At 49.9% G+C, this 57,532-nt stretch carries 57 protein-coding genes, 1 pseudogene and 1 other annotated feature (2 of these 59 cut by a window edge); of the genes and pseudogenes, 25 read left to right on the top strand and 33 right to left on the bottom strand.

The window, feature by feature from the left end; translation table 11 throughout:
* Window positions 1-212 carry the 3' portion of a ferredoxin family protein gene (locus BEB42_RS09900; protein ID WP_000081071.1) on the top strand. 82 nt of this gene lie to the left of the window's left edge, so the window shows 212 of its 294 coding nt (coding positions 83-294); its start codon lies off the left edge, out of view; it ends in the stop codon at window positions 210-212.
* 56 nt (window positions 213-268) lie between these two features.
* Window positions 269-1,915: a medium-chain fatty-acid--CoA ligase gene (gene fadK / locus BEB42_RS09895; RefSeq protein WP_001353177.1), complete on the top strand. Its 1,647-nt coding sequence runs from the start codon at window positions 269-271 to the stop codon at window positions 1,913-1,915.
* A gap of 56 nt (window positions 1,916-1,971) precedes the next feature.
* Here fadK and ppsA read toward each other — a convergent pair whose 3' ends face one another.
* Window positions 1,972-4,350 carry a phosphoenolpyruvate synthase gene (gene ppsA / locus BEB42_RS09890; protein ID WP_000069402.1) on the bottom strand — a complete coding sequence of 793 codons (2,379 nt, stop codon included), beginning with the start codon at window positions 4,348-4,350 and terminating at the stop codon, window positions 1,972-1,974.
* Window positions 4,351-4,682: 332 nt separating this feature from the next.
* Between ppsA and ppsR the strand changes: the two genes are divergently transcribed.
* From ppsR to hemP, 3 genes are all read left to right on the top strand, one after another.
* Window positions 4,683-5,516 carry a posphoenolpyruvate synthetase regulatory kinase/phosphorylase PpsR gene (ppsR, locus tag BEB42_RS09880; protein ID WP_000368046.1) on the top strand — a complete coding sequence of 278 codons (834 nt, stop codon included), beginning with the start codon at window positions 4,683-4,685 and terminating at the stop codon, window positions 5,514-5,516.
* Between the two features lie 156 nt (window positions 5,517-5,672).
* Window positions 5,673-6,719 carry a 3-deoxy-7-phosphoheptulonate synthase AroH gene (gene aroH / locus BEB42_RS09875; RefSeq protein WP_001082226.1) on the top strand — a complete coding sequence of 349 codons (1,047 nt, stop codon included), beginning with the start codon at window positions 5,673-5,675 and terminating at the stop codon, window positions 6,717-6,719.
* A gap of 131 nt (window positions 6,720-6,850) precedes the next feature.
* Window positions 6,851-7,042 (top strand): hemin uptake protein HemP, encoded by a 192-nt coding sequence (gene hemP, locus BEB42_RS09870; RefSeq protein WP_001270810.1) that lies wholly within the window; start codon window positions 6,851-6,853, stop codon window positions 7,040-7,042.
* Window positions 7,043-7,045: 3 nt separating this feature from the next.
* Here the strand turns inward: hemP and selO are convergent, their stop codons facing one another.
* The 14 genes from selO to thrS all read right to left on the bottom strand — a co-directional run bounded on the left by selO (window position 7,046) and on the right by thrS (window position 19,805).
* The gene (selO, locus tag BEB42_RS09865; RefSeq protein WP_000175609.1) at window positions 7,046-8,482 is read right to left on the bottom strand and encodes a protein adenylyltransferase SelO; all 1,437 of its coding nucleotides are present in this window, start codon (window positions 8,480-8,482) and stop codon (window positions 7,046-7,048) included.
* A 62-nt stretch (window positions 8,483-8,544) separates the two neighbouring features.
* Entirely contained in the window at window positions 8,545-9,258 is a 714-nt protein-coding gene (ydiV, locus tag BEB42_RS09860; RefSeq protein WP_001353176.1) for an anti-FlhDC factor, read from the bottom strand.
* 246 nt (window positions 9,259-9,504) lie between these two features.
* Entirely contained in the window at window positions 9,505-9,969 is a 465-nt protein-coding gene (locus BEB42_RS09855; protein ID WP_001209785.1) for a C40 family peptidase, read from the bottom strand.
* A gap of 77 nt (window positions 9,970-10,046) precedes the next feature.
* Complete coding sequence (gene btuD, locus BEB42_RS09850; protein ID WP_000029466.1) at window positions 10,047-10,796, bottom strand: vitamin B12 ABC transporter ATP-binding protein BtuD; 750 nt, start codon at window positions 10,794-10,796, stop codon at window positions 10,047-10,049.
* A complete protein-coding gene (btuE, locus tag BEB42_RS09845) occupies window positions 10,796-11,347 on the bottom strand; it encodes a bifunctional thioredoxin/glutathione peroxidase (protein ID WP_001154166.1) in 552 nt (183 codons plus the stop codon). The genes btuD and btuE overlap by 1 nt, the downstream gene beginning before the upstream one ends.
* Before the next feature lie 59 nt (window positions 11,348-11,406).
* Window positions 11,407-12,387, bottom strand: coding sequence for a vitamin B12 ABC transporter permease BtuC (gene btuC, locus BEB42_RS09840; protein ID WP_000956521.1), 981 nt, complete (start codon window positions 12,385-12,387; stop codon window positions 11,407-11,409).
* Window positions 12,388-12,487: 100 nt separating this feature from the next.
* The gene (gene ihfA, locus BEB42_RS09835; RefSeq protein ID WP_001229265.1) at window positions 12,488-12,787 is read right to left on the bottom strand and encodes an integration host factor subunit alpha; all 300 of its coding nucleotides are present in this window, start codon (window positions 12,785-12,787) and stop codon (window positions 12,488-12,490) included.
* Between the two features lie 4 nt (window positions 12,788-12,791).
* A complete protein-coding gene (gene pheT / locus BEB42_RS09830) occupies window positions 12,792-15,179 on the bottom strand; it encodes a phenylalanine--tRNA ligase subunit beta (protein ID WP_000672339.1) in 2,388 nt (795 codons plus the stop codon).
* A gap of 14 nt (window positions 15,180-15,193) precedes the next feature.
* A complete protein-coding gene (pheS, locus tag BEB42_RS09825; protein ID WP_000018588.1) occupies window positions 15,194-16,177 on the bottom strand; it encodes a phenylalanine--tRNA ligase subunit alpha in 984 nt (327 codons plus the stop codon).
* A gap of 209 nt (window positions 16,178-16,386) precedes the next feature.
* Window positions 16,387-16,511: a sequence feature (Phe leader region), on the bottom strand.
* Window positions 16,461-16,505 (bottom strand): pheST operon leader peptide PheM, encoded by a 45-nt coding sequence (gene pheM / locus BEB42_RS26380; RefSeq protein ID WP_001386830.1) that lies wholly within the window; start codon window positions 16,503-16,505, stop codon window positions 16,461-16,463. Its footprint overlaps the feature before it by 45 nt.
* A 116-nt stretch (window positions 16,512-16,627) precedes the next feature.
* Entirely contained in the window at window positions 16,628-16,984 is a 357-nt protein-coding gene (rplT, locus tag BEB42_RS09815; protein ID WP_000124850.1) for a 50S ribosomal protein L20, read from the bottom strand.
* A 52-nt stretch (window positions 16,985-17,036) separates the two neighbouring features.
* Window positions 17,037-17,234, bottom strand: a complete 198-nt coding sequence (gene rpmI / locus BEB42_RS09810) for a 50S ribosomal protein L35 (RefSeq protein WP_001124225.1) — start codon at window positions 17,232-17,234, stop codon at window positions 17,037-17,039.
* 96 nt (window positions 17,235-17,330) lie between these two features.
* Window positions 17,331-17,873, bottom strand: coding sequence for a translation initiation factor IF-3 (gene infC, locus BEB42_RS09805; RefSeq protein WP_001700733.1), 543 nt, complete (start codon window positions 17,871-17,873; stop codon window positions 17,331-17,333).
* Between the two features lie 3 nt (window positions 17,874-17,876).
* The gene (gene thrS / locus BEB42_RS09800) at window positions 17,877-19,805 is read right to left on the bottom strand and encodes a threonine--tRNA ligase (protein ID WP_001144202.1); all 1,929 of its coding nucleotides are present in this window, start codon (window positions 19,803-19,805) and stop codon (window positions 17,877-17,879) included.
* A 520-nt stretch (window positions 19,806-20,325) separates the two neighbouring features.
* Between thrS and espL1 the strand changes: the two are divergent.
* A pseudogene (gene espL1 / locus BEB42_RS09795) lies at window positions 20,326-22,229 on the top strand (type III secretion system effector EspL1).
* A gap of 162 nt (window positions 22,230-22,391) precedes the next feature.
* Window positions 22,392-22,499 carry a small membrane protein YniD gene (gene yniD, locus BEB42_RS09790; protein ID WP_001142445.1) on the top strand — a complete coding sequence of 36 codons (108 nt, stop codon included), beginning with the start codon at window positions 22,392-22,394 and terminating at the stop codon, window positions 22,497-22,499.
* 52 nt (window positions 22,500-22,551) lie between these two features.
* Here yniD and BEB42_RS09785 read toward each other — a convergent pair whose 3' ends face one another.
* Window positions 22,552-23,310 (bottom strand): DUF481 domain-containing protein, encoded by a 759-nt coding sequence (locus BEB42_RS09785; protein WP_000771391.1) that lies wholly within the window; start codon window positions 23,308-23,310, stop codon window positions 22,552-22,554.
* 286 nt (window positions 23,311-23,596) lie between these two features.
* On the opposite strand from BEB42_RS09785, the gene pfkB reads away from it, so the two are divergent.
* From pfkB to BEB42_RS09770, 3 genes are all read left to right on the top strand, one after another.
* Window positions 23,597-24,526 carry a 6-phosphofructokinase II gene (gene pfkB, locus BEB42_RS09780; protein WP_000251742.1) on the top strand — a complete coding sequence of 310 codons (930 nt, stop codon included), beginning with the start codon at window positions 23,597-23,599 and terminating at the stop codon, window positions 24,524-24,526.
* Between the two features lie 100 nt (window positions 24,527-24,626).
* The gene (gene ghoS / locus BEB42_RS09775; protein ID WP_000146149.1) at window positions 24,627-24,917 is read left to right on the top strand and encodes a type V toxin-antitoxin system endoribonuclease antitoxin GhoS; all 291 of its coding nucleotides are present in this window, start codon (window positions 24,627-24,629) and stop codon (window positions 24,915-24,917) included.
* 105 nt (window positions 24,918-25,022) lie between these two features.
* Window positions 25,023-25,883, top strand: a complete 861-nt coding sequence (locus BEB42_RS09770; protein ID WP_000267670.1) for a fructosamine kinase family protein — start codon at window positions 25,023-25,025, stop codon at window positions 25,881-25,883.
* 40 nt (window positions 25,884-25,923) lie between these two features.
* Here the strand turns inward: BEB42_RS09770 and BEB42_RS09765 are convergent, their stop codons facing one another.
* The gene (locus BEB42_RS09765; RefSeq protein WP_000222172.1) at window positions 25,924-26,460 is read right to left on the bottom strand and encodes a YniB family protein; all 537 of its coding nucleotides are present in this window, start codon (window positions 26,458-26,460) and stop codon (window positions 25,924-25,926) included.
* Between the two features lie 146 nt (window positions 26,461-26,606).
* Here BEB42_RS09765 and hxpB point away from each other — a divergent pair, with 146 nt between their 5' ends.
* The 3 genes from hxpB to tcyP all read left to right on the top strand — a co-directional run bounded on the left by hxpB (window position 26,607) and on the right by tcyP (window position 29,552).
* Entirely contained in the window at window positions 26,607-27,275 is a 669-nt protein-coding gene (hxpB, locus tag BEB42_RS09760; RefSeq protein WP_105267343.1) for a hexitol phosphatase HxpB, read from the top strand.
* Window positions 27,276-27,437: 162 nt separating this feature from the next.
* Window positions 27,438-28,028 carry a metal-dependent hydrolase gene (locus tag BEB42_RS09755; protein WP_001295408.1) on the top strand — a complete coding sequence of 197 codons (591 nt, stop codon included), beginning with the start codon at window positions 27,438-27,440 and terminating at the stop codon, window positions 28,026-28,028.
* Between the two features lie 132 nt (window positions 28,029-28,160).
* A complete protein-coding gene (gene tcyP, locus BEB42_RS09750) occupies window positions 28,161-29,552 on the top strand; it encodes a cystine/sulfocysteine:cation symporter (RefSeq protein WP_001010714.1) in 1,392 nt (463 codons plus the stop codon).
* Between the two features lie 3 nt (window positions 29,553-29,555).
* Here tcyP and BEB42_RS09745 read toward each other — a convergent pair whose 3' ends face one another.
* Both BEB42_RS09745 and cedA read right to left on the bottom strand, forming a co-directional pair.
* Window positions 29,556-30,359 carry a hypothetical protein gene (locus tag BEB42_RS09745; protein ID WP_032184355.1) on the bottom strand — a complete coding sequence of 268 codons (804 nt, stop codon included), beginning with the start codon at window positions 30,357-30,359 and terminating at the stop codon, window positions 29,556-29,558.
* Window positions 30,360-30,648: 289 nt separating this feature from the next.
* Entirely contained in the window at window positions 30,649-30,912 is a 264-nt protein-coding gene (gene cedA / locus BEB42_RS09740; protein ID WP_001241561.1) for a cell division activator CedA, read from the bottom strand.
* Between the two features lie 182 nt (window positions 30,913-31,094).
* Between cedA and katE the strand changes: the two genes are divergently transcribed.
* A complete protein-coding gene (gene katE, locus BEB42_RS09735; RefSeq protein WP_105267342.1) occupies window positions 31,095-33,356 on the top strand; it encodes a catalase HPII in 2,262 nt (753 codons plus the stop codon).
* Window positions 33,357-33,402: 46 nt separating this feature from the next.
* Here the strand turns inward: katE and chbG are convergent, their stop codons facing one another.
* The 7 genes from chbG to osmE all read right to left on the bottom strand — a co-directional run bounded on the left by chbG (window position 33,403) and on the right by osmE (window position 39,280).
* Complete coding sequence (gene chbG, locus BEB42_RS09730; RefSeq protein WP_032184358.1) at window positions 33,403-34,161, bottom strand: chitin disaccharide deacetylase; 759 nt, start codon at window positions 34,159-34,161, stop codon at window positions 33,403-33,405.
* A 12-nt stretch (window positions 34,162-34,173) separates the two neighbouring features.
* Window positions 34,174-35,526 (bottom strand): 6-phospho-beta-glucosidase, encoded by a 1,353-nt coding sequence (gene celF, locus BEB42_RS09725; protein WP_105267341.1) that lies wholly within the window; start codon window positions 35,524-35,526, stop codon window positions 34,174-34,176.
* 102 nt (window positions 35,527-35,628) lie between these two features.
* Window positions 35,629-36,471, bottom strand: coding sequence for a transcriptional regulator ChbR (chbR, locus tag BEB42_RS09720; protein WP_000983653.1), 843 nt, complete (start codon window positions 36,469-36,471; stop codon window positions 35,629-35,631).
* A 7-nt stretch (window positions 36,472-36,478) separates the two neighbouring features.
* Window positions 36,479-36,829 (bottom strand): PTS N,N'-diacetylchitobiose transporter subunit IIA, encoded by a 351-nt coding sequence (gene chbA / locus BEB42_RS09715; RefSeq protein ID WP_000968919.1) that lies wholly within the window; start codon window positions 36,827-36,829, stop codon window positions 36,479-36,481.
* Window positions 36,830-36,879: 50 nt separating this feature from the next.
* Entirely contained in the window at window positions 36,880-38,238 is a 1,359-nt protein-coding gene (chbC, locus tag BEB42_RS09710) for a PTS N,N'-diacetylchitobiose transporter subunit IIC (RefSeq protein ID WP_039020756.1), read from the bottom strand.
* Between the two features lie 84 nt (window positions 38,239-38,322).
* Entirely contained in the window at window positions 38,323-38,643 is a 321-nt protein-coding gene (gene chbB, locus BEB42_RS09705) for a PTS N,N'-diacetylchitobiose transporter subunit IIB (protein ID WP_000412169.1), read from the bottom strand.
* A 298-nt stretch (window positions 38,644-38,941) separates the two neighbouring features.
* A complete protein-coding gene (osmE, locus tag BEB42_RS09695) occupies window positions 38,942-39,280 on the bottom strand; it encodes an osmotically-inducible lipoprotein OsmE (protein ID WP_105267340.1) in 339 nt (112 codons plus the stop codon).
* A gap of 201 nt (window positions 39,281-39,481) precedes the next feature.
* On the opposite strand from osmE, the gene nadE reads away from it, so the two are divergent.
* Entirely contained in the window at window positions 39,482-40,309 is an 828-nt protein-coding gene (nadE, locus tag BEB42_RS09690; RefSeq protein WP_000175037.1) for an ammonia-dependent NAD(+) synthetase, read from the top strand.
* Between the two features lie 229 nt (window positions 40,310-40,538).
* On the top strand, window positions 40,539-41,426 hold the full coding sequence (gene cho, locus BEB42_RS09685; protein WP_000252370.1) for an excinuclease Cho: 888 nt from the start codon (window positions 40,539-40,541) through the stop codon (window positions 41,424-41,426).
* Here the strand turns inward: cho and ves are convergent.
* From ves to astC, 7 genes are all read right to left on the bottom strand, one after another.
* Window positions 41,386-41,961 carry an environmental stress-induced protein Ves gene (ves, locus tag BEB42_RS09680; protein WP_001353168.1) on the bottom strand — a complete coding sequence of 192 codons (576 nt, stop codon included), beginning with the start codon at window positions 41,959-41,961 and terminating at the stop codon, window positions 41,386-41,388. The two genes, cho and ves, sit on opposite strands and share 41 nt — an antisense overlap.
* 203 nt (window positions 41,962-42,164) lie before the next feature.
* Window positions 42,165-42,650, bottom strand: coding sequence for an ATP-independent periplasmic protein-refolding chaperone Spy (gene spy / locus BEB42_RS09675; RefSeq protein ID WP_105267339.1), 486 nt, complete (start codon window positions 42,648-42,650; stop codon window positions 42,165-42,167).
* Window positions 42,651-42,979: 329 nt separating this feature from the next.
* Window positions 42,980-43,948, bottom strand: coding sequence for a succinylglutamate desuccinylase (astE, locus tag BEB42_RS09670; RefSeq protein ID WP_105267338.1), 969 nt, complete (start codon window positions 43,946-43,948; stop codon window positions 42,980-42,982).
* Window positions 43,941-45,284 (bottom strand): N-succinylarginine dihydrolase, encoded by a 1,344-nt coding sequence (gene astB / locus BEB42_RS09665; protein ID WP_105267337.1) that lies wholly within the window; start codon window positions 45,282-45,284, stop codon window positions 43,941-43,943. Before astB ends, astE begins: the two co-directional genes overlap by 8 nt.
* A complete protein-coding gene (gene astD / locus BEB42_RS09660) occupies window positions 45,281-46,759 on the bottom strand; it encodes a succinylglutamate-semialdehyde dehydrogenase (protein ID WP_105267336.1) in 1,479 nt (492 codons plus the stop codon). Before astD ends, astB begins: the two co-directional genes overlap by 4 nt.
* Entirely contained in the window at window positions 46,756-47,790 is a 1,035-nt protein-coding gene (gene astA, locus BEB42_RS09655) for an arginine N-succinyltransferase (RefSeq protein ID WP_000989430.1), read from the bottom strand. The genes astD and astA overlap by 4 nt, the downstream gene beginning before the upstream one ends.
* Window positions 47,787-49,007: a succinylornithine/acetylornithine transaminase gene (gene astC / locus BEB42_RS09650; protein WP_105267335.1), complete on the bottom strand. Its 1,221-nt coding sequence runs from the start codon at window positions 49,005-49,007 to the stop codon at window positions 47,787-47,789. Before astC ends, astA begins: the two co-directional genes overlap by 4 nt.
* A gap of 445 nt (window positions 49,008-49,452) precedes the next feature.
* Between astC and xthA the strand changes: the two genes are divergently transcribed.
* From xthA to ynjE, 9 genes are all read left to right on the top strand, one after another.
* Window positions 49,453-50,259, top strand: coding sequence for an exodeoxyribonuclease III (gene xthA / locus BEB42_RS09640; protein WP_105267334.1), 807 nt, complete (start codon window positions 49,453-49,455; stop codon window positions 50,257-50,259).
* Window positions 50,260-50,425: 166 nt separating this feature from the next.
* Window positions 50,426-51,136, top strand: a complete 711-nt coding sequence (locus tag BEB42_RS09635; protein ID WP_105267333.1) for a TVP38/TMEM64 family protein — start codon at window positions 50,426-50,428, stop codon at window positions 51,134-51,136.
* A gap of 4 nt (window positions 51,137-51,140) precedes the next feature.
* On the top strand, window positions 51,141-51,818 hold the full coding sequence (gene ydjY, locus BEB42_RS09630) for a lipoprotein YdjY (protein WP_105267332.1): 678 nt from the start codon (window positions 51,141-51,143) through the stop codon (window positions 51,816-51,818).
* Between the two features lie 14 nt (window positions 51,819-51,832).
* Complete coding sequence (locus tag BEB42_RS09625) at window positions 51,833-52,540, top strand: TVP38/TMEM64 family protein (protein WP_105267331.1); 708 nt, start codon at window positions 51,833-51,835, stop codon at window positions 52,538-52,540.
* Window positions 52,540-53,088 carry a carboxymuconolactone decarboxylase family protein gene (locus tag BEB42_RS09620; RefSeq protein WP_105267330.1) on the top strand — a complete coding sequence of 183 codons (549 nt, stop codon included), beginning with the start codon at window positions 52,540-52,542 and terminating at the stop codon, window positions 53,086-53,088. The genes BEB42_RS09625 and BEB42_RS09620 overlap by 1 nt, the downstream gene beginning before the upstream one ends.
* Window positions 53,089-53,097: 9 nt before the next feature.
* The gene (locus BEB42_RS09615) at window positions 53,098-54,264 is read left to right on the top strand and encodes an ABC transporter substrate-binding protein (protein WP_105267329.1); all 1,167 of its coding nucleotides are present in this window, start codon (window positions 53,098-53,100) and stop codon (window positions 54,262-54,264) included.
* The gene (locus BEB42_RS09610) at window positions 54,237-55,772 is read left to right on the top strand and encodes an ABC transporter permease subunit (RefSeq protein ID WP_105267328.1); all 1,536 of its coding nucleotides are present in this window, start codon (window positions 54,237-54,239) and stop codon (window positions 55,770-55,772) included. Before BEB42_RS09615 ends, BEB42_RS09610 begins: the two co-directional genes overlap by 28 nt.
* Complete coding sequence (locus BEB42_RS09605; protein WP_105267327.1) at window positions 55,772-56,425, top strand: ATP-binding cassette domain-containing protein; 654 nt, start codon at window positions 55,772-55,774, stop codon at window positions 56,423-56,425. The genes BEB42_RS09610 and BEB42_RS09605 overlap by 1 nt, the downstream gene beginning before the upstream one ends.
* 66 nt (window positions 56,426-56,491) lie before the next feature.
* Window positions 56,492-57,532: the 5' portion of a thiosulfate sulfurtransferase YnjE gene (ynjE, locus tag BEB42_RS09600; protein ID WP_105267326.1), read on the top strand. 267 nt of this gene lie beyond the right edge of the window; 1,041 of the gene's 1,308 nt are visible here — the first part of the coding sequence; the start codon lies at window positions 56,492-56,494; its stop codon lies off the right edge, out of view.

Here is a 57,532-nt window from a genome sequence, read left to right as displayed (position 1 = left end):
TTCTGGCGGCAAATCCCGATATCAATGAATTCCGTAAATTAATGAAAGCTTGCCCTGCCGGACTGTATAAGCAGGATGACGCAGGAAACATACATTTTGATTCCGCCGGTTGTCTCGAATGCGGCACCTGTCGGGTGTTGTGTGGCAATACGATTCTCGAACAGTGGCAATATCCCGCAGGCACCTTCGGTATTGATTTTCGCTACGGCTAATCATGCATCCCACAGGCCCGTATCTCGGGCCTGATGTTCTGTTTCGAGAGTCCAAAATGAAAGTGACATTAACGTTTAACGAACAACGTCGTGCGGCTTATCGTCAACAAGGATTATGGGGCGATGCTTCGCTGGCCGATTACTGGCAGCAGACCGCTCGTTCGATGCCAGATAAAATTGCCGTGGTCGATAATCATGGTGCATCGTACACCTATAGCGAGCTCGATCACGCCGCGAGCTGTCTGGCAAACTGGATGCTGGCGAAGGGTATTGAATCAGGGGATCGCATTGCTTTTCAACTGCCTGGCTGGTGTGAATTTACCGTTATCTATCTTGCCTGCCTGAAAACCGGTGCGGTTTCCGTGCCGCTGTTGCCTTCCTGGCGGGAGGCTGAACTGGTGTGGGTGCTCAATAAGTGTCAGGCAAAAATGTTCTTTGCACCGACGTTGTTTAAACAAACGCGTCCGGTAGATTTAATCCTGCCGCTGCAAAATCAGCTTCCACAACTACAGCAAATCGTCGGCGTCGACAAACTGGCCCCCGCCACCTCGTCCCTCTCGTTAAGTCATCTTATCGCCGACAATACCCCACTGACTAAGGCAATAACGGTCCACGGCGATGAATTAGCAGCAGTGCTATTTACCTCCGGAACTGAGGGGCAGCCAAAGGGCGTGATGCTAACGCATAACAATATTCTCGCCAGTGAGCGGGCATATTGCGCGCGGCTGAACCTGACCTGGCAGGATGTCTTTATGATGCCTGCGCCACTTGGTCACGCAACGGGCTTTCTGCATGGCGTAACGGCACCTTTTTTGATTGGTGCTCGCAGCGTGTTGTTAGATATTTTCACTCCTGATGCGTGTCTCGCGCTGCTTGAGCAGCAGCGTTGCACCTGTATGCTCGGCGCCACGCCATTTGTCTATGATTTGCTGAACTTACTGGAAAAACAGCCTGCGGACCTTTCAGCACTCCGCTTCTTTCTTTGCGGCGGCACCACGATCCCCAAAAAGGTGGCGCGTGAATGCCAACAACGCGGCATTAAATTATTAAGTGTTTATGGTTCCACAGAAAGTTCGCCGCATGCGGTGGTAAATCTCGACGATCCTTTGTCGCGCTTTATGAACACCGATGGTTACGCTGCCGCAGGCGTAGAGATTAAAGTGGTCGATGATGCACGCAAGACCTTACCGCCTGGTTGTGTAGGTGAAGAAGCCTCGCGTGGCCCCAATGTATTTATGGGGTATTTTGATGAACCTGAATTAACCGCCCGTGCGCTGGATGAAGAAGGCTGGTATTACAGCGGCGATCTCTGCCGAATGGATGAAGCTGGCTATATAAAAATAACCGGGCGCAAGAAAGATATTATTGTCCGCGGCGGGGAAAATATTAGCAGTCGTGAAGTGGAAGATATTTTATTACAGCATCCTAAAATTCATGATGCTTGTGTTGTGGCAATGCCCGATGAACGCTTAGGTGAACGTTCATGCGCTTATGTCGTGCTGAAAGCGCCACATCATTCAATATCGCTGAAAGACATAGTGGCTTTTTTTAGCCGTAAACGGGTAGCAAAATATAAATATCCTGAACATATTGTGGTAACAGAGAAATTACCACGTACTGCATCAGGTAAAATACAAAAGTTTTTGTTAAGGAAAGATATTATGCGGCGATTAACTCAGGATATCTGCGAAGAGGTTGAATAAGTTTCATACTCGGGGATCACGTAAACCCGGCGACAAAACGCCGCCGGGTATTTATTTTATTTCTTCAGTTCAGCCAGGCTTAACCAGGTTTGTACCACAGTGTCCGGATTCAGGGACAAGCTATCGATCCCCTCTTCCATCAGCCAGGCGGCAAAGTCTTCATGGTCGGACGGACCCTGACCGCAAATCCCGACATATTTGCCCTGCTTCTTCGCGGCACGAATCGCCATCGACAGCAGTGCTTTCACTGCATCGTTGCGCTCATCGAACAGTTCAGACACCACGCCGGAGTCTCGGTCCAGACCAAGCGCAAGCTGCGTCATATCGTTTGAGCCAATTGAGAAGCCGTCGAAATATTCGAGGAACTGCTCTGCCAGTAAGGCGTTGGACGGAATTTCACACATCATGATGATCTTCAGCCCGTTTTCACCACGTTTCAGCCCCTGGCGCGCCAGTTCTTCAACCACCGCTTTCGCCTGATCTACGGTACGCACGAACGGGATCATGATCTCAACGTTGGTCAGTCCCATGTCGTTGCGCACACGTTTCACCGCTTCACACTCCAGTGCGAAGCAGTCGCGGAAGCTGTCGGAAACATAACGTCCCGCGCCACGGAAGCCGAGCATTGGGTTCTCTTCATCTGGCTCGTAACGTTCACCACCGACCAGGTTGGCGTATTCGTTCGATTTAAAATCAGAGAGACGGACAATGACACGCTTCGGATAAAACGCAGCACCCAACGTCGCGATCCCTTCAGTCAGACGACCAACGTAAAACTCACGCGGAGAATCAAAACCTTTCATCATCTCGCGGATTTCGTTTTGCAACTGCGGTTCCTGATCGTCAAACTCAAGCAGTGCGCGTGGGTGGACGCCAATCATACGGTTGATGATAAATTCCAGACGCGCAAGGCCCACGCCTTCGTTCGGCAGGCAGGCGAAATCGAAAGCACGGTCCGGGTTACCGACGTTCATCATCACTTTCAACGGCAGATCCGGCATCGTTTCCACGCTGGAGCTTTTCACGCTAAATTCCAGCAACTCAGCATAGACGTAACCGGTATCACCCTCTGCACAAGAAACAGTGACGTTCTCACCGTCTTTCATCCGTTCTGTTGCATCACCACAGCCCACTACCGCCGGAATGCCCAGTTCACGAGCGATAATCGCCGCGTGACAGGTACGACCGCCACGGTTGGTGACGATGGCAGATGCTTTCTTCATGATCGGTTCCCAATCTGGGTCGGTCATGTCAGTGACCAGCACGTCGCCAGGTTCAATGCGGTTCATTTCGCTGATGTCATGAATGACTTTCACCGGACCCGCGCCGATGCGATGACCGATAGCACGGCCTTCGGCGATAATCTTACCCTGTGAATGCAACGTATAACGCTCCATGACCTGACCGCGTGAGCGCACGGTTTCCGGACGCGCCTGCACAATGAACAGTTTGCCGGTGTGGCCATCTTTCGCCCACTCAATATCCATTGGGCGACCGTAGTGTTTCTCAATTTGTACGGCCTGTTTTGCCAGCTCCTGCACTTCTTCGTTGGTCAGCGAGAAGATGTCACGCTGTTCCTGCGGTACGTCTTCGATTTTAACCTGCTTGCCGTGCTCCTGGGTCGGCGCGTAAACCATGCGGATTTTTTTTGACCCCATGGTGCGGCGCACGATAGCCGGGCGATTTGCCGCCAGTGTCGGTTTATGTACGTAAAACTCATCCGGGTTAACCGCGCCCTGCACGACCATTTCACCAAGGCCCCAAGCGGAAGTGATAAACACCACCTGGTCAAAGCCGGATTCGGTATCAATGGAGAACATCACGCCAGAAGATGCGAGGTCGGAACGCACCATCCGCTGAACACCGGCGGAGAGCGCCACGCCACGGTGATCGTAACCCTGGTGCACACGATAAGAGATGGCGCGATCGTTAAACAGAGAAGCAAATACATGTTTCACTGCCACGAGAACGGCGTCAAGACCCTGAACGTTGAGGAAAGTTTCCTGCTGACCGGCAAAAGAAGCGTCCGGCATATCTTCTGCAGTAGCGGAGGAACGCACCGCAAAAGAGGCGTTTTCGTCATCGGCGGAAAGCTGTGCATAGGCTTCGCGGATGGCGTTTTCCAGCTCAGGCTGGAAGGGAGTGTCGATAATCCACTGGCGGATTTGCGCGCCCGCTTTCGCAAGCTGGGTAACATCGTCAATATCCGTTTTATCCAGCAGTTCATAAATGCGCTGGTTTACGCCGCTTTGGTCCAGAAACTGGTTAAACGCGTCGGCGGTTGTGGCGAAACCATTCGGAACGGAAACACCCATTCCGGAAAGGTTAGTAATCATTTCACCCAGGGAGGCATTTTTGCCCCCAACCCTGTCTACATCATTCATGCCGAGTTGGTTATACCAAAGCACCAGCGGTGACGAGCCATTGTTGGACATCGAACAATCCTTTTGTGATAAATGAACGGTTTGAGAAACACATTTCTGCGCATTTATCTTTGCATATTTAACCGGATGAAAAAAACGGTGAATCGTTCAAGCAAATATATTTTTTTACTTTTTAAGACTGATCCCAGCGTTGCGCAAATCTGCTCTCTTCGACAATTTCCACATAAACCATCGGTATAAACGAAACCGTAAAAATGAAATGCTGTTTTCATAAAAAATAAAATTGAAGGTTCATTTTATAAACCAGACATAACGTTCTACGCTTCTGTGCGTTTTTAATTTATGCTTTCATAGAATTATGTCTGCATTACGGGAAGAACAAAATGGATAATGCTGTTGATCGCCACGTTTTTTATATTTCTGATGGTACGGCAATAACTGCGGAGGTATTAGGACACGCAGTAATGTCACAATTTCCCGTCACTATCAGCAGCATTACGCTGCCGTTTGTCGAAAATGAGAGCCGTGCACGGGCAGTGAAGGATCAGATTGACGCAATTTATCACCAGACAGGTGTGCGCCCACTGGTCTTCTACTCCATCGTGTTGCCGGAGATTCGCGCCATCATCTTGCAAAGTGAAGGCTTTTGCCAGGATATCGTTCAGGCGCTGGTTGCCCCGCTACAGCAAGAGATGAAACTGGATCCAACGCCGATTGCTCATCGTACCCATGGCCTTAACCCTAATAATCTCAATAAATACGATGCGCGCATTGCGGCGATTGATTACACCCTTGCCCATGACGACGGCATTTCGTTGCGCAATCTGGACCAGGCTCAGGTGATCCTGCTCGGCGTTTCTCGCTGTGGTAAAACCCCCACCAGTCTGTATCTGGCAATGCAATTTGGTATCCGCGCGGCAAACTACCCCTTTATTGCCGACGATATGGATAATCTGGTGCTACCCGCGTCGCTCAAACCGCTTCAGCATAAATTGTTCGGCCTGACTATCGACCCGGAACGTCTGGCGGCGATTCGCGAGGAACGTCGGGAGAACAGTCGCTATGCCTCGCTTCGTCAGTGCAGGATGGAAGTCGCGGAAGTGGAAGCGTTGTACCGTAAGAATCAGATCCCATGGATTAACAGTACCAATTATTCGGTAGAAGAGATTGCCACCAAGATCCTTGATATCATGGGCCTTAGTCGTCGAATGTACTAGAGAACTAGTGCATTAACTTGTTTTTTTGTTATCATGCTAACCACCCGGCGAGGTGTGACACACCTCGCACTTGAAATCAGCTGCGATTGGTTTATCGTGATGCGCATCACTTCCCGGTAGTCCTGCCGTAGAAGCAACAAATTTCTGAGACTTGTAATGAACAGAACTGACGAACTCCGTACTGCGCGTATTGAGAGCCTGGTAACGCCCGCCGAACTCGCGCTACGGTATCCCGTAACGCCTGGCGTCGCCACCCATGTCACCGACTCCCGCCGCAGAATTGAAAAAATACTGAATGGTGAAGATAAGCGACTGTTGGTCATTATTGGCCCCTGCTCGATCCACGATCTCACCGCTGCAATGGAGTACGCCACCCGTCTGCAGTCGCTGCGCAACCAGTACCAGTCACGGCTGGAAATCGTAATGCGCACCTATTTTGAAAAACCACGAACTGTAGTCGGCTGGAAAGGGCTAATCTCCGATCCGGATTTAAACGGCAGCTATCGGGTAAATCACGGTCTGGAGCTGGCGCGCAAATTACTTTTACAGGTCAATGAGCTGGGCGTCCCTACCGCGACTGAGTTCCTCGATATGGTGACCGGTCAGTTTATTGCTGATTTAATCAGTTGGGGCGCGATTGGCGCACGTACTACCGAAAGTCAGATCCACCGTGAAATGGCTTCGGCACTCTCCTGTCCGGTAGGTTTTAAAAATGGTACCGATGGCAACACGCGGATTGCCGTGGATGCTATCCGCGCAGCCCGCGCCAGCCATATGTTCCTCTCGCCAGACAAAAATGGTCAGATGACCATCTATCAGACCAGCGGCAATCCGTATGGCCACATTATTATGCGTGGCGGCAAAAAGCCGAATTACCATGCGGATGATATCGCCGCTGCCTGCGATACGTTGCACGAGTTTGATTTACCTGAACATCTGGTGGTGGATTTCAGCCACGGCAACTGCCAGAAGCAGCATCGTCGCCAGTTAGAAGTTTGTGAGGATATTTGTCAGCAAATCCGCAATGGCTCTACGGCGATTGCTGGAATTATGGCGGAAAGTTTCCTGCGCGAAGGAACGCAAAAAATCGTCGGCGGTCAGCCGCTCACTTACGGTCAATCGATTACCGACCCGTGTCTGGGCTGGGAAGATACCGAACGCCTGGTCGAAAAACTCGCCTCTGCGGTTGATACCCGCTTCTGAATGCGTGCCCATTCCTGACGGAATGGGCATTTCTGCGCAACTTGTTGTCTTCTCAACAAATTACTGCTTGCTCTGGCCCGCCAGAATATTGATAATAAGAATCATTGTTATATCAATTATTATTAATTTTTATGCGTTATACGGATAGCAGAAAACTCACGCCTGAAACGGATGCCAATCACAAGACCGCCTCCCCGCAGCCCATTCGGCGAATTACCAGCCAGACACTGTTAGGTCCGGATGGCAAACTGATTATCGATCATGACGGGCAAGAATATCTGCTCCGTAAAACTCAGGCTGGCAAGCTGCTATTGACCAAGTAGCCTTTAACTCGAGCAGCTGACTTCCAGCCGTTTACCCCAGTCAGGTGGACGACTGACATAGTCATCATCCCTGTCGCTGAAAGGATTTCGCAACGCCTCATGCAGGCGGTGCAATTCCGTCATATCACCCTTTTCTGCCGCTTCAATCGCCCGTTGCGCCAACCAGTTGCGCAACACCAGCGAAGGATTTACGCTTTGCATCAGCTGCTGACGCTCACTATCGGTAACCTCGTCTTGTTGCAAACGTACCCGATAACGGGCAAACCAGTCATCAAATGCCGCACGATCGATAAACTCATCACGTAGCGGTGACGCCGCGCTGTACTGCTCGGTCAGACTCAGCATGCGGAATGTGCGGGTATAATCGCTGCGCTCTCGCGCCATCAGACTGAATAATTCATTCAGTAGCGCGTTATCCTCTTTTTGCTCCGTCATGAAGCCCAGTTTCTGCCGCATCCGTTGTCCATAATGCGTCAACAAAACCTGCTGATAGCTGTCCAGGGCCTCATTCAGGGCATCTACGGCAACAAATGGTGACAATGTCTGCGCCAGACGCTGTAAATTCCACAACGCGACGGCAGGTTGATTATCAAAGCTGTAACGCCCTTGGTGATCCGAGTGATTACAAATAAAACCGGGTTCGTAATCATCAAGAAAACCAAACGGCCCGTAATCAAGCGTCAGCCCCAGCAGCGACATGTTGTCGGTATTCATCACCCCATGAGCAAAGCCGACCGTCTGCCATTGGGCAATTAACGATGCGGTACGTGCGACAACATCGGTAAACCAGAGACGGTATTTGTCCTCATCATCTGCAAGATGTGACCAGTAATGACGAATAGCAAATTCAGCTAACTGACGAACCTTTTCCGGCTCGCGGCGATAGTAAAAATGTTCGAAATGACCAAAGCGCAGATGGCTTGGTGCCACACGCATCAGCATCGCGCCTGGCTCCACCGTTTCCCGATACACTGGTGAATCGCTGGTGACGATACTCAACGCGCGGGTCGTCGGAATGCCCAGATAATGCATCGCCTCACTGGCGAGACTTTCTCGTATCGTCGAACGTAAAACCGCCCGTCCATCACCCATTCGCGAATAAGGCGTCAGGCCAGCACCTTTCAGATGCCAGTCCATTGTAGTGCCATCAGCAAGCCGTTGTTCGCCGAGTAAAATGCCGCGCCCATCACCCAGTTGGCCCGCCCAGACGCCGAACTGATGACCACTGTAAACCTGCGCCAGTGGTGACATACCAGGCAGTAGGGTTTCGCCACCCCAGACACCTGCGCCATTTTTAAACAGTGACGATGGAATACCCAGCGTGTTAGCCAGTTCGGCATTATGCCAAATCAGCCGGGCATTATTTAAAGGCGTAGGGGAAAGTGTTGTATAGGTTGCTGGCAATTCATCGCGCCAACGGGTAATAAAAGACAGGGTCATAGATCCTCCTGTTTGATAGTGTAGACGGTTACTCTCGTCTTAAACACCAGCAAACAGGAGGGTTATCGCTGAACCAACGTCGTTATCTGATTTACAGGAACGGCAGGCCACAGGCATCCCTGGAGAGCATGGAAATCAAAGGGGGTAATCTGTGCCATTATTTCTGGCGTATCAATGCCCCCCGCGATGATGCAATTGCAACATGGGGAAATTTGCGCCTGGAGCGCACGAATAAACGGTTCGAAGGAGCGATGCGTGATTTGTTGCTGAATAAAACTTTTATCCAGCATGACGCGGGTGAAAAGACCATCAAAAACCGCTTTCATTGTGCTATTGCCTGCGCCCAAATTACCTAACACAAGGGGATACATTTGCGATAAGGACAAAAGATCGCGATTATCTTTTCCTTCATCGAGATGCGGGTAATTCTCATTAATCAACAGTTCAATAAACGGATATTTTAATAGTTCGCCCGCGTAATTATCCCTGTCTAATAATAAAGTAGCCACTTGTGGGGTTAAATTAAGCCAGGCAAAGAGTTTATGTTGAATAAAAAAGTGTTGGCATGATTTTAGCAATTCCAACTGCTCAGAAAATAATTGCCAATGTTGCTCCTCGGTAAGTTGCGCTATAACCCGACTCGTCGGTATACGAACCGTACCATCTTCACTGGAGAAATGGGTAATTAACTCAACGCCGACAAGGTCTTGCTGGTTATCTCTTATCGGCAGGAAATAGCAATCAGAACGATAAAGATTCTCCAAAAAAATCTTCATGGTAACCGTCCCTCTCGAAGGATGTTTTTCAGTATCCGGCTAAAAGGGATGAGGCCATAAGACATAACAATTACAGAAGGAGTAACTTTCATTTGTTCCATGTTAACCACTTTTTCAGGGGTCCTTTTATTAGATTATCCTGATTATAAACGAATAATCCATATACGGTATTTTTGTCTGTAAAATACTACTGTATTCAGGAGTAAATGGACGGAGATGTATCATCGCCGTCCATTTTTCGACATACTAGATTCGTCTCGCCTGCCAGAAATTTTTCTGCCAATAGACATTATCGAGTGAGGAACGCATCACTCCCTTGCTGGTAGAGGCGTGGATAAATTGGTTGTTGGTATCGTAAATACCTACATGCAAACCATTTTGTCCGGAGCCCGTTTTGAAAAAGACCAGGTCACCAGGCAGCAACTCGTCTTTATCAATTTGCGTGCCGATAGAGGCTTGTTGTTTGGTTTCACGGGGCAGCTGCAAATCGAAACGATCGCGCATCGTCACAACCACAAACCCCGAACAGTCCACACCGCGCCGCGTCATGCCACCATAACGATACGGCGTGCCATGCCAGCTCTGTAGCTGGTCGTTCAAACCGGCAATAACGGTAATCGAATCAGAAAGTCTGGCATTTGGCGGCGGTGCTTTATGGTGGCTACACCCGGCCAGAAACAGTGCTGTGATCAAAATAAGGCAGAAACGCATTCCGTACGGTTCCTCTGTTTTTTATTCTTGCATTAATTTAGCGTCGTAATTACCCGATTTTCAAGATACTAATGAAATCAGATGGTCGAAATCAGCATTCTGTGACCTTCGATATCCAGACGGCGAAAATTCATCCCATAGGCCTGCGCCAGATTTGGCGGCGTGAGCACCTCTTCTCTGCGTCCACTGGCCAGCATTTTTCCACCTTTTAGCAACCACGCCCGATGCGCATGACGCAAGGTGTGGTTGAGATCGTGACTGCTCATAACAATCGCCAGTCCTTGCTGACACAGCGCGCTCAGAATTTTGTCTAACGCACTTTGTTGCGCAACATCAAGACTGTTCATAGGCTCATCAAGAAGTAGTAATTGGCCTGCGGGATTGGCTTGTGGTGTGATTTGCAGCACCACCGCAGCAAGACGTACGCGTTGCCATTCGCCGCCGGAAAGTTGATTGGTGCTACGTCCGAGTTTGTCATCAAGAGCCAGCGCCCCTGCGACATCATTCAGTAGTTCGGTACGCGTTTTATCGTGCTGATGCAGTGTCAGGTAGTGCCAGACCGGCATTGCAAACGGTGGCGTCTGTTGTTGTGAAAGATAGGCGCGATGCAGCGCGAGTTTTGTTGCGGACCATGCTTCCAGTGGTTGCCCCGCGAACTGAATGCTTCCCTTACCGCTGGTCATTCCGGCCATTCGCGCCAGTAAGGTACTCTTACCCGCGCCATTCGGCCCCACCAGATGCAGGATCTCCCCAGCCCGAACCTCGCCAGAAAGCGGCCCAAGGCGGGTTGATTCCGCAACATCCTGTAGCTGCATCACAATAGACATTATTTCGCCAACGCCAGTTTAATGCTTTCCATCACAATGGGATCTTCCGGCGTCATATCCGGGGAAAAACGCTGGATGACCAATCCGTCCCTGCCAACTAAAAATTTCTCAAAATTCCATAAAATATCATCAGGGTACAGCGGTGCACGACCTTTGCTGACCATACGGGCATAGAATCCGCTCTCTTCCGGCGCGACTGCCGTCGGCGCTGCGGCAATCAATTTTTGATACAGCGGATGGCGTCCTTCGCCATTAACTTCAATCTTACTGAACATCGGGAACGTCACCCCCCAGGTAGTGGTGCAGTAAGTTTTAATCTCTTCATCGCTGCCCGGTTCTTGCTCCAGAAACTGGTTGCACGGGAATCCCAACACCACAAAACCACGATCGGCCCAGGCTTTCTGAATATTCTCCAACTGCTCATATTGCGGCGTTAAGCCACACTTTGAGGCGACATTGACAATCAACAGCACATTACCGGCGTACTTCTCCAGCGTGGCCACTTCACCGTCGATATCTTTCACTACGGTCGTCAGAATGGAATCTTGCATCGTTTCTCCTGGGTGGTCAGTAAAAATCTTAGCTTTTAATCATAGACCGTCTTTTGCGGCTAACGTCCTGCTTTTAACAATAACCAGATAAACACCGGCGCACCCAACGTTGCGGTGACCACGCCAATAGGCAGCTCTGCGGCAGCTAATGCCAGGCGCGCTACAACATCGGCCAGCAGCAATGCGCTCGCCCCTGCCAGCGCGCAGCCGGGAAGTAATACGCGATGATCGGTCAAACCACATAACCGGAGAATATGTGGGATCACCAGACCAATAAAGCCGATAGCACCCGCCAACGCCACACTGACGCCAACCATCCAGCCGGTCGCTGCCACCAGCACATTGCGCCAGAACCACAGGGGTAAACCTAGTTGCCGCGCCGAGATCTCGCCAAGTGCTAACATATTCATCGGTCTGGACTGACAACAGATCCACAACAACACGGGTATCAATGCCAGCATCAGCCAACTTTGCCGCCAGTCTACGCCGCCAAAACCGCCCATCATCCAGTACATCAGCTGACGTAAATCAACAGAGGTGGAAAAATAGATAGCCCACGTCATTAGTGCGCTACAGATAATCCCTAATGCAACACCAGCCAGCAATAACCGACTGGTCGAAAGATGACGACGGGCAAAACGTAAGAGTATTAAAGTGATGATAAGCGCGCCAGCAATCGCACACAGCCCTAGTGCCCAGTTTGGGAATTGCCCTTGCCCAAGCAATACCGCGGCGATAAGCCCTACGCCTGCGCCGTTAGAGACGCCAAGTAGTCCAGGTTCTGCCAGAGGATTTTCAAACAATGCCTGCATTACAGAGCCGGATATAGCCAGCGCCGCACCAACCAGCAATACAGCCAGCGTACGTGGCAGGCGAATTTGCCAGATGAACAGTTCGCCACGAGGAGTAAACCAGTCACCTGGCGAAATCCATTGTTCACCGGCGCAAAGGCTTAAGAGAAGCGCCAGCAGCATCAAAACTGACAGGCATAATAACCAGCGAATATTTTGTCGCTGTTGTTGGCGGGCAAGTGTCAGCATGGTATCCGTTCTGCTGAAGTGTCATGGCGTTGATTTTACGGTGACTCTTCGACAGTGAAAAGAAAAAAGGCCGCAGAGCGGCCTTTTTAGTTAGATCAGATTACTCGTCTTTGGGCGAAGCGTTTTCGACCCGGCTTTTTAACTTCTGCCCGGGTCTGAAGGTCACCACGCGCCGTGCTGTAATGGGAATATCCTCGCCCGTTTTCGGGTTACGTCCCGGGCGTTGATTCTTATCACGCAGATCGAAGTTACCAAAACCAGAGAGTTTCACCTGTTCGCCGTTTTCCAGAGCTCGACGGATCTCTTCGAAAAACAGTTCAACCAGTTCTTTGGCATCCCGCTTGCTAAGCCCAAGCTTATCAAACAGATATTCTGACATTTCAGCTTTTGTAAGCGCCATAGGTTCAATCCCTCAATGATGCCTGGAATCGCTCTTTTAATGCCTCTACACATTTGGCGACGGTAGCGGCAATCTCCTCTTCTTCGAGTGTACGGCTGGTATCTTGCAGGATCAGGCTTATGGCGAGGCTCTTATACCCCTCCGCAACACCCTTACCGCGGTACACGTCAAATAAGTTTACGCCAACTACCTGATTTACGCCAACTTTCTTACATTCGGATAAAATATCCGCTGCGGGAACGTTTTCTGCGACCACCACCGCGATGTCACGACGGTTCGCCGGGAAGCGAGAAATCTCACGCGCCTGAGGCACCACGCGGTCTGCGAGCTTGTTCCACTCCAGTTCGAACACCAGAGTGCGACCGTTAAGATCCAGTTTACGTTCCAGTTCAGGATGAACAACCCCAACAAAACCAATACGTTCACCTTTCAGATAAATCGCTGCGGATTGCCCCGGATGCAGCGCCGGATTCGCTTGCGCACGGAACTCAACATCAGCCAGTTTACCGGTCAGGTCGAGAACGGATTCAAGATCGCCTTTCAAATCATAGAAATCAACGGTCTCTTTTGCCAGGTTCCAGTGCTCTTCGTAACGGTTACCGCAAATAACACCGGCTAACATCAGATCCTGACGAATGCCCAACGGTGCCTGAGTATCTGGCACAAAACGCAGACCGCTTTCGAAAATGCGCACACGGTTTTGCTGACGGTTCTGGTTGTACACCACGGTTGCCAGCAGGCCGGTCCACAGAGAAAGACGCATTGCTGACATTTCAACGGAAATAGGGCTTGGCAGCAGTAAGGCTTCAACACCTGGATGGATCATCTGCTGCACTTTCGGATCAACGAAGCTGTAGGTGATCACTTCCTGATAGCCTTTGTCGTTGAGCAGCGTTTTCACGCGCTTGAGCGACAGATCGGCTTCACGGTGAGTACCCATAATCAGGTTTGCCTGCACCGGCTCATCAGGGATGTTGTTGTAGCCGTAAACACGCGCGACTTCTTCGACCAGATCTTCTTCAATCTCCATGTCGAAACGCCAGCTCGGCGCAACTGCCTGCCACTCGTCTTTGCCTTCGGTCACTTCGCAGCCGAGACGACGCAGAATGTCAGTAACCTGCTCATTGGCAATATGATGACCAATCAGGCGATCCAGTTTGCTGCGACGCAAAGTGATGGTTGCACGCTTCGGCAGCGTTGCTTCGTTGGTGATATCAATTACCGGACCAGCCTCACCACCGCAGATGTCGATCAGCAGACGGGTCGCACGTTCCATCGCTTTGTGCTGCAGTGCCGGATCAACGCCACGCTCATAACGGTGAGACGCATCAGTATGCAGGCCATGACGACGAGCACGACCGGTGATAGACAGTGGGCTGAAGAAAGCGCATTCCAACAGGACGTTTTGCGTTTCGTCATTCACGCCAGAGTGTTCGCCACCAAAGATGCCGCCCATCGCCAGCGCCTTGTTGTGGTCGGCGATGACCAGGGTGTCAGCGTTCAGCTTCGCTTCGGTACCGTCGAGCAGTACCAGCGTTTCGCCCTCTTTCGCCATCCGCACCACAATGCCGCCTTCAATGCGATCTTTATCGAAAGCGTGCATCGGCTGGCCCAGTTCGAGCAGCACATAGTTGGTGACGTCAACAACTGCATCGATAGAACGGATCCCGCAACGACGCAGTTTTTCTTTCATCCACAGCGGAGTTGGCGCTTTAACGTTAATGCCTTTTACCACACGGCCAAGATAACGCGGGCAGGCTTCCGGCGCTTCTACTGCAATCGGCAGCGTGTCGTCGATGGTCGCACCAACCGGAACGATTTCCGGTTCAACCAGCGGCAGCTGGTTCAGCACGGCAACATCACGCGCCACGCCGATAATGCCTAAGCAATCGGCACGGTTTGGTGTCACGCTGATTTCGATGGTGTTGTCATCGAGTTTCAGGTATTCGCGGATGTCGGTGCCAATCGGCGCATCCGCTGGCAGTTCGATAATGCCGCTGTGATCGTCAGAAATTCCCAGCTCAGAAAAGGAGCACAGCATCCCTTCAGACGGTTCGCCGCGCAGTTTTGCCGCTTTAATTTTGAAATCACCCGGCAGAACAGCACCAATGGTCGCTACCGCCACACGCAGGCCCTGACGGCAGTTTGGCGCACCGCAGACAATGTCCAGCAGGCGATCGCCGCCGACATTCACTTTTGTCACTCGCAGTTTGTCAGCGTTCGGATGCTGCGCACACTCAACCACTTCACCCACAACCACGCCGTGGAAGCTACCGGCAACCGGTTCTACACCGTCAACTTCCAGGCCAGCCATGGTGATTTGATTTGCCAACGCATCACTATCAATCGCCGGGTTCACCCATTCGCGTAACCACAGTTCACTGAATTTCATAATCTATTCCTGCCTTATTTAAACTGTTTGAGGAAACGCAGATCGTTTTCGAAGAATGAACGCAGGTCGGTGACGCCGTAACGCAACATAGTCAGACGCTCCATCCCCATCCCGAAGGCGAAACCAGAGTAAACTTCCGGATCGATGCCAACATTACGCAGCACGTTCGGATGCACCATCCCGCAGCCCAGTACTTCCAGCCATTTACCGTTTTTCCCCATGACGTCCACTTCTGCAGAAGGTTCGGTAAACGGGAAGTAGGAAGGACGGAAGCGGATCTGCAAATCTTCCTCAAAGAAGTTACGCAGGAAGTCGTGCAGCGTGCCTTTCAGGTTGGTAAAGCTGATGTTGGTATCAACAATCAGACCTTCCATCTGATGGAACATCGGCGTGTGAGTCTGGTCGTAGTCGTTACGATAAACGCGGCCAGGCGCGATGATACGAATCGGTGGCTGCTGAGCTTTCATGGTGCGGATCTGTACGCCAGAGGTCTGGGTACGCAGCAGGCGGGTAGCGTCAAACCAGAAAGTGTCGTGGTCAGCGCGCGCCGGGTGGTGACCAGGAATGTTCAGAGCATCGAAGTTATGATAATCGTCTTCGATTTCCGGCCCGGTTGCCACGGTAAAGCCAAGCTCACCGAAGAAACTTTCGATACGGTCGATGGTACGGGTCACCGGATGCAGACCGCCGTTTTCAATACGACGACCCGGCAGGGAGACATCAATCGTTTCCGCAGCCAGACGCGCATTCAGCGCTGCGCTTTCCAGTTCCGCTTTACGTGCATTCAGCGCCTGCTGAACCTGCTCTTTCGCTTCGTTGATAACCGCACCGGCTGCCGGGCGTTCTTCTGGCGGCAGCTCACGCAGGGTCGTCATCTGAAGGGTTAAGTGCCCTTTTTTACCCAAATATTCGACGCGCACATTGTCTAACGCGGCAACATCTGACGCCTGGCTAATGGCCGCCTTCGCACTGGCAACCAGTTCTGCGAGATGTGACATGGTTTTCCTCATTGTGTCAGTGGTGACACTGGTTCGTTGGACTTAGAGCCTATCCCATCAGGCTATTTTACTTGCCATTTTGGTCCCGGGCAGTGCTCGAAATCCTCACGTACTTAAGTACGCTCCGGTTTCTCCGCGCTGGCCGTGCCCAGACTGGCTGCGACAATTACGCCTGATGAGACAGGCTTTTTATTTTTCAAAACGCGCATACAAAAAAAGCCTCCACTGGGAGGCTTTCAGGCGCTGTTTTCCGTTTCTCTTCTCACGCGCTAGCCTCCTGGAGTCAGGTGCTAAAGTAAAAAAAGAAGCGGAAAATAGCAGCATTCATTGCTTGCGTTACCTTTTGGTACTTTTCAAAAGACCTTTATTGAAAAGGCTACGGCGATAAAAGTCAATGTTTTGATGGCGTTGAAACGAAAAGAGGGAGACTAGCTCCCTCTTTCAACTGGCTTATGCCAGAGCTGCTTTCGCTTTTTCAACCAGAGCGGTGAACGCTACTTTGTCGAATACTGCGATATCAGCCAGGATCTTACGGTCGATTTCAACAGAGGCTTTTTTCAGGCCATTGATGAATTTGCTGTAAGAAATACCGTTCTGACGTGCTGCTGCGTTGATACGCGCAATCCACAGTTGACGGAACTGACGCTTACGTTGACGACGGTCACGGTAAGCATACTGACCAGCTTTGATAACAGCCTGGAAGGCAACGCGGTATACGCGAGAACGCGCACCGTAGTAGCCTTTAGCTTGTTTCAAAATTTTCTTGTGACGTGCGCGTGCAATTACACCACGTTTTACGCGAGCCATATGTGCTCTCCTGTATCTATATTCTAATTAAAAAGTTAAAAACGTTAACGGCTTATGCGTACGGCAGGCACGCGATTACCAGGCCCAGATCGCCTTTGGAAACCATGGCTTTCGGACGCAGGTGACGTTTACGTTTGGTCGCTTTTTTGGTCAGAATGTGACGCAGGTTAGCGTGCTTGTGCTTAAAACCACCTTTACCGGTTTTTTTGAAGCGCTTAGCAGCACCGCGTACGGTCTTAATTTTTGGCATTTTAATAACTTCCACTTCGCATTGTTAATAAACGAAACAAAGGCGAACAATGCCTGTGAAGCCCAAAGGCTCCACAGACAGTGCTACTTGAAGGCCTTACTGTTTCTTCTTAGGAGCGAGCACCATGATCATCTGGCGGCCTTCGATCTTCGTTGGGAAGGATTCGACCACTGCCAGTTCTTGCAAATCGTCTTTCACGCGATTAAGCACTTCCATACCGATTTGCTGGTGCGCCATCTCACGACCGCGGAAACGCAGCGTGATTTTGGCTTTATCACCCTCTTCGAGAAAGCGAATCAGGCTGCGGAGTTTTACCTGATAGTCGCCTTCATCTGTACCAGGACGGAATTTAATTTCCTTAACCTGGATAACTTTTTGCTTTTTCTTCTGTTCCTTAGAAGACTTGCTCTTTTCATAGAGGAATTTGCCGTAATCCATTATACGACAAACCGGCGGCTCGGCGTTAGGGCTGATCTCGACTAAGTCTACTCCGGCTTCTTCTGCTTTCTCCAGAGCTTCTCTCAGACTCACAATACCAAGCTGCTCGCCTTCCAGACCTGTTAAGCGAACTTCCTGGGCGCGAATTTCGCCATTGATACGGTTAGGGCGCGCCGTTTGAACTCGTTTTCCGCCTTTAATACCTTATTCCTCCAATTGTTTAAGACTGCGGCTGCGAATCTCTTGTTGCAGCTTCTCGATCACTTCATTTACGTCCATGCTTCCCAGGTCTTTACCACGGCGGGTGCGAACGGCAACTTTGCCTGATTCCACCTCTTTATCACCACAGACCAGCATATATGGGACGCGACGCAAAGTGTGCTCGCGGATTTTAAAGCCAATCTTCTCATTTCTCAAGTCTGCTTTAACACGAATGCCCGCATTTGATAGTTTTTGCGTCAATTCGTTAACGTATTCAGACTGTGAATCGGTAATATTCATGATAACAACCTGAACCGGCGCAAGCCAGGTCGGGAAGAAACCAGCGAATTCTTCGGTCAGGATACCGATGAAACGTTCCATCGACCCCAGAATTGCGCGGTGAATCATTACCGGTACCTTACGCTCGTTGTCTTCACCCACATAGGAGGCGCTCAGACGAGACGGCAAGGAGAAGTCCAGCTGTACTGTACCGCACTGCCATGCACGATCGAGGCAGTCATACAGGGTAAATTCAATTTTCGGACCGTAGAAAGCGCCTTCACCCAGTTGATATTCAAACGGGATGTTGTTTTCTTCCAGCGCAACTGCCAGGTCCGCCTCAGCACGATCCCACATTTCGTCGCTGCCAATACGTTTTTCAGGACGAGTGGAGAGTTTGACGACGATCTTCTCGAAGCCAAAAGTGCTGTACATATCATAGACTAAACGGATACATCCGTTAACTTCATCGCGAATTTGTTCTTCAGTACAGAAGATATGCGCGTCATCCTGGGTAAAACCACGTACACGCATCAGGCCATGCAGCGAACCTGACGGCTCGTTACGGTGGCAGCTACCAAACTCGGCCATACGCAGCGGCAGATCGCGATAAGACTTCAGCCCCTGGTTGAAAATTTGTACGTGACCCGGGCAGTTCATCGGCTTAATGCAGTATTCACGGTTCTCAGAAGACGTGGTGAACATTGCATCTTTGTAGTTGTCCCAGTGACCGGTTTTTTCCCACAGAACACGGTCCATCATGAACGGACCTTTAACTTCCTGATACTGGTACTCTTTCAGTTTAGAACGAACAAACACTTCCAGTTCACGGAAGATGGTCCAACCGTCGTTGTGCCAGAAGACCATACCCGGCGCTTCTTCCTGCATATGGTACAGGTCGAGCTGTTTACCGATTTTACGGTGGTCGCGTTTCGCGGCTTCTTCCAGGCGCTGCAGGTAAGCGTTTAGCGCTTTTTTGTCTGCCCACGCCGTACCGTAAATACGTTGCAACATTTTGTTGTTGCTGTCGCCACGCCAGTAAGCCCCTGCCGTTTTCATCAGTTTGAAATGATGGCAGAAACGCATGTTCGGTACGTGCGGACCGCGGCACATGTCGACATATTCTTCATGGAAGTACAGACCTGGCTTGTCATCATGGGCGATGTTTTCGTCAAGAATGGAGACTTTGTAGCTCTCCCCACGGTTGGCGAAAGTTTCACGCGCTTCGTGCCAGCTGACTTTCTTTTTAATGACGTCGTAGTTTTTCTCAGCAAGCTCATGCATCCGCTTCTCGAGTGCTTCGACATCTTCCTGGGTTAACGTGCGGTCAAGATCAACGTCGTAATAAAAACCGTTGTCAATAACCGGGCCGATTGCCATTTTGGTATGCGGCCAAAGTTGTTTAATCGCGTGCCCTAACAGGTGCGCACAGGAGTGACGAATGATCTCCAGACCTTCTTCGTCTTTGGCGGTAATGATCGACAGTTGTGCGTCGTTTTCAATCAGATCGCAAGCATCAACCAGTTCACCATTAACGCGCCCTGCGATACAGGCTTTCGCCAGACCTGGACCAATGTCCAGCGCAACATCCATGGGGCTTACAGCGTGGTCGTAATGGCGTTGGCTGCCATCAGGAAGAGTTATAACAGGCATTTTATATCCTTATTTGCAGTGGTGACCCACACGAAAGATCACATACAAAGAAAAATTTGTTTATTAACAGTTCATTGCGAAACCATCTAGCCAACAAATGCTAAATTGGTTCGCAATCAGGTACACAAATGAAAGACATTAACCTCTCACCTTCCACCCGGTTGAACGATGTTAACACTAAAAAAAGGGAGATTGTACCTTTCCGTTTCACATTGATTCGATTCGCAATTCGTTTGTAGTGAGTACACCAGCAAAACGCTTAAAGAACCACTGATAACATCACGCAGCGTCTGAAAGGTTTACTGCGAGCGGATTTACGCAGATAAACTGAATCCAGCAAAGTTCGTTGCGCTATTTGGCGGTGGTATTTAAACGATCATGAGATTAATGACGAACTGGTCATATCGCAATGATAAAAGTGACACAATTCTTATAGCAATTTTTCGTGCACATTTCGTTCTGGCGATAATAATTAATCATCATACTCAAAACATCCAGACATATATAAGGCGAATAGATTATGAGTGAAAACGATATCATTATCAGAACTCATTATAAGTCTCCTCATAGAGTGCACATCGATAGCGACATACCAACGCCTTCAGCAGAGCCTATTAATCAATTTGCGCGCCAGCTCATCACCCTACTTGATACCTCTGATTTAAGTTCGATGCTGTCATACTGTGTTACTCAGGAATTTACCGCAAGCTGTCGAAAAATATCACAAAATTGTTATTCCACTGCCCTTTTTATCATTAACTTTGCCACTTCCCCCATCCATGCAGAAAATATACTCATTACATTACATTACACTATAAAAAAGAAATCATTTCCTTACTCCTGGAAACCACGCCCATTAAAGCTAACCATTTGCGAAGCATACTGGATTATATTGAACAGGAACAGTCAACTGCCGAAAAACGTAACCATTGCATGAAGCTGTCAAAAAAAATCCATAGAGAAAAAACTATACAACCAACAGTAAATCTCAATGGTAGTGCATTTTTTTTGCAATCTCCTTCTGACGCTATATTTTGTCGCCATCTGTCATTACAATACGCCCTTGATTCATTGGGAAATGGAAAAGGCAAAGTCAACCTGATTAAACATTACTCCTCCGTTGAATCCATACAACAGCATGTCCCTATAGTCCGGGACGCGGAGTTCAGAGCATTACTTCGCCATCCTCCTGCAGGGAGTCGCGTTATCGCGAGTAAGGATTTTGGCTTCGCTTTAGATATTTTCTTCTGTCGAATGATGGCAAACAATGTCAGTCATATGTCCGCGATTTTATATATAGACAATCATACTTTATCAGTAAGGCTACGAATAAAGTTAGCAGCGGATGGACAGTTAAATTATGTTGTGTCCGTTTACGATCCGAACGACACCAATGTTGCCGTCAGAGGCACCCACAGGACAGCACGAGGCTTTGTCTCGCTTGATAAGTTCATCAGTTCAGGTCCCGATGCTCAGACCTGGGCTGATATGTATGTTCGCAACTGTGCAATTGCAATTCTCCCTCTATTACCTGAGGGAGTTCCAGCGGCTATTTTCGAGGGTATTGCGACACGAATGCCATTTGCCCCTATACATCCATCGGCAATGTTGTTAATAATGGCCACAGGACAGACTCAACAGCTTATTACATTATTCAAACAGTTGCGCATACTCCCTGAAAAAGAAATCATTAAAATAATAACTGCGCAGAATAGCGTTGGTACTCCTGCTTTATTTCTGGCTATGATGAACGGACATACTGACAACGTAAAAATATTTATGCAAGAAATTCAGTCACTGGTAAATAGTCGCATCATTCATAAAAATAATCTAGTTAAGTTACTGCAAACTAAAAGTGCCAATGACACACCTGGACTCTACATTACCATGTTGTATGGATTCGATGAAATAATCAATATCTTCCTTAATACATTAACCACTCCAATAGCACAAGAGCTTTTAAACAAAAAGCTGGTAATGGATATTTTAGCAATGAAAATACACGACGGTGAACCAGGATTATTCGCTGCAATGGAAAATAATCACCCTTTGTGTGTCACACGGTTCCTCTCAAAAATTTATGGAATCGCCTTTAAATATAACCTCAGTAAAATTAATATCATGGATTTATTAAAAGGCGCAACAGCACATGGAACCCCTGCTTTATACATCGCCATGAGCAAGGGTAATGAAGACGTCGTGCTATCTTATATATCGACGCTGTGTACTTTTGCAAAAAAATATTCTTTTAGTCAACATCAGTTATTCACACTGTTGGCCGCTAAAAATTATGACAACATATCAGCTGTTCATATAGCCATTCATCATAATCATTATAAAACGGTAGAAACATATTATGCAGCTATAAATGTAATCAGCCAAAGCCTGAGCTTTAGTCCAGATGAACTACAGGCGTATTTATAACTAAATATTTACGATGTATATGTTGATACATATACTTTAAACTCAATAACAGTGACCGGGTGCACAACGCCACCCGACGGCTGCAATTGCAAAAAATCCCTTGTTGCCTGTCCCTTTTGTTACACTCCGTTATCACGCACAAGAGATATGCAGGACACTGGTATGCCGACTAAACGCTTTGATAAAAAACACTGGAAGATGGTGGTGGTGCTACTGGCAATCTGTGGCGCTATGTTGTTGCTACGTTGGGCAGCAATGATTTGGGGCTGAGCAGTGACAAACGAAAACAGCCAGACCGCATACTACGGTCCGGCAGATAATGTTACATGCTGTAGCCCAGCGATAAGGTTGTCCGACGATCGGTATGTTCCGGTGCAGACTCTGGAGGTTCAGAGTTCCATGTGACGTTGTAAGCCACCTTCAGTCCAAAATGTTCATTAATAGCAACATTTAATGCGCTTTCAGAGTTCAGCGTTGTGTCTTCCGCGCCAAAGACGGAAACACCCTGCGTAAATTTAGCGTTGTCAGTCAACTGCCATGCATAAGCCCCGGAGGCATAACCCAGCGGCTGGGTTTCACTGGCATTGTCGGTATATTTGTCGTAACGCACACCTGGACCGAATTCAAAGCGGAAACTGTGTACCGGGCCATTCAAAAACTGGCGACCATAACCCGCGGTCAACACATCGCGCTCTCGATAGCCGTTATAACGGTCTGTCAGCCAGCTTGCCTGCCCAAATAAATAGTCATAATCAGTTAAATTAAAACGGCTACGCCCGCCCGCCGCATATTTTTCTGAAGAACGCTCATCATTAGAAGAGGTATTACTGGCGTTTCCCCACAGCGACCAGGCAGTGGTATGTCCATACCAGGTCATGGTAGTGTCAGCCGTAAGTGAGGAGCTTTTCGTATTGCCTGATTGTGCAAGATATCCTGCATTCAGATTACCTTCGAAAGGTTTTTTAGCGCTGGCAGGATCGTCCATGACAGTAAAAACGGAATCATCGGCAGCTGCATTCAGTGACGCAAACATGCCCCCCGCCAACATAACGATGGCAGGAACTGTCTTCAAAAGCTTCATTTATCAAGAGTCCGTACAACAAAAAAAGAGACCTTCGCGGTCCCGGAAACTTTCTTAAGGATCAAAGATTAGCGTCCCTGGAAAGGTAACGAATTATAAAAAGGCGCGAATAACTTAGCAATGTATTCTTATTTCATTTTTTGAATAAGCATGTGGCGAAAACAGATTTTTATTTATATATATTTATCTGCAAAATTTTAAATAAAGCTCTAATAAATCATATTGTTAATTTCTTCACTTTCCGCTGATTCGGTGCCAGACTGAAATCAGCCTATAGGAGGAAATGATGGTACGTATCTATACGTTGACACTTGCGCCCTCTCTCGATAGCGCAACAATTACCCCGCAAATTTATCCCGAAGGAAAGCTGCGCTGTACCGCACCGGTATTCGAACCCGGAGGCGGCGGCATCAACGTCGCCCGCGCCATTGCCCATCTTGGAGGCAGTGCCACAGCGATCTTCCCGGCGGGTGGTGCGACCGGCGAACATCTGGTTTCACTGTTGGCAGATGAAAATGTCCCCGTCGCTACTGTAGAAGCCAAAGACTGGACCCGGCAGAATTTACACGTACATGTGGAAGCAAGCGGTGAGCAGTATCGTTTTGTCATGCCAGGCGCGGCATTAAGTGAAGATGAGTTTCGCCAGCTTGAAGAGCAAGTTCTGGAAATTGAATCCGGTGCTATCCTGGTCATAAGCGGAAGCCTGCCGCCAGGTGTGAAGCTAGAAAAATTAACCCAACTGATTTCCGCTGCGCAAAACCAAGGGATCCGCTGTATCGTCGACAGTTCTGGCGAAGCGTTAAGTGCAGCACTGGCGATTGGTAACATCGAGTTGGTTAAGCCTAACCAAAAAGAACTCAGTGCGCTGGTGAATCGCGAACTCACCCAGCCAGACGATGTCCGCAAAGCCGCGCAGGAAATCGTTAATAGCGGCAAGGCCAAACGAGTTGTCGTTTCCCTGGGTCCACAAGGGGCGCTGGGCGTTGATAGTGAAAACTGCATTCAGGTTGTGCCACCACCGGTGAAAAGCCAGAGCACCGTAGGCGCTGGTGACAGCATGGTCGGCGCGATGACACTGAAACTGGCAGAAAATGCCTCTCTTGAAGAGATGGTCCGTTTTGGCGTAGCTGCGGGGAGTGCAGCCACACTCAATCAGGGAACACGCCTGTGCTCCCATGACGATACACAAAAAATTTACGCTTACCTTTCCCGCTAACTGAAACATTCCCCCTGCATTGGGGGAATCACCACCAACCTGTCGGCAACGCGTTTCTCCGACTATGCTCAAAAGTCATGTGATAACAAAGGGGTGAACTATGGCCAGTGGCGATCTTGTCCGTTATGTCATAACCGTCATGTTGCACGAGGATACATTGACTGAAATTAACGAGTTGAATAATTACCTGACTCGCGACGGTTTTTTGCTCACCATGACGGATGATGATGGAAATATCCATGAGCTGGGGACTAACACTTTTGGACTTATCAGTACCCAAAGTGAAGAAGAAATTAGAGAACTGGTTTCGGGGCTTACCCAAAGTGCAACCGGCAAAGATCCTGAAATCACCATCACGACCTGGGAGGAATGGAATAGCAACAGAAAATAAATGGTTTTTGGGCAATAATCAGTCTGTGGTGTGCGTTAGCTCGTGTTTTTACACCGCATTCTTGCGCTAACCTTATGATCTGGCAGACAACATGGGAGAGACATCATGTGGCAGGCAATCAGTCGTCTTTTGAGCGAGCAGTTAGGTGAAGGCGAAATCGAACTGCGTAATGAACTGCCTGGCGGAGAAGTCCATGCCGCATGGCATTTGCGCTATGCAGGACGTGACTTTTTCGTCAAATGTGATGAAAGGGAACTGCTTCCCGGTTTTACCGCCGAAGCCGACCAACTGGAGTTACTGTCGCGTAGTAAAACCGTCACCGTGCCTAAGGTTTGGGCAGTTGGCGCTGACCGTGACTACAGTTTTCTGGTGATGGATTATCTCCCACCTCGCCCGCTGGATGCGCATAGCGCATTTATTCTTGGTCAGCAAATTGCGCGTTTACATCAATGGAGCGACCAACCGCAATTTGGCCTCGATTTCGATAACGCGCTCTCCACAACTCCCCAGCCCAACACCTGGCAACGTCGCTGGTCAACTTTTTTTGCTGAACAACGGATTGGCTGGCAGCTGGAACTGGCGGCAGAAAAAGGGATCGCTTTCGGCAATATCGATGCCATCGTCGAGCATATTCAGCAGCGTCTGGCCTCGCATCAACCGCAGCCTTCTCTGTTGCACGGCGATTTATGGTCCGGCAACTGTGCGCTGGGTCCGGATGGCCCGTACATTTTCGACCCGGCCTGCTACTGGGGTGACCGAGAGTGCGACCTGGCGATGTTACCGCTGCATACTGAACAGCCGCCACAAATCTATGACGGCTATCAGTCAGTATCCCCGCTACCTGCCGATTTCCTTGAACGTCAACCGGTTTACCAACTCTACACGCTGTTAAATCGTGCAAGGTTATTTGGCGGTCAGCATTTGGTTATTGCTCAGCAGTCACTGGATAGATTATTAGCAGCATAATATGGGGTGAGGATAATGGCCGCTCCGTGCGGCCTTTTGATTAAATAAACCCCAGCAGAGAAAAGAACACATAACCTGCAGCAATACAAATAACCGGCAGGATATACAGCGAGAAAAACTGCAGGAAAATAGTATGGTGCGGGACAACAATACGTGACTCAATTTGTTCACGCGTTAGCCCCTCTTCCCCTTTGGCTTTTTCCAGAATGAGTTGATCTTCAACACCTTCCCGCAAGAAGCGCGCCTGGCGACTCATCCGGGCACCGGAATCCTGCAACGCCAGTCCGACAAAAATCAGGATGAAAATCACCCAGAACATAACGTTCACGCCACCATTAAAATTGGGCGTCGGGGAGTTATACCAGAACAGATTCAAAAAAGGCGTATTCGCCTGCATCATATCGATCATGACATGAGTAAAGTCGAGCATGACCGCATTAATGCCTTCCTGGTTTTCCTGCCGGGTATTCATAAATTTCAGCAAAGAAATCAATGTAGAGATCAATGCAGGTATAAAAATCACCCAACCTAAAATCCTTTTCAAAACAGCAATGCGTCCAGCTTGTTGATACGTCATGAGTTCTCCTTGATTAAGACGCGTCGTTTCACTTAGTTTACCTGTAGATATCTGTTTTCGCCCATTCTTTAAAGGCGATATGATAGGCGCTTAATCATAAGCACGGCTTAATACCTTACACATAATGCTCTAAAGGAGAGGTTGTAATGTCAACCCCGCGTCAGATTCTTGCTGCAATTTTTGATATGGATGGATTACTTATCGACTCAGAACCTTTATGGGATCGGGCTGAACTGGATGTGATGGCAAGCCTGGGGGTGGATATCTCCCGTCGTAACGAGCTACCGGACACCTTAGGTTTACGCATCGATATGGTGGTCGATCTATGGTACGCCCGGCAACCGTGGAATGGGCCGAGCCGTCAGGAGGTGGTTGAACGGGTTATTGCTCGTGCCATTTCACTGGTTGAAGAGACACGCCCATTATTGCCAGGCGTGCGTGAAGCCGTTGCGTTATGCAAAGAACAAGGTTTATTGGTGGGACTGGCCTCCGCGTCACCACTACATATGCTGGAAAAAGTGTTGACCATGTTTGACTTACGCGACAGTTTCGATACCCTCGCCTCGGCTGAAAAATTGCCTTACAGCAAGCCGCATCCGCAAGTATATCTCGACTGCGCAGCAAAACTGGGTGTTGACCCGCTGACCTGCGTAGCGCTGGAAGATTCGGTAAATGGCATGATCGCCTCTAAAGCAGCCCGCATGCGTTCCATCGTCGTTCCTGCGCCAGAAGCGCAAAATGATCCACGTTTTGTATTAGCAAACGTCAAACTCTCATCGCTGACAGAACTCACCGCAAAAGACCTTCTCGGTTAATAACCAAGGGCAGTTATCACGCTGCCCCTGGTTCTTTATCTGAATTTGCATTCAACTGGCGGATTAATCGTCAATTTAAGAGAAAGAGTTACACCGTCACTACTTCCGTGCACTGTATAAAAATCCTATACTGTACGTATCGACAGTTTAGTGAGTTTTATCATGACGGCGGAAGGTCACCTTCTCTTTTCTATTGCTTGTGCGGTATTTGCCAAAAATGCCGAGCTGACGCCCGTGCTGGCACAGGGTGACTGGTGGCATATTGTCCCTTCCGCAATCCTGACGTGTTTGTTACCGGACATCGATCACCCAAAGTCGTTTCTTGGGCAGCGATTAAAGTGGATATCAAAACCGATCGCCCGCGCTTTTGGGCATCGTGGTTTTACCCACAGTCTGCTGGCGGTATTTGCGCTGCTGGCAACCTTTTACCTTAAGGTTCCTGAAAGCTGGTTCATTCCGGCTGATGCGTTGCAGGGAATGGTACTGGGTTATTTGAGCCACATACTTGCCGATATGCTGACACCCGCCGGTGTTCCCCTGCTCTGGCCATGCCGCTGGCGTTTCCGCTTGCCTATCCTGGTTCCCCAAAAGGGCAACCAACTGGAACGTTTTATCTGCATGGCATTATTTGTCTGGTCGGTATGGATGCCCCATTCATTACCCGAAAACAGCGCTGTTCGTTGGTCATCGCAAATGATCAATACCTTGCAGATCCAGTTTCATCGGCTTATTAAGCATCAGGTTGAATACTAAAAAGGCAAAAATCGCCTTTCTGGAATAAGCAATTCCATTTGAATATAAGAGCCAGCTCACAGTTCTGTTAATCTTGCGCCAACACTATGACTGCTACGCAGTGATAGAAATAATAAGATCAGGAGAACGGGGATGAACTTTCCATTAATTGCGAACATCGTGGTGTTCGTTGTACTGCTGTTTGCGCTGGCTCAGACCCGCCATAAACAGTGGAGTCTGGCGAAAAAAGTGCTGGTGGGTCTGGTGATGGGTGTGGTTTTTGGCCTCGCCCTGCATACCATTTATGGTTCTGACAGCCAGGTACTTAAAGATTCTGTACAGTGGTTTAACATCGTTGGTAACGGCTATGTTCAACTGCTGCAAATGATCGTTATGCCGTTAGTCTTCGCCTCTATTCTGAGCGCGGTTGCCCGTCTGCATAACGCATCACAGTTAGGCAAAATCAGTTTTCTGACCATCGGAACGCTTTTGTTTACCACGCTGATTGCGGCGCTGGTCGGTGTGCTGGTCACCAACCTGTTTGGTTTGACGGCTGAAGGTCTGGTTCAGGGTGGTGCAGAAACTGCACGTTTGAACGCCATCGAAAGTAACTATGTTGGTAAAGTCTCTGACCTGAGCGTTCCGCAGCTGGTCTTGTCCTTTATCCCGAAAAACCCGTTTGCCGATCTGACCGGAGCCAATCCGACGTCCATTATCAGCGTGGTAATTTTTGCCGCATTCCTCGGCGTAGCTGCGCTGAAGCTGCTGAAGGATGATGCGCCGAAAGGTGAACGCGTCTTAACCGCTATCGATACCCTGCAAAGCTGGGTGATGAAACTGGTTCGCCTGGTCATGCAGCTGACCCCTTACGGCGTTCTGGCGCTGATGACCAAAGTGGTTGCAGGTTCTAACCTGCAAGACATCATCAAACTGGGAAGTTTCGTTGTCGCGTCCTACCTCGGTCTTCTGATTATGTTTGCAGTGCATGGCCTTCTGCTGGGCATTAATGGCGTGAGCCCGCTGAAGTACTTCCGTAAGGTATGGCCAGTACTGACGTTTGCCTTTACCAGCCGTTCCAGCGCCGCGTCTATCCCGCTTAATGTGGAAGCACAAACGCGTCGTCTGGGTGTACCTGAATCTATCGCCAGTTTCGCCGCCTCTTTCGGTGCGACCATTGGTCAGAACGGCTGTGCCGGTTTGTATCCGGCAATGCTGGCAGTGATGGTTGCTCCGACGGTCGGCATTAACCCACTGGACCCGATGTGGATTGCAACTCTGGTCGGTATTGTTACCGTCAGTTCAGCAGGCGTCGCCGGTGTCGGTGGTGGCGCAACTTTCGCCGCACTGATTGTGCTGCCTGCGATGGGCCTGCCTGTAACGCTGGTGGCATTGTTAATCTCCGTTGAACCGCTTATCGACATGGGCCGTACGGCGCTAAACGTTAGTGGCTCGATGACCGCTGGCACGCTGACCAGCCAGTGGCTGAAGCAAACCGATAAAGCCATTCTGGATAGCGAAGACGACGCCGAACTGGCACACCGTTAATTCTTATGCTGGCAACGGTCCGTTTTGTATAGGGGCCGTTGCCTTACTTTTTAAATATTCCATCGCGGCGATGCATACTGACTCATATTTAAACAGATCGTCAGCGAAAAAAATGGCTAACTTATCAATACATTCCTGACTCAATGAATGTGCTTGTAGCGAGAAGCTTAAAACCTCATACCCAAGACGTTTTCTAAGTGAACTATCTGAAATACTCATAATCTCTTCAAGCACACCACTTCCCATTCCCGGAAGATTCAGTGGATTAAAAAGAAGATTGACATTAAGCATTGATATTACCGAAGGGAAGTTTAACAAACGTTCATTATTTTGAATTGCAGAAAAAATACTCCCTGCAGGATGTATATAATCTTGATCATAGTAAATGGTTGTCAAATAATAAATCACCAACTTATTTTTTATATTAATCAAATTAGTCATCTTATCTGGGCGAAAGACAAAAGCGAAATCCATTCCGGCAAAACTCTCATTAACACTTCTTATACGAAGTTCACTACCATTGGGATTGTCAATTATAACTTTATATTTAATATTATCTGGCAGAGACGTGTCAAAACTAAGCACTGGTGCTCTGGGTATGGATACGTCATACTTAATATTAGACATAGAGGCAATCATATAATTAAAGTGTGATTCAACGATTTCATCGCTGCCACATTGCCCCGTTGATATAAAGAAAGCGAGTTCTGTCAGGGTCGATTGAAGCTTTCCCTTATAGAGTTCGAATGCCTGATTTTGAATATTCACATTGTAATAATTACTCTGTATTAGACTTGTATAAATCATCTATCACCTCAGTTTATAAACCCTAATCATTACGCATTTTGATTTGAGTAATTGACAATCTAAGTTTAAGAGTAACGTCACAGAATGAACTATCAAAAATAGCTCATCCTGACCAGGATAATTTTGACATTTTAGAACTAATAACCAGTTAAAGAAAAAAGAGCATTTATTTTATAGCAGTAGATCGTTAAATGCAGTTTTTTGTTACAGGTGATTTGAATGAATGTAGCATCGAAATACAGAATTTCAGGCCATGTAACTCCCGGCCAAACCGGGAGGTACGTAATCCTTACTCAGTCACTTCCCCTTCCTGGCGGATCTGATTTGCCCAACGCTGGGCGGATTCAGGCACAGTAAACGCCGGTGAGCGCAGAAATGACTCTCCCATCAGTACAAACGCAACATATTTGCCACGCAGCATCCAGACATCACGAAACGAATCCATCTTTATCGCATGTTCTGGCGGCGCGGGTTCCGTACGTGGGACATAGCTAATAATCTGGCGGTTTTGCTGACGGAGCGGTTTCTTCATTACTGGCTTCACTAAACGCATATTAAAAATCAGAAAAACTGTAGTTTAGCCGATTTAGCCCCTGTACGTCCCGCTTTGCGTGTATTTCATAACACCGTTTCCAGAATAGTCTCCGAAGCGGGATCTGGCTGGTGGTCTATAGTTAGAGAGTTTTTTGACCAAAACAGCGGCCCTTTCAGTAATACATTAAGGAGACGAGTTCAATGTCGCAACATAACGAAAAGAACCCACATCAGCACCAGTCACCACTACACGATTCCAGCGAAGCGAAACCGGGGATGGACTCACTGGCACCTGAGGACGGATCTCATCGTCCAGCGGCTGAACCAACACCGCCAGGTGCACAACCTACCGCCCCAGGGAGCCTGAAAGCCCCTGATACGCGTAACGAAAAACTTAATTCTCTGGAAGACGTACGCAAAGGTAGTGAAAATTTTGCGCTGACCACTAATCAGGGCGTACGCATCGCCGATGATCAAAACTCACTGCGTGCCGGTAGCCGTGGTCCAACGCTGCTGGAAGATTTTATTCTGCGCGAGAAAATCACCCACTTTGACCATGAGCGCATCCCGGAACGTATTGTTCATGCACGCGGATCAGCCGCTCACGGTTATTTCCAGCCATATAAAAGCTTAAGCGATATCACCAAAGCGGATTTCCTCTCAGATCCGAACAAAATCACCCCAGTATTTGTACGTTTCTCTACCGTTCAGGGTGGTGCTGGCTCGGCGGATACGGTGCGAGATATCCGTGGCTTCGCGACCAAGTTCTACACTGAAGAGGGTATTTTTGACCTTGTTGGTAACAACACACCGATCTTCTTTATTCAGGATGCGCATAAATTCCCTGATTTTGTCCATGCGGTAAAACCAGAACCGCATTGGGCAATTCCGCAAGGGCAAAGTGCTCACGATACTTTCTGGGATTATGTTTCTCTGCAACCTGAAACTCTGCACAACGTGATGTGGGCGATGTCGGATCGCGGGATCCCGCGCAGTTACCGCACCATGGAAGGCTTCGGTATTCACACCTTCCGCCTGATTAATGCCGAAGGGAAGGCAACGTTCGTACGTTTCCACTGGAAACCACTGGCAGGTAAAGCCTCACTCGTTTGGGATGAAGCACAAAAACTAACCGGACGTGACCCGGACTTCCACCGCCGCGAGTTGTGGGAAGCCATCGAAGCAGGCGATTTTCCGGAATACGAACTGGGCTTCCAGTTGATTCCTGAAGAAGATGAATTCAAGTTTGACTTCGATCTTCTCGATCCAACCAAACTCATCCCGGAAGAACTGGTACCCGTTCAGCGTGTTGGCAAAATGGTGCTCAATCGCAACCCGGATAACTTCTTTGCCGAAAACGAACAGGCGGCTTTCCATCCTGGGCATATTGTCCCCGGTCTGGATTTCACCAACGATCCGCTGTTGCAGGGGCGTTTGTTCTCTTATACCGATACACAAATCAGTCGTCTTGGCGGACCAAATTTCCATGAGATTCCGATTAACCGCCCGACCTGCCCTTACCATAATTTCCAGCGTGACGGCATGCATCGTATGGGGATCGACACTAACCCGGCGAATTACGAACCGAACTCGATCAACGATAACTGGCCGCGTGAAACACCGCCGGGGCCGAAACGTGGCGGTTTTGAATCATACCAGGAACGCGTGGAAGGCAATAAAGTTCGCGAGCGCAGTCCATCGTTTGGCGAATATTATTCCCATCCGCGTCTGTTCTGGCTAAGTCAGACGCCATTCGAGCAGCGCCATATTGTCGATGGTTTCAGTTTTGAGTTAAGCAAAGTAGTTCGTCCGTATATTCGTGAGCGCGTTGTTGACCAGCTGGCGCATATTGATCTCACTCTGGCCCAGGCGGTGGCGAAAAATCTCGGTATCGAACTGACTGACGACCAGCTGAATATCACCCCGCCTCCGGACGTCAACGGTCTGAAAAAGGATCCATCCTTAAGTCTGTACGCCATTCCTGACGGTGATGTAAAAGGTCGCGTGGTAGCGATTTTGCTTAATGATGAAGTGAGATCGGCAGACCTTCTGGCCATTCTCAAGGCGCTGAAGGCCAAAGGCGTTCATGCCAAACTGCTCTACTCCCGAATGGGTGAATTGACTGCGGATGACGGTACGGTGCTGCCGATAGCCGCTACATTTGCCGGAGCGCCTTCGCTGACGGTCGATGCGGTTATTGTCCCTTGCGGCAATATCGCGGATATCGCTGACAACGGCGATGCCAACTACTACCTGATGGAAGCCTACAAACACCTTAAACCGATTGCGCTGGCGGGAGACGCGCGCAAGTTTAAAGCAACAATCAAGGTCGCTGACCAGGGTGAAGAAGGGATTGTGGAAGCTGACAGCGCCGATGGTAGTTTTATGGATGAACTGTTAACGCTGATGGCAGCACACCGCGTGTGGTCACGCATTCCTAAGATTGACAAAATCCCGGCGTAAATATGGATAAGGTCACGCCCCCTGGGGAGTGACCTTACCACCTTACTTACACATCAAGATAACTACCCAACCGATAACCACGCTCAGCAATCGCATATTTCAACGACGCTGAAGTCAGCACATCCAGTTCCGTTAACCGAGGGAAGCAATAAGCACTCTGGCGAATCGTATTATCGATAAACGCCGGGTGGCACATCACTTCCAGAGAGCGCTCGCCGCGATGACTGGAGTCATCAAGCACTTGCAGGAACAGTGTCTCGCTAATCTCTTCACCATAAAACGCGCTACTGAATCCCTGCGAACTGCGCAGATTAGCCGGTAAATCACCAACGTTAGATAGCGGCTGACGGTCGATGCGCAACGCTATCCCCTCTTCAGCCGCAAACCTGGCAACAATCGGGAAAATCTGCGGGAACATATGCACATGATGATGGCTATCAAGATGCGTAGGTTTGCGTCCAAATAGCTCAATGAAACGCAAATACTGACTGGCGAGCTCCTGAGTAATTTCTTCCAGCGGTAAAGCATCTTCTTCTGCCAACTGCCAGATCCATTTTCCCAGCACACCATCGCGGGTTAACCCCGGCATAGCTGTCAGTGCCTTGCCCATAGTAAGGACAAAGTGCATCCCTATGGCCAGACTCGGTTCATCACGACTCAACTGCACCGCATGGTCAATAGCCTGCCCATTCACCAGCGCCGTCGTCGACGTGACAATCCCATTGCGACAGGCCTCGATAATGCCGTAGTTCTGACCTTTGCTTAAGCCAAAATCATCGGCATTAACAATCAGTAAGCGTTCCATAATCAGCCTCGGTTAATGTGCTTTTTTAAGCTCTGCGATGCAGTCGGCAAAATTTGGCAGCCATTTCTCGTGCGCCAGAATCATCTCGCGTGCCAGCAGCTCAGCATCGCGATCGGAATGCACCAACGGACTAAGGTTTAGCGCCAGTAACACATCGTTAAATTCCCCGCTAAGTGCGGCGTTGCTGGCAGCAATCTCGAAGCCTTTGATGGTGTGAATCAGCCCCATCACTTTATCATCGAAATGCGTAATGCGCGGATGTGGCGTCGCGCCATCGCGCCCCAGCGTACAGGTCATTTCTACCGCCCAGTCTGCCGGAATATTATCAATATGCCCATGATGCGGGATATTAACGTAATGTTCTGCTTGCTTGTCGTTGTAGATAGCGTTGATCACTTCGCACGCTGCATCAGAGTAATAAGCCCCACCGCGCTGTTCCAGCTCTTTCGGCTTAACATTCAACTCCGGGTTTTTATATAGCTCAAAAAGTTGTTTCTCGACTTTCTGTACTACCTGCGCACGTGCGCCGCCTTTGTAGTATTCGCCCATTTCAATAGCCAGCATCTCTTTTTGCTTGAAGTAATAAAGCAAATAAGAACACGGCAACAGATTCAGAGAACGAATTAAGCCTTCGCTAAATGGCAGATCGAAAATATTTTTAACGCCAGATGCTTTTAACTGCCCGGATGCCACACCATCAAGCAATTCGGCAAAGCGTGATTTGCCATTTACCAGCACATCCTTAATGAACACCATATGGTTGAGGCCGAACAAATCGATAGATAAATCATCGCTGTCTTTCAGCATCAGAACATCGCGAATAAACATCTTCATGCCGATCGGAATATTACACACGCCGATAAAGCGTTTAAATCCGGTATGACGATAAACGGCTTCAGTGACCATTCCCGCCGGGTTAGTGAAGTTAATCACCCATGCATTCGGACAAAGTTCTTCGACATCTTTTACGATGTCAAAAATCACCGGAATGGTACGCAGACCTTTAAACAAACCGCCCGCGCCGTTAGTTTCCTGACCAAGATAACCATGACTTAATGGAATACGTTCATCCAGTTCGCGCGCCGGTAATTGGCCTACGCGCAGTTGGGTAGTAACGAAATCAGCATCTTTCAATGCTTCGCGGCGATCCAGCGTTTTATAAAGCTTCATCGGGACGCCAGCGTTATCAATCATCCGTTGGCAGAGATCAAAAATAATATCCAGTTTCTCTTTACCATCTTCGACATCCACCAGCCATAATTCGCTGACCGGCAATTCGTGATAACGCTTAATAAATCCTTCCAGTAATTCCGGGGTATAGCTGCTCCCGCCACCAATAGTGACGACTTTTAATTTCTGGCTCATAATTTCTCCCTTCAGTACAGAATACTGATATCTGGCATATCTGCCCCCGGACATAAATAATCCAGCAACAGGACAGATATGTTAATTGTCAGGTATAACGACTTACTGATTAAATTCAGTCAATTTCTTACGATAGCTCTTAGGCGTAAAGGACGTTAATTTCTTAAACGTTTTAATAAACAAGCTCGGGCTACTATAACCGGCCTCAAACGCAATATCCGTCACGGAATAGTTGGTCATTTCCAGTTGTTTTTTGGCAAAATTAATACGGATCTCATTAATAATCTGCATTGGTGTTTTGCCATAATATCGTTGAGTCGCTCGCGTCAAATATTCCTGTGATTTGGCTGACAACGTCACCATATTCTCCAGCGCCGATTCACTAAACTGCTCTTTATCATGCATCTTTTCTACCGTACTTTTCAGCCACTGCGGTACATCATCAATCACCTGTTCTTCGCGGTAATGACGCAAACGGTTAATGACATAAAAAGTCACCATCTCAACAAACTCTTCCAGCCCTGTTTCGCGGAAATTCAATGAAGAAATCACGGTTTCCACATAGGTGAGAAAAGCGTTATTGGTCCGGTATACCTGCGAAGCGACAAAGCAATAAGGCAACAACGGCAGGTAATGCTGCTCAAAAAAGCGTTTACTGATCCCAACGTTCAATATGCGCGTGGCACCAAACTCATAAAAACTTTGATGGTGCGAACCTAACGGAATAAAAACAAAATCGCCCCGTTCCAGTAACACGCGCTTACCATTAATCTCCTGGAAGTAACGCCCGGTTAATACCAGAGTAAATTCATAATAGTCGTGCTGATGCAGTCCGCTGATACTCTCAGTTTTGTTGTAGATAAACACATGGAAGTTTTTGCCATTAAACAACTGCTGTTCTCGGGCAGTGGCAATTTCCGGCGCGTTAATCACTGGCTGCATCATCAACTCCTTATGCCTTCAGTTTTTCATGAAGCTCAATTAATTCAGTAATCAGTTCACGCGCAAGCATGGACGTCATTAAATGATCCTGAGCGTGGACCAGCACCAGACTCACTTTCATCTTACCTTCGCCCGCATCGCCTTCAATCAGTTTCGTCTGTACCAGATGCGCTTCATTCAATGCCATCCGTGACTGATCCATCATGGCTTTTGCTGCGGCAAAATCGCCCTGCTTCGCCTGTTTCAGTGCGGCATACGCCAGGCTGCGCGCTTGTCCGGAGTTGATGATAAGTCCCATCACCACTTCTTCCAGCTCTTCAGCTTCTGTTTGCGTATCGGGAATGTTATCGAGATCCATCATACATCGTTCCTCTCTTTTCTTGCCGGCACGATTACTCCTACCGGCATCGATTAAAATTTCAGGGCATTAGCGATATCTTCTTCGCTCTCTTCTTTATCAATCGTGTTTTGTGCTTTGTTAGCGACCACAACAAAGGGCAGATAAATTAACGTTGCGATACCAAGGTTGAAGAGTGCGACCAGCAATGCGGCGACGCTACCGTTGGTGTTAAAGAAGGCCCCCAGACCGGTTGGCATGGTCCACGGTGCAATATTGGTCACCGGAGGAATAATGCCCATGTAGTACGCTGCCAGAGTGATTGCCGCCAGAATCGGTTGCACCAGTACAAACGGGATAAACATCACCGGGTTCATGATAATTGGCAAACCAAACAGAATCGGTTCGTTAATCTGGAAGATGCCGGACGGCAGCGCCAGTTTTGCCACCTGACGATAATCAGCACGGCGAGAGGCGATAAAGATAGCCAGGATCAGGCCTAAAGTCGCACCACTGCCCCCAAGGAAAATAAAGGAGTCCAGCATCGGCTTGGCCCAGATATGGAAGGTCTTACCGGCTGCCAGCGCCGCTTCGACGGAACCATATTGCTGATAGGTCGCGATATTTTCCAGCGCCCACGGCGTCATAATGCCGTTGTCCAGTGCGGTCAGCGCCAGCGCACCATGAATACCGAAGAACCAGAGCAGTGGAACAAAGATCACATAGGCCCAGCCCACCACGCTACCCAACGATGCCAGTGGGGTTGAGATGGTATCCATAATGATCTGATGGAAGTTAGTGCCCCAGGTATTCAGCGCCCAGGCAATAATCCCCATCACGGAAAGAATAATAAAGCCGGGAATTAATGCCGAGAAGGAACGCGATACTGAAGCAGGTACGCTGTCGGGCAATTTAATGACCCAATTGCGGCGGACAATAAAGGTAAACATTTCTGCCACCACCAGGCCAATAATAATCCCGGAGATGATATTCGCCCCACCTAACCAGTTTGCGCCAACCGCATAGGCCTCACCGACACTATATGGGGTGACGGTCATAAATGCTGCAACGGATAACAACCCAGCCGCCAGCGCATCGACTTTACGCTCTTCTGCCAGCGCCATGCCAATAAAGAACGGTGCCATTAAAGACATTATCCCTAATGTTCCGTTATATACGTTGCCGCCAATACCTTTCAGACCATTAAGTGTTTCAATGGTTGAGGCATCCAGGCGAATACCTAAGGAATAAAAAAAAGACCCCTCACCAAAGCTTAGAAAAACGTTGTTAATTAATACAAACATGGCCCCCGCAAGGGTTAACGGCATTAAGCGAATAAAGCCATTTTTGATTGCATTAACGTGTGGCTGCTTTCCTATTTTAACTGCAAAAGGGAGGAGTACCTTTTCAAGCGATGCAATAACATTACTCATAGAAAAATACCCTTAAAAACCGCAATTTAAATATTGCGGTATTGATTTATGAAATAACTCTTTGACGGGAAAATTTAAAATAAATTAATTTGCTGCGGCTTTTTTAATCGCTGCAACCGCAGCCTTAAGCACGCCTAAACCATCGACTTTGCCATAAAGCAGCGAGTCAATTACTTCAACCGGTTTGTTGGGTAACAAACGCTGGATTTCGGGCAACATATAAGCAATCTGCGGCCCTAATAACACGACATCGGCATTCTGACCTTTTTCACCGGCCAGTGTTTCCGGAAATGCTTCAATAATGACCGGAACTTCATATTTTTCTGCCTGTGCGCGCATTTTTGATACCAGTAAAGAGGTAGACATGCCCGCAGAACAAAACAGATAAATGTGTTTCTTTTCCATAAAACTGCCCTCATCGACGATTATCTGTCAGCCAGACACTCCGCAAGCCTTAACCTGCTTCCATGCTCTGGGTAACTTGCGAAACCAACATGACTTTTTTTGTGGCTGAAAGGAGTATACGGTATAGACCTGAGCAATAGTATTTCTTTGACCTTATAAATTGTCTCTCCTTGACCTGTGGTTATGACCCTCTTCACATTTCGGGCAAATAATTCGCGAAGATAATTAAGAACACAGGCCAAAAAAAACCGGCGCAATGGCCGGTTTCCGTTGTTACTCAAGCTTTCAGACGAAGTGATTACTTCGCAGCCTGTGGATCAGTGTCGTATTCAGCACAGGTCTGATAACCGGAGTTGATGACATGTCCGGTATCATCTAACGCGACAAAGTAGGTTTCTGTTTTACCATCACGTTGACCCAGGATGTAGGTCTGGCAAGTACCACGAGCATGAATCATACTCACTTCAGACGAAGGTTTACCCGCAATTTGTGCAACCTGCGCCCGGCTCATGCCTTTTTTGACGTCTTTCACCACAGGCTGTACAAACTGGTCTTTGGTACGATCATAAGCCGTACAACCCGCCAGCATGGTTAATACCGCCGCTGCACTCAGAATTCCTGCCATATTCTTGTTCATATTCCGTCCTCTTTTTTATCAGCGTGTTAGATAAGCCTGGAATACATTGGGCGCTTTTTCAAGCCCGTGAACGAAACGGCTCCGCTTTCAGAGGATTCCTGTATGACGTTTTAACCACCATTCAGACCGCTGTCGCTTGTCGTTTCAATAGCAACGGGTTAGCTTTAAGGAAGTTTTGTCTTTTCTGTCTGGAGGGGTTCAATGACATTGCAACAACAAATAATAAAGGCGCTGGGCGCAAAACCGCAGATTAATGCTGAAGAGGAAATTCGTCGTAGTGTCGATTTTCTGAAAAGCTACCTGCAAACTTATCCGTTCATTAAATCACTGGTGCTCGGGATCAGCGGCGGTCAGGACTCCACGCTTGCCGGTAAGCTGTGCCAGATGGCGATTAATGAGCTGCGCCAGGAAACCGGCAACGAATCGCTGCAATTTATTGCCGTACGCCTGCCCTATGGTGTTCAGGCCGACGAACAAGATTGTCAGGATGCCATTGCCTTTATTCAACCGGATCGCGTATTAACCGTTAATATCAAGGGCGCGGTATTGGCCAGCGAACAGGCGCTGCGCGAAGCGGGTATTGAATTAAGTGATTTTGTCCGTGGCAATGAAAAAGCGCGTGAGCGGATGAAAGCACAATATAGCATTGCGGGTATGACCAGCGGTGTCGTGGTGGGCACCGATCATGCAGCAGAAGCCATTACCGGATTCTTCACTAAATATGGTGACGGCGGTACGGACATTAATCCGCTGTATCGCCTCAACAAACGTCAGGGTAAACAGTTACTGGCGGCATTAGGTTGTCCGGAACATCTTTATAAGAAAGCCCCAACGGCCGATCTGGAAGATGATCGCCCTTCTCTGCCAGATGAAGTGGCACTCGGCGTGACCTATGACAATATCGACGACTATCTGGAAGGGAAAAACGTACCTGAACAGGTCGCCAGAACAATAGAGAACTGGTATCTGAAAACCGAACATAAACGCCGTCCGCCAATTACCGTTTTCGATGATTTCTGGAAAAAGTAATAATTTGCACATATTGGTTTGTGCGAAAAAGAGTACTTTGTTCACGCCGGATGCGGCGTGAACGCCTTATTCGCCCCACAAAACTATGCAAATTCAATATATTGCATGAGTCGAATAGGCCTGACAGGCGTAGCACGTCAGACGGTGTAACCTTTGTCATCAACCCGCCTCTTTTTTAATCGCTACCCGCCTGTTACACTGGATAGATAACCAGCACTCGGAGTCAACAGTGGTACGGCGTTTAACTTCTCCGCGGCTCGAATTTGAAGCTGCGGCAATTTATGAATATCCCGAACATTTACGTTCATTCCTTAATGACTTACCCACCCGACCAGGGGTGTATCTGTTTCATGGCGAAAGTGACACCATGCCGCTCTATATCGGCAAAAGCATTAACATCCGCAGCCGCGTCCTTTCTCATTTACGTACCCCGGATGAAGCCGCCATGCTGCGACAATCCCGACGCATCAGCTGGATATGTACCGCCGGTGAAATCGGCGCACTGCTCCTTGAAGCGCGATTAATCAAAGAGCAGCAGCCGCTATTTAATAAACGATTGCGCCGCAATCGCCAGCTCTGCGCCCTGCAATTAAATGAAAAGCGCGTCGATGTGGTGTATGCCAAAGAGGTGGATTTTTCACGAGCCCCCAACCTGTTTGGCCTGTTTGCCAATAGGCGCGCAGCTTTGCAAGCATTGCAGACCATCGCTGATGAACAAAAACTTTGTTATGGCCTGTTGGGACTGGAACCGTTAAGCCGCGGGCGTGCATGTTTTCGTTCTGCATTAAAACGTTGCGCCGGGGCGTGTTGCGGTAAAGAGAGCCCTGACGATCATGCGCTACGCTTGCGCCAGGCTCTGGAGCGTTTGCGGGTGGTGTGTTGGCCTTGGCAAGGTGCGGTGGCACTGAAAGAACAGCACCCGGAAATGACTCAATATCATATTATTCAAAACTGGCTGTGGCTGGGGGCGGTTAATTCGCTGGAAGAAGCGACAATGTTAATTCGGACACCCGCCGGGTTTGATCACGACGGTTATAAAATTCTTTGTAAGCCGCTGCTTTCCGGTAACTATGAAATTACTGAACTTGATCCGGCGAATGACCAGCGAGCCAGTTGATTTCACTGAACAACAGTTTACCTTGCGGTTGTAAAAGCCGCAGGGTGTGCCTGCCATCGAACCAGCACGCGCCCTGGTCGGTAGTGAGCAGTTTATCGCCCAATTGCCACGCCCCGTTAATGACAAACACTACCCCGCCGCGTGAGCCAAAGGTAGTAAACGTACGTTCGGCAATTCTGACTTTCGCCTTACAGACATCCAGGCGTGTCATGATGTTGAAATCCAGCGACATCTGCCCTGCCGTCAGTTTCGCTTTAACCACCTGGTCCGCCGCAAAGGCAAAAGGCTGTAACGGTTTTAGGGTATGGTTAAAGCGGTCTGCGCTTTCAAGGAACATCTCGCCGCCTTCCAGCAACGTCACTATCCTTTCCATACCAGGAAACAAAGAAAACTCCCCATTCGCCGCGATGGATGCAATGCTGGCGCGCCAGTAAAAATCACGTTTTGCCGGTGGGAAAGTGCAGATTTCACGGGTTTCACCGGCAGCGTTTCGCCACAAATTCACCGACATTTTACGCATATCAAAGTATTCCATACTCGCTCCCGGCCCGTTCTTTTCATTGTTATCGTTCAGGTAACCGTGGATGGTTATCGGCAACTCGGGTGATTTACGTTAGTGGCGATCAGGCTTTTTTTGCATCTGTTTGAGAACAAAAAAAGAAAACCGCCGATCCTGTCCACCGCATTACTGCAAGGTAGTGGACAAGACCGGCGGTCTTAAGTTTTTTGGCTGAAAGATTATTCAGCAGTTGCAGGCATTTTACCTTTTGCCGCTGGACGTTCTGTCAGACGCTTCTCAAAATTAGCATTAAATTGCTTTTTCTGTTCCGGCGTCAGGATGTTGTAAATTTTGTTCTGGGTTTCCATGTGCGCCAGCATATTAGCTTTGCGCTGTTCTTCCATTTTTGCGATCTGCGCTTCAGCTTTTGCTTTATCGAAGGTATAGCTGGCAATGATGTCATGCATTGCGCGACGTTCTTCCAGCGGCGGACGTTTCATCTGGTCACGCTGGCCTTTCATGATTTCGCGAATCTGCTGTTTCTGCGCGTCGGTCAGGTTCAGGTCTTTGAACATCATGTCCTGATGCGGACCGAACTTGCCTTTGTGGTGCATCATCGGCTTCGCGTCAGCCGGTGCTGCGGTAGTGGTGTCTGCGGCATGGGCCAGGTTAGCCGCGCCAAGAGCCAGGGTAGAGGCAACAAACAGTGCAGTTAATTTACGCATATTCTATATCCTTCCTTTCAGTTATTTATTACGGCTTTCTTAAGTAGCGTGCCGTGTTGACGAGATTAACTTTACTGATTTTAGCGTCAATTAATCAGAGCAACGGTAAAACAATGAAAGTGTAAAAAACACTTTTGCGCCAATTATGGAGAAAAAAAGAAAATTTGATGGAGAGCAATGAGAGAATATTACAACATGATGATTTTGCAGAGATTATGAAGAACTATACCGGATGACTGGTGATAAATAAAGCAAATAACCAGGATTAATCTGTATTAATTTATAAGAAAGTAACTTAATACCCGCAGAATGATTTCTGCGGGTAAGTATTAGCTTATTTTTTCGAGCATTAATCCCGCGCGTAATCCCAACGCTACCAACGGATTAGGGAATAACACATACTCTACATCATGGGTTACGGTAAAACGTTCCTCACCGTCCTGCGCCAGCAACGTTCCTTTCTTAAACGGCATAAAATTCAGCGTGTCACTTGCCATATGCATTTCGAAGGACGGCGAGTGGCGAGTAATTTGCGAAACCACCCGATAACGTAGTGGCGGCGTTCTCACGATACCGACACTCTCACCAGATAGCAGCGCAGCAATTGCGCTGGCAGTGACTGCAAACTGGCGAAGATCGTTTTGCCCAAAGGGTAACGCTTTGCCAAGTTCCAGCGTACAGGCCAGCGCGCCAAAATGTCTGGCGCTGAAATGGGTAAACGTACCACCAGGCGCCTGATGGAACACCAGTGCCTCCAGCCCCGCAGTCCCCAGCCACGTCAGAAATTTCTCGTCCCAGGGAATGTCGCGTTGCGGTAATACACCGAACTGCGGATGCAAGGAGCCACGAATTGCGGTATGGAGATCAAGGTGCCAGCGCACAGATTCTTTGCCCTGGTCATAAAAATCTTCCAGGCACTGTTCCAGTTCGCGCGCGCGACAGGTTTCCCCGCTTTCAGCAAATAGCTGCCAACGTCCGCCAAACATTCGGTTCATATCACTATGGCAATAACGTTTCCCTTGCTTCAGCGCAAGAGGATTCCCGAGGATCACCAGCAGCCGCCAACGTAACGGGATCTCACCGTGAGATATCGCGCCAAGCAACGCATCCAGCATTTCCACAGGTGCCGTCTCATTACCGTGTATTCCCGCTGAAATCACCAGTGCGCCTTGCGGTGGCGTTAATGGCGTCAGTTCCAGCACGCCATCGCCCAGCCAGCGCCAGCGAACGCCGTTGATTTCTCGCTCGGTGATAACCGGTTTTTTACCCGTTAAGGTCAGAGCAAGAAAATTATCCATTTCCCCCTCCCTCGCGCTGGAACGGATAAACCGAACCAAGATCCAATAATTGAGTCAGTGTATCCAGTGCTTCCCTTCCTTCGCGCAGCAGCAGCGGATCGGCAAGATCCGCAGCAGTAAGATGATCGCGGTAGTAACGATCCACCCAGTCATTGAGGGCACTAAACAAGGTATCGTTCATCATCACCGCCGGATTTACCGCCCGGCGTTCTTCTTCTGTCAACACCACGCGCAACCGCAGGCACGCCGGGCCGCCGCCGTTTGCCATACTTTCACGTAAATCAAAAACTTTTAGTTCGCTAATCGGGTTGTCAGCGGCAAGGAGTTCATTGAGATAACGCCATACTCCTGCGTGTTCCTGACACTCCTGAGGCAGCACCAACATCATGGAACCATCATCGCGACTCAGTAACTGGCTGTTAAACAGATACGTAGACACCGCATCCGACACGGAAACCTGTGCCGCCGGAACTTCTATCGCCATAAAACCGTTTACCCGCGCACGCAGATTTGCCAGTAATTGCGCCTGGCGAGCGAACGCCTGCTGATGGCAAAACAGCACCTGACGGTTACTTACGGCAATCACATCATTATGAAAAACGCCCTGGTCGATAACGTCCGGGTTTTGCTGGGCGAAAATCACCTGTTGGGGATTCACCTGATTCAGCCTTGCCACCGCTTCGCTGGCTTCGCGGGTCTGCCGCGCCGGATAGCGGGAAGGTCGGGAAACATTGCCCTCTTCTCGCCCGTAGACAAAAAGCTGAATACCCGGTTCACCATAATGGCCGCCCAGACGATTGTGGTTTGCCGCCCCCTCGTCACCGAGCAAGGCCACCTGTGGCAACGCCGAATGGATAGCGAATTTTTTCTCCTCGTTGAAAATCGCTTTTAACAGCGATTCGGTCACAGACGCTTCCAGCGAGCGGTGAAATTTATTGTTCAGGTTGGCAACGGTGAGATGCACTTTGCCATCCAGCGTATCGGCGGATGGCGCGACCGTTGCCGCATTGGCTACCCACATTGGAGATGCGGAACTGACGCTGGAAAGCCAATGCGGTGCCTGACGTGCAACCTTTTCCAGTACCTGCTCATCGCTACCACTGAATCCCAACTGACGTAAAACCGGAATAAACGGGCGCTCGTGCGGTGGGATAACCGCCTGGGGAAATCCCAAATCGGCAAGGGCTTTCATTTTCAGTAAGCCCTGTTTCGCTGCCAGTCGCGGGTTAGACACCTGAAAACGATGACGGGTAGAAGCTTCATTACCAAACGACAAGCCCGCGTAATGATGCGTCAGCCCTACCAGCCCGTCGAAATTGACTTCCCAGGCGTTCATCGCACCACCTCATCGGAAAAATCCAGCCCAGGGTTAAGCGTGGCGGGCAATGTTAACGAGTCCGACTCCAGGCTCGCCATCGGCCAGGCACAATAATCTGCGGCATACCAGGCGCTGGGGCGATGGTTACCGGAAGCGCCAATGCCGCCGAATGGCGCGGTACTGGCAGCGCCGGTAAGCGGTTTGTTCCAGTTAACAATCCCCGCCCGCGCCTCCAGCAACAGTTGATCGAATTTTTCCCGCTCGGGGGAAACCAGACCGCAAGAGAGTCCGAAGCGAGTGTTATTCGCCATTCGAATCGCTTCATCGAAAGTATCATACCGCCAGACGCGCAATAACGGTCCGAACACCTCTTCATCTGGTACGCCAGCAACGCCTGTCATTTCAATGATCCCCGGCGTCAGCAACGATGTTCCTGCGCGCAGTAAACGTGGCGCAAGCAGGGTTCGTCCGCCCATCGCTTCCAGTTGCTGCCAGGCAGTAACCACCTGCTGTGCGGCCTGCTCTGATATCAGCCCGCCAATAAACGGCTGCGGTTCGTCATCCCAGTTGCCCGGCGTTAATCGCTGGCTGACGGCAACCAGACGAGCAAGAAACGCATCGCCCTGCGCCCCGCTTTTCAGCAATAAACGGCGGGCGCAGGTGCAGCGTTGCCCGGCTGTGACAAATGCCGACTGAATGGTCAGATGGACAGCCGCGTCGATATCCGCCACGTCATCGATTATTAGCGGGTTATTACCACCCATCTCAAGGGCGAGAATTTTCTCCGGCTGACCAGAGAGCTGGCGATGTAGCTGGTAACCGGTATTGGCGCTGCCGGTAAACAGCAAGCCGTCGAGATCCTCCAGCGCACTCAGCGCCTGACCGGTTTCGCGCCCGCCCTGCACCAGGTTCAGCACGCCAGACGGCAAGCCAGCCTGCTGCCATAAACGCATGACTGCCTCACCGCTCCAGGGGGTCAGTTCGCTGGGTTTAAAGATTACCGTGTTGCCAGCCAGTAACGCCGGAACGATGTGCCCGTTAGGCAGATGTCCGGGGAAATTGTACGGTCCAAACACCGCCAGCACGCCGTGTGGGCGATGTCGCAGGCTCGCCGCGCCGTCCGGCATTTCGCTACGCTGCTCGCCGGTACGAACGTGATACGCCTTAATTGATATCGCGATTTTATTGATCATCGCCGTCACTTCGGTTGCCGCTTCCCATCGCGGCTTACCGGTTTCTCTGGCAATAATCGCGGTTAATTCGGCTTTATTGCTTTCCAGCAATCCGGCAAAGCGTTCAACTCTTACCTGACGATCGCCAAAGGAGAGTCGCGCCCAGCGCGGAAACGCCGCTCGGGCAGCCCGACAAGCCTGCTCGACCTGAGCGGCATCGGCCTCATTGCCTTGCCATAACACCTCACCCGATACTGGATTACGCTTCACACGCAATGCACCCTGGCCCGTCACCCAGTCACCGTTGATCCATAAAGTCATGCTGTTTTCTCCTCTGCGCACAGGCGCACCAGACGAACGCGATCCCCTGCGTGGCATTTGAGGGCATCCAGTTGTGCGGCGGTTAAAATCAAACGCTCGGTCGCTGGATCGGTACGCACCAGCACCACGCGGAAATGGTGATAATTTTCATTGGCGACCAGGCAGGCCGGGAATTCGCCCTGCGCAGGCTGCCCTTCTGCCACTTCCACCAGCCGACTTTTGCGAATGGCTCGCACTCGGTCAATATCACACTCAAGCGTCGGCCCGCCGTCAAAGATGTCAATATAGTTACGGTAGCGAAAACCTTCTTTCTCCAGCACCGCGCGGGCAGGCGCGGTTTGAGGATGTACCTGACCGATGACGTCCTGCGCTTCCTGGGATAAAAAGTGGGTATAGATCGGATGTTTCGGCATCAGTTCTGCAATAAATGCCTTTTGCCCGGTGCCACAGAGAAAATCGGCGCGGCTAAAATCCATCGAAAAGAAACGCTTGCCGAGGCTTTGCCAGAACGGTGAATAGCCGTGTTCGTCAATCACCCCGCGCATTTCGGCGACCACTTTGTCATTAAACTTGTCGCGAAAAGCCGCCATAAACATAAAGCGCGATTTCGACAGCAAATAGCCGTTGCCCTCTTTGCGCCACTCCGGATCGAGAAATAGCGTGCACAACTCGCTGCTGCCGGTGTGATCGTTACTGAGAAACAGCGTCGGTAACGCGTTATAGACATTTAGCTCTTTTGAGGCGTGAACCAGCGTGCCGACGCGATAGTTATACCAGGGATCATTCAGACCAACCGCTACCTCTATAGCGCAAATTCCCGCCACGGTGCCTGTCTCACTATCTTCCAGTACAAACACATAGCCCTGCTCACTTTTGGGCAGTTCGCCTTGCCAGGTTTTGATTGCCCTTTCGATACGCGCCGAAAGCGTGGCTTCATTGGCGGGAAGCGACGTCAGGCCGCCGCCCGTTTTGCTGGCAAGCTGCATCAGCGCCGAGACATCTGAGCGCTCAACGGGACGGATGACCATCATGATGAACCTCGGCTAACAAAGTGTTCGCAAGCAGCTGCAAAGCGATCCAGCCCGGTCGTCACCTCTTCTTCGCTGACATTGAGCGCTGGTGCAAAACGCACCACGTTGCCACCCGCAATCAGTACCATCACGCCTGCTTTCGCCGCTTCCTGAGAAATTTGTTTCGCTTGCCCAGCGTAATCCGCATTCAGCACACAGCCAATCAGCAGACCTAATCCGCGAATTTCACTGAACAAACCGCAGCGGTGATTAATGGTATTAAGACGCTCAACAATCCAGTCGTGACGCTGTTTAACGCCATTAAGCATCTCTGGCGTGTTGATGAGATCCAGCACTTTACCTGCCACCGCCGAGGCCAGCGGATTACCGCCATAAGTGGTGCCATGTGTGCCCACGGTCATCACGCTGGCGCATTCTTCGGTTGCCAACAGAGCGCCAACGGGGAAACCGCCGCCCAGTGCTTTTGCGGTAGTTAACAGATCGGGCGTCACGCCGTAGTGCATATAGGCATACAGTTCCCCGGTACGCCCGACGCCCGTTTGTACTTCATCAAAAATCAGCAATGCGTTGTGGCGGTCACACAGTTCGCGAAGCTCCTGTAAAAATGCGTTGCTGGCAGGCACCACACCACCTTCTCCCTGGATGGGTTCGACAATCACCGCACAGGTGGAGTCGTCAATCAGCGCACTGGCAGAGTTAATATCGTTATATGCAGCATGACTAATATCCGGCGGCAGTGGCGCAAAATCCTGTGAATAGGCTGGCTGCCCGCCCGCGCTGACGGTAAACAGCGTGCGCCCGTGGAACGCATTTTTAAACGCCACGATGCCGCTCTTATGGCTGCCGAAGCGGTCGTGAGCGAATTTACGTGCCAGTTTGAGCGCCGCTTCATTGGCTTCCGCACCAGAGTTACAGAAGAACACGCGATCGGCAAAAGTGGCGTCGATCAATTTTTTCGCCAGTCGCAGTACCGGCTCGTTGGTGTAACCATTACCGGTATGCCAGAACTTACTCGCCTGTTCGTTCAGCGCCTCGCGCAGTTCCGGGTGCGCATGGCCCAGTGCGTTCACCGCAATGCCACCCGCGAAGTCGATATACTCTTTCCCCTGCTGATCCCACAAGCGCGAACCTTCGCCACGTACCGGAATAAATGGTGCCGGAGCGTAAACAGGTATCATCCATTCATCAAAGTTTTCACGCGTAATTGGCTGAGACATAGCGACCTCTACAGTAAATGATTAGTTATTTATATGTTAATAATAAGTAATGTTTGCGCTGTAAATGTAGATTGCAGGGTTCGTGCCAGCCAGTGATAAAAGTGCATAAAAGGGGGCGATTAACTGATAATCAAGGAGTTATAACTGTACGCTATGCATTTAAAGTGCATAAAAAGTGAATATGTTTGCGATGATGGTGAATAGAAAGAATAAAAAACGCAATATTATGCAAAAGTAAAATATAATTCTGGAATTGTGATCATTGACGAAATTTACTGGAAATTACTGCGCCATTCTGACGCAGCGCGCACCAAAAGCGGGCAATTTTTGCGCCATCGTTGACATCATTAACAACCATCGATCAAATCACTTAACAACAGGCGGTAAGCAAAGCGAAATTCTGCTACCATCCACGCACTCTTTATCTGAATAAATGGCAGCGACTATGAAATTTGTCTCTTTTAATATCAACGGCCTGCGCGCCAGACCTCACCAGCTTGAAGCCATTGTCGAAAAGCACCAGCCGGATGTGATTGGCCTGCAGGAGACAAAAGTTCATGACGATATGTTTCCGCTCGAAGAGGTGGCAAAGCTCGGCTACAACGTGTTTTATCACGGGCAGAAAGGCCATTACGGCGTGGCATTGTTGACCAAAGAGACGCCGATTGCTGTGCGTCGCGGCTTCCCTGACGACGGCGAAGAGGCACAACGGCGAATTATTATGGCGGAAATCCCCTCGCCGCTGGGTAATGTCACCGTGATCAACGGTTACTTCCCACAGGGCGAAAGTCGCGACCATCCGATTAAATTCCCGGCGAAAGCGCAGTTTTATCAGAACCTGCAAAACTATCTCGAAACCGAACTTAAGCGCGAAAATCCGGTGCTGATTATGGGCGATATGAATATCAGCCCCACCGACCTGGATATCGGCATTGGCGAAGAGAACCGCAAACGCTGGCTGCGTACTGGTAAATGTTCTTTCCTGCCTGAAGAACGTGAATGGATGGACAGGCTGATAAGTTGGGGGCTGGTGGATACCTTCCGCCATGCGAATCCGGAAACAGCAGATCGTTTCTCATGGTTTGATTACCGCTCAAAAGGTTTTGACGATAACCGTGGTCTGCGCATCGACCTGCTTCTCGCCAGCCAACCGCTGGCAGAATGTTGCGTAGAAACCGGCATCGACTATGAAATTCGCAGCATGGAAAAACCGTCCGATCACGCCCCCGTCTGGGCGACCTTCCGCCGCTAATTTAGCTGCTCTCCTGACTCAAACGGAGTCAGGAGAATTAACCTTGAGAAAAATCAACAAACTGTCAGTAATGATTTGTTGCTTGTCGTCCTTTGTTATACCGTCACAGCGTTTTTAGTTGTCTGACCACTTCTCTATTATCAAGTTTGATATAGGAAACTCCACAATGAACGCTGAGCGTAAATTTCTTTTTGCCTGTTTTATTTTTGCGCTGGTCATTTACGCTATCCACGCTTGCGGTTTATTCGATCTGCTCACCGATTTACCCCACTTACAAACTCTCATTCGCCAGAGCGGATTGTTCGGTTATTGCCTTTATATTGTGTTATTCATCATTGCCACCCTCTTTCTGTTACCAGGAAGCATACTGGTGATCGCTGGAGGAATAGTTTTTGGCCCGCTCTTAGGGACACTACTCTCATTAATTGCCGCTACGCTGGCCTCCTCGTGCTCATTCCTGCTGGCGCGCTGGCTGGGACGTGATTTACTGCTGAAATACGTTGGCCATAGCCATACCTTCCAGGCCATTGAAAAAGGCATTGCGCGTAACGGTATTGATTTTCTTATTCTGACCCGCTTAATCCCGTTGTTTCCTTACAATATTCAAAATTACGCTTACGGATTAACCACAATCGCCTTCTGGCCTTATACCCTTATTTCGGCACTCACTACCCTGCCCGGTATAGTTATTTATACCGTGATGGCCAGCGATCTCGCCAGTGAAGGCATTACGCTGCGCTTTATTTTACAACTCTGTCTGGCGGGCCTGGCACTGTTTATTCTCGTCCAGCTTGCCAAACTCTACGCCCGACACAAACACGTGGATCTGTCTGCTTCGCGCCGCAGCCCACTTACTCACCCAAAAAATGAAGGATAGAACGATGTTGCAACATTATTCAGCGTCATGGAAAAAAGGACTGGCTGCACTGTGTTTACTGGCCGTTGCCGGGCTTAGTGGCTGCGATCAAAAAGAGAATGCGGCAGCAAAAGTGGAATACGACGGGCTTTCAGACAGCCAACCACTGCGTGTCGATAACAATAACCATACGGTCACCATGCTGGTACAAATTAATGGCCGTTTCCTGACAGACGACACTCGACACGGCATAGTGTTTAAAGATGGCTCCAACGGACATAAATCGCTGTTTATGGGTTATGCGACCCCGAAAGCATTTTATGAAGCACTGAAACAAGCCGGTGGTATCCCGGGCGAAAACATGACCATGGAGAATAAAGAAACGACTCATGTAGCGGGCAGCAAACTGGATATTTCGGTCAACTGGCAAGGGGCAGCAAAAGCGTATTCATTCGATGAGGTGATTGTCGACAATAACGGTAAAAAACTGGACATGCGCTTTGGCGGTAATTTAGCCGCCGCAGAAGAGAAGAAAACGGGCTGCCTGGTATGTCTGGATAGCTGCCCGGTCGGCATCGTCAGCAATGCAACATACACTTATGGTGCGGTGGAAAAACGTGGTGAAGTGCAATTCAAAGGCAATGCCTCGGTTCTCCCGGCAGATAACACGCTGGCTACGGTTACCTTTAAAATCACCGAATAAAGCCACGATAAAGGATGATGAAGATGCAATCGCGTAAAATCTGGTACTACCGTATAACCCTCATCATCCTGTTGTTCGCTATGCTGCTGGCATGGGCACTGCTTCCCGGCGTCCATCAGTTTATCAATCGCAGCGTTGCGGCGTTTGCCGCCGTGGACCAACAGGGTATAGAACGCTTTATTCAGTCTTACGGCGCACTGGCAGCAGTTGTCTCGTTCATTTTGATGATTTTACAGGCCATTGCTGCGCCGCTGCCTGCGTTTTTAATTACCTTTGCCAATGCGTCGCTGTTTGGCGCGTTCTGGGGTGGCTTGCTGTCGTGGACCAGTTCTATGGCAGGCGCGGCGCTATGCTTTTTTATCGCCAGAGTGATGGGCCGCGAAGTGGTGGAAAAATTAACCGGTAAAACCGTGCTTGACAGTATGGACGGATTTTTCACTCGCTACGGCAAACACACTATCCTGGTATGCCGGTTATTGCCTTTTGTCCCTTTCGATCCAATCAGCTATGCTGCCGGTTTGACGTCAATACGTTTTCGCTCGTTTTTTATCGCCACCGGGCTTGGTCAGTTACCGGCGACTATTGTTTATTCCTGGGCGGGCAGTATGTTAACGGGCGGTACCTTCTGGTTTGTCACCGGACTGTTTATTCTGTTTGCCCTGACCGTGGTGATTTTTATGGCGAAAAAAATATGGCTTGAACGCCAGAAGAGGAATGCCTGATGGGTTTACCGCCGCTTAGCAAAATTCCTTTCATTTTACGTCCGCAGGCGTGGCTGCATCGTCGCCATTACGGCGAGGTGCTAAGCCCCATTCGCTGGTGGGGGCGGATCCCGTTTATCTTTTATCTGGTGTCGATGTTTGTCGGTTGGCTGGAGCGTAAACGCTCACCGCTCGATCCGGTAGTGCGATCGCTTGTCAGCGCGCGCATTGCGCAAATGTGCCTGTGTGAGTTTTGCGTGGATATCACCAGTATGAAAGTCGCCGAGCGCACTGGCAGCACCGATAAACTGCTGGCAGTGGCTGACTGGCGGCAAAGCCTGCTCTTTAGCGATGAAGAACGGCTGGCGCTGGAGTACGCCGAAGCCGCCAGCGTAACGCCACCAACAGTCGATGCAGCCCTGCGTACCCGACTGGCTACGCATTTTGACGCTCAGGCGCTCACCGAACTGACGGCATTGATCGGCCTGCAAAATCTGTCAGCCCGTTTTAATTCTGCCATGGACATTCCCGCTCAGGGGCTGTGCCGTATTCCTGAAAAACGTTCTTAAGGAGAGATGATGCGCCATTGTGGGTGGTTGCTGGGATTGTTATCGCTGTTTTCTCTGGCAACACATGCCAGTGACTGGCAGGAAATTAAAAATGAGGCCAAAGGGCAAACCGTCTGGTTTAACGCCTGGGGCGGCGATACCGCAATTAACCGCTATCTCGACTGGGTTAGCGGCGAGATGAAAAACCATTATGATGTAAACCTGAAGATTGTCCGTCTGGCAGATGCCGCAGACGCGGTGAAGCGCATTCAGACCGAAGCTGCTGCCGGACGTAAAACGGGCGGCTCGGTGGATCTGCTCTGGGTGAACGGCGAAAACTTCCGCACCTTAAAAGAGGCCAATTTACTGCAAACCGGCTGGGCTGAGACTCTGCCAAACTGGCGTTATGTCGATACACAACTGCCGGTACGGGAAGATTTTTCTGTACCTGTCGAAGGCGCAGAATCACCGTGGGGCGGCGCACAACTGACGTTTATCGCCCGCCGCGATGTTACGCCACAGCCACCACAAACACCGCAAGACTTACTGGAATTTGCTAAAGCCAATCCTGGCACGGTTACCTATCCGCGCCTGCCAGACTTTACTGGCACCGCATTTCTTGAACAGTTACTGATTATGCTGACGCCAGATCCCGCAGCATTAAAAGAAGCGCCGAACGATGCGACTTTCGCCCGTATCACTGCGCCCTTGTGGCAATATCTTGATGCGCTGCATCCGTATTTATGGCGCGAAGGAAAGGATTTCCCACCTTCGCCCGCGCGGATGGATGCTCTGCTGAAAGCTGGCACATTGCGCCTGTCGCTGACCTTTAATCCTGCACATGCCCAGCAAAAAATCGCCAGTGGCGATTTGCCGGCAAGCAGTTACAGTTTTGGTTTTAACGAGGGGATGATTGGCAACGTGCATTTTGTCACCGTTCCGGTCAACGCGAATGCCAGTGCTGCGGCGAAGGTGGTTGCCAATTTCCTGCTCTCACCTGATGCACAGCTGCGTAAGGCAGATCCTGCTGTATGGGGCGATCCATCGGTTCTCGATCCACAAAAACTGCCTGACGGGCAGCGTGAAACATTGCAATCAAGAATGCCGCAGGATCTGCCGCCGGTACTGGCGGAACCGCATGCTGGCTGGGTAAATGCGCTGGAACAAGAATGGCTACGCCGTTACGGTACGCATTAATCTTGTTGCTGTGGGCGATGGTGGTGGTGATTTATGCACCGCTGATCCCGGCAGCTCTCACGCTGATATCGCCTGCTTTGTCGTTGGCACACTGGCATGCGTTATTTGCCGATCCGCAGTTACCGCAGGCCTTACTGGCAACGCTGGTATCGACAACCATCGCGGCGGTCGGCGCTTTGTTTATTGCCCTGCTGGTGATAGTCGCGCTGTGGCCGGGGCCGAAATGGCCGCGTATGTGCGCCCGTCTGCCGTGGCTGCTCGCCATCCCCCATGTGGCTTTTGCCACCAGCGCCCTGTTGCTGTTTGCTGAAGGTGGCCTGGTTTATCAGGTTTTTCCTTTTCTCACTCCGCCGATGGATAAATTGGGTATTGGGCTGGGCCTTACCCTGGCGGTGAAAGAAAGCGCATTTCTGCTGTGGATCTTAGCGGCAGTATTGAGCGAGAAACGGCTGTTGCAGCAGGTTATTGTACTGGATTCGCTGGGCTACAGCCGCTGGCAATGTCTGAACTGGTTGTTGTTGCCCTCCGTCGCGCCTGCACTGGCAATGGCGATGCTGGCTATTGTGGCATGGTCGTTGTCGGTCGTGGATGTGGCAATTATTCTCGGGCCGGGTAATCCACCGACGCTGGCGGTAATTAGCTGGCAGTGGCTAACCCAGGGTGGCATTGACCAACAGACAAAAGGCGCGCTTGCCAGTCTGCTGCTGATGCTGTTACTCGCCGCCTACGTTTTGCTTGGTTATCTGTTATGGCGCGCCTGGCGACGCACGATCCCCCAGGAAGATGGCGTTCGTAAGCCCGCCACGCCTTTATTACTCGGTAATACACTGGCGATTTTTTTACCCTTAACCGGTGTGCTCTGTGTGGCTCTGCTGGCGATCCTCGCGGATCAGTCGACGATCAATAGTGAAGCGCTCATCAACAGCCTGACAATGGGGCTGGTGGCGACGTTTATCGCTTTGGTCCTGTTACTGCTGTGGCTGGAATGGGGGGCAAAGCGTCGCCAGTTGTGGCTCTGGTTGCCCATTTTATTACCCGCTCTGCCGCTGGTGGCGGGCCAGTACATGCTGGCGCTATGGCTGAACATAGATGGGAGCTGGACAGCGGTGGTCTGGGGGCATCTGCTGTGGGTAATGCCGTGGATGCTGTTTATCCTGCAACCCGCCTGGCAGTGCATTGATTCACGGATAATTTTGATTGCGCAAACACTGGGCTGGTCGCGGGCCAAAATCTTCTTTTACGTGAAATGCCCACTCATGTTGCGCCCTGCGCTGATTACCTTCGCGGTGGGATTTTCAGTCAGTATTGCGCAGTATATGCCGACGCTGTGGCTGGGCGCGGGGCGTTTTCCGACGCTCACCACTGAAGCGGTGGCATTAAGCAGCGGCGGCAGCAACGGCATTCTCGCCGCCCAGGCTTTATGGCAACTACTGTTGCCGCTTATTATTTTTGCCCTGACCGCGTTAGTCGCAAAATGGGTAGGTTATGTCAGACAAGGACTCCGCTAATGCTCTGCGTGAAAAATGTTTCGCTACGTTTACCAGAAAGCCGCTTGCTGACAAACGTTAACTTTACGGTGGATAAAGGTGACATTGTCACGTTAATGGGTCCTTCAGGCTGTGGTAAATCTTCTCTGTTTTCATGGATGATTGGTGCGCTGGCAGGACAGTTTTCTTGTACAGGTGAGCTATGGCTCAATGAGCAACGGATTGACATGCTACCCACCGCACAGCGTCAGATTGGTATTCTATTCCAGGATGCACTGTTATTTGACCAGTTCAGCGTCGGGCAAAATTTATTGCTGGCGCTACCGGCGACCCTGAAAGGGGCTGCAAGGCACAATGCAGTAAATGATGCGCTTGAACGGACAGGGCTTGGCGGAACTTTTCATCAGGATCCGGCGACATTATCGGGCGGCCAGCGAGCGCGGGTAGCCTTGCTACGTGCCCTTCTCGCACAGCCTAAAGCGTTAATACTGGATGAGCCGTTCAGCCGTCTTGATGTGGCTCTGCGCGATAATTTTCGCCAGTGGGTGTTCAGCGAAGTTCGCGAACTGGCGATCCCCGTCGTTCAGGTCACCCACGATCTTCAGGATGTTCCTGCCGATAGTCCCGTTCTGGATATGGCGCAGTGGTCAGAAAATTACAACAAACTGCGATAACGCAAAGTTTTTCCCAATGTGTCAGTTCAGAATGGCGCACTCAAAACTACAATGTCGGGATTTTCGATGAAACGTGTTTCTCAAATGACCGCGCTGGCAATGGCTTTAGGGCTGGCTTGCGCTTCTTCGTGGGCCGCTGAACTGGCGAAGCCTCTTACTCTTGACCAGCTTCAACAACAAAATGGCAAAGCGATAGATACTCGCCCCAGCGCGTTTTATAACGGCTGGCCACAAACCTTAAATGGCCCTTCCGGTCATGAACCTGCCGCCTTAAACCTTTCTGCTAGCTGGCTCGACAAAATGAGCACCGAACAGCTCAACGCGTGGATCAAGCTACATAACCTGAAAACCGACGCTCCGGTGGCGCTGTACGGTAATGACAAAGATGTCGACGCCGTCAAAACGCGACTGCAAAAAGCAGGTTTTACGCATATCTCCATTTTGAGTGACGCGCTAAGCGAACCTTCCCGTCTGCAAAAACTGCCGCACTTTGAGCAGCTGGTTTATCCGCAATGGCTGCATGACCTGCAACAAGGAAAAGACGTTACAGCGAAACCTGCCGGTGACTGGAAAGTCATTGAAGCGGCCTGGGGCGCTCCTAAGCTTTACCTTATCAGCCATATTCCCGGCGCGGATTACATCGATACCAATGAAGTGGAAAGCGAACCGCTGTGGAATAAAGTCTCTGATGAACAACTGAAAGCGATGCTGGCAAAGCATGGCATTCGTCATGACACCACGGTGATTCTATATGGTCGCGATGTATACGCAGCAGCGCGTGTAGCACAGATTATGCTCTATGCAGGGGTGAAAGATGTGCGCCTGCTGGACGGCGGCTGGCAAACCTGGTCCGACGCGGGACTGCCTGTTGAGCGCGGAACGCCACCGAAAGTGAAAGCTGAACCGGATTTCGGCGTGAAGATCCCGGCGCAACCGCAGTTGATGCTTGATATGGAACAGGCCCGTGGGCTGCTGCATCGCCAGGATGCATCGCTGGTGAGCATTCGTTCGTGGCCAGAATTTATCGGTACGACCAGTGGTTACAGCTATATTAAGCCAAAAGGTGAAATAGCCGGAGCCCGTTGGGGACACGCTGGTAGCGACTCG

The organism is Escherichia sp. MOD1-EC5990 (assembly GCF_002965285.1).
Lineage (GTDB): Bacteria > Pseudomonadota > Gammaproteobacteria > Enterobacterales > Enterobacteriaceae > Escherichia > Escherichia coli_F.
The sequence above is the reverse complement of the archived record's forward strand: the minus strand, read 5'-3'. Positions and strand labels throughout refer to the sequence as shown.

Excerpts from the sequence above, each read along its gene's own strand:
- osmE (WP_105267340.1), bottom strand. The coding sequence starts at position 39,280 with ATGAACAAGAATATGGCAGGAATTCTGAGTGCAGCGGCGGTATTAACC.
- ydiV (WP_001353176.1), bottom strand. The coding sequence starts at position 9,258 with ATGAAGATTTTTTTGGAGAATCTTTATCGTTCTGATTGCTATTTCCTG.
- BEB42_RS09610 (WP_105267328.1), top strand. The coding sequence starts at position 54,237 with ATGGCTACGCCGTTACGGTACGCATTAATCTTGTTGCTGTGGGCGATG.
- tcyP (WP_001010714.1), top strand. The coding sequence starts at position 28,161 with ATGAACTTTCCATTAATTGCGAACATCGTGGTGTTCGTTGTACTGCTG.
- katE (WP_105267342.1), top strand. The coding sequence starts at position 31,095 with ATGTCGCAACATAACGAAAAGAACCCACATCAGCACCAGTCACCACTA.
- BEB42_RS09745 (WP_032184355.1), bottom strand. The coding sequence starts at position 30,359 with ATGATTTATACAAGTCTAATACAGAGTAATTATTACAATGTGAATATT.
- celF (WP_105267341.1), bottom strand. The coding sequence starts at position 35,526 with ATGAGCCAGAAATTAAAAGTCGTCACTATTGGTGGCGGGAGCAGCTAT.
- BEB42_RS09625 (WP_105267331.1), top strand. The coding sequence starts at position 51,833 with ATGATGAAGATGCAATCGCGTAAAATCTGGTACTACCGTATAACCCTC.
- chbG (WP_032184358.1), bottom strand. The coding sequence starts at position 34,161 with ATGGAACGCTTACTGATTGTTAATGCCGATGATTTTGGCTTAAGCAAA.
- rpmI (WP_001124225.1), bottom strand. The coding sequence starts at position 17,234 with ATGCCAAAAATTAAGACCGTACGCGGTGCTGCTAAGCGCTTCAAAAAA.
- chbB (WP_000412169.1), bottom strand. The coding sequence starts at position 38,643 with ATGGAAAAGAAACACATTTATCTGTTTTGTTCTGCGGGCATGTCTACC.
- yniD (WP_001142445.1), top strand. The coding sequence starts at position 22,392 with ATGCCGACTAAACGCTTTGATAAAAAACACTGGAAGATGGTGGTGGTG.
- xthA (WP_105267334.1), top strand. The coding sequence starts at position 49,453 with ATGAAATTTGTCTCTTTTAATATCAACGGCCTGCGCGCCAGACCTCAC.
- chbA (WP_000968919.1), bottom strand. The coding sequence starts at position 36,829 with ATGATGGATCTCGATAACATTCCCGATACGCAAACAGAAGCTGAAGAG.
- ihfA (WP_001229265.1), bottom strand. The coding sequence starts at position 12,787 with ATGGCGCTTACAAAAGCTGAAATGTCAGAATATCTGTTTGATAAGCTT.
- hxpB (WP_105267343.1), top strand. The coding sequence starts at position 26,607 with ATGTCAACCCCGCGTCAGATTCTTGCTGCAATTTTTGATATGGATGGA.
- BEB42_RS09855 (WP_001209785.1), bottom strand. The coding sequence starts at position 9,969 with ATGCGTTTCTGCCTTATTTTGATCACAGCACTGTTTCTGGCCGGGTGT.
- BEB42_RS09620 (WP_105267330.1), top strand. The coding sequence starts at position 52,540 with ATGGGTTTACCGCCGCTTAGCAAAATTCCTTTCATTTTACGTCCGCAG.
- rplT (WP_000124850.1), bottom strand. The coding sequence starts at position 16,984 with ATGGCTCGCGTAAAACGTGGTGTAATTGCACGCGCACGTCACAAGAAA.
- cedA (WP_001241561.1), bottom strand. The coding sequence starts at position 30,912 with ATGCGTTTAGTGAAGCCAGTAATGAAGAAACCGCTCCGTCAGCAAAAC.
- nadE (WP_000175037.1), top strand. The coding sequence starts at position 39,482 with ATGACATTGCAACAACAAATAATAAAGGCGCTGGGCGCAAAACCGCAG.
- ppsA (WP_000069402.1), bottom strand. The coding sequence starts at position 4,350 with ATGTCCAACAATGGCTCGTCACCGCTGGTGCTTTGGTATAACCAACTC.
- astD (WP_105267336.1), bottom strand. The coding sequence starts at position 46,759 with ATGACTTTATGGATCAACGGTGACTGGGTGACGGGCCAGGGTGCATTG.
- BEB42_RS09635 (WP_105267333.1), top strand. The coding sequence starts at position 50,426 with ATGAACGCTGAGCGTAAATTTCTTTTTGCCTGTTTTATTTTTGCGCTG.
- astE (WP_105267338.1), bottom strand. The coding sequence starts at position 43,948 with ATGGATAATTTTCTTGCTCTGACCTTAACGGGTAAAAAACCGGTTATC.
- astB (WP_105267337.1), bottom strand. The coding sequence starts at position 45,284 with ATGAACGCCTGGGAAGTCAATTTCGACGGGCTGGTAGGGCTGACGCAT.
- pfkB (WP_000251742.1), top strand. The coding sequence starts at position 23,597 with ATGGTACGTATCTATACGTTGACACTTGCGCCCTCTCTCGATAGCGCA.
- ppsR (WP_000368046.1), top strand. The coding sequence starts at position 4,683 with ATGGATAATGCTGTTGATCGCCACGTTTTTTATATTTCTGATGGTACG.
- chbC (WP_039020756.1), bottom strand. The coding sequence starts at position 38,238 with ATGAGTAATGTTATTGCATCGCTTGAAAAGGTACTCCTCCCTTTTGCA.
- BEB42_RS09615 (WP_105267329.1), top strand. The coding sequence starts at position 53,098 with ATGCGCCATTGTGGGTGGTTGCTGGGATTGTTATCGCTGTTTTCTCTG.
- spy (WP_105267339.1), bottom strand. The coding sequence starts at position 42,650 with ATGCGTAAATTAACTGCACTGTTTGTTGCCTCTACCCTGGCTCTTGGC.
- selO (WP_000175609.1), bottom strand. The coding sequence starts at position 8,482 with ATGACCCTGTCTTTTATTACCCGTTGGCGCGATGAATTGCCAGCAACC.
- btuC (WP_000956521.1), bottom strand. The coding sequence starts at position 12,387 with ATGCTGACACTTGCCCGCCAACAACAGCGACAAAATATTCGCTGGTTA.
- hemP (WP_001270810.1), top strand. The coding sequence starts at position 6,851 with ATGCGTTATACGGATAGCAGAAAACTCACGCCTGAAACGGATGCCAAT.
- fadK (WP_001353177.1), top strand. The coding sequence starts at position 269 with ATGAAAGTGACATTAACGTTTAACGAACAACGTCGTGCGGCTTATCGT.
- btuE (WP_001154166.1), bottom strand. The coding sequence starts at position 11,347 with ATGCAAGATTCCATTCTGACGACCGTAGTGAAAGATATCGACGGTGAA.
- thrS (WP_001144202.1), bottom strand. The coding sequence starts at position 19,805 with ATGCCTGTTATAACTCTTCCTGATGGCAGCCAACGCCATTACGACCAC.
- BEB42_RS09605 (WP_105267327.1), top strand. The coding sequence starts at position 55,772 with ATGCTCTGCGTGAAAAATGTTTCGCTACGTTTACCAGAAAGCCGCTTG.
- pheS (WP_000018588.1), bottom strand. The coding sequence starts at position 16,177 with ATGTCACATCTCGCAGAACTGGTTGCCAGTGCGAAGGCGGCCATTAGC.
- BEB42_RS09755 (WP_001295408.1), top strand. The coding sequence starts at position 27,438 with ATGACGGCGGAAGGTCACCTTCTCTTTTCTATTGCTTGTGCGGTATTT.
- chbR (WP_000983653.1), bottom strand. The coding sequence starts at position 36,471 with ATGATGCAGCCAGTGATTAACGCGCCGGAAATTGCCACTGCCCGAGAA.
- BEB42_RS09785 (WP_000771391.1), bottom strand. The coding sequence starts at position 23,310 with ATGAAGCTTTTGAAGACAGTTCCTGCCATCGTTATGTTGGCGGGGGGC.
- aroH (WP_001082226.1), top strand. The coding sequence starts at position 5,673 with ATGAACAGAACTGACGAACTCCGTACTGCGCGTATTGAGAGCCTGGTA.
- BEB42_RS09770 (WP_000267670.1), top strand. The coding sequence starts at position 25,023 with ATGTGGCAGGCAATCAGTCGTCTTTTGAGCGAGCAGTTAGGTGAAGGC.
- astA (WP_000989430.1), bottom strand. The coding sequence starts at position 47,790 with ATGATGGTCATCCGTCCCGTTGAGCGCTCAGATGTCTCGGCGCTGATG.
- astC (WP_105267335.1), bottom strand. The coding sequence starts at position 49,007 with ATGTCTCAGCCAATTACGCGTGAAAACTTTGATGAATGGATGATACCT.
- ves (WP_001353168.1), bottom strand. The coding sequence starts at position 41,961 with ATGGAATACTTTGATATGCGTAAAATGTCGGTGAATTTGTGGCGAAAC.
- ydjY (WP_105267332.1), top strand. The coding sequence starts at position 51,141 with ATGTTGCAACATTATTCAGCGTCATGGAAAAAAGGACTGGCTGCACTG.
- ghoS (WP_000146149.1), top strand. The coding sequence starts at position 24,627 with ATGGCCAGTGGCGATCTTGTCCGTTATGTCATAACCGTCATGTTGCAC.
- pheT (WP_000672339.1), bottom strand. The coding sequence starts at position 15,179 with ATGAAATTCAGTGAACTGTGGTTACGCGAATGGGTGAACCCGGCGATT.
- BEB42_RS09765 (WP_000222172.1), bottom strand. The coding sequence starts at position 26,460 with ATGACGTATCAACAAGCTGGACGCATTGCTGTTTTGAAAAGGATTTTA.
- btuD (WP_000029466.1), bottom strand. The coding sequence starts at position 10,796 with ATGTCTATTGTGATGCAGCTACAGGATGTTGCGGAATCAACCCGCCTT.